This window comes from Marinagarivorans cellulosilyticus (genome assembly GCF_021655555.1).
Taxonomy (GTDB): domain Bacteria; phylum Pseudomonadota; class Gammaproteobacteria; order Pseudomonadales; family Cellvibrionaceae; genus Marinagarivorans; species Marinagarivorans cellulosilyticus.
The window spans coordinates 1,365,344-1,423,014 of record NZ_AP023086.1 but is presented as its reverse complement, the minus strand read 5'-3'; the positions used below and the strand labels follow the sequence as shown (position 1 = coordinate 1,423,014).

Below are 57,671 nucleotides of genomic sequence, written 5' to 3'. Positions count from 1 at the left end.
CCGCTATTCCAGACACCCTTATTGAAGCCGAGCTATTTGGCCACGAAAAAGGCGCTTTTACCGGTGCCGCCAGCACTCGCGAGGGCCTTGTTGCCGCTGCCGATGGTGGCACGCTCTTCCTTGACGAGATAGGCGAGCTACCCCTTGAAGCACAAGCGCGCTTATTGCGCGTACTGCAAGAAGGCGAGGTAAGGCCGCTAGGCTCGGTAGAATCACACAAAGTTGATGTACGCCTTGTTGCTGCAACCCACAGGGATTTAGGCAAGCTCGCCAAAGAAGGGTTATTCCGCGAAGACTTGTACTTCCGTATTAATGTTGTCCAACTTAAGTTGCCACCCCTGCGCGAGCGTGGCAAAGATATACTTTCTTTGGCCGAAACCTTTGTCAGACGCTACTGCCATCAAGTGGGCAAAGCCTTACTAACGCTTAGCCCAGAAGCCGTACAGGTAGTCACAACTTACCGCTGGCCGGGCAATATTCGCGAGCTTGAAAACGCCATACAACGGGCGGTTATTTTATGCGACGGCGACCAAATAGATCACACCCTGCTTGATATTGAACTAGATAAAGAGAGCGAGCAAAAAGCCGAAAATAGCAACCCACACCTACTTAACGAGCAGTCCATTGGCGATAACATCGGTAGCCACCCCGACCCACAAGAAGATCTTTCGTTAATCGACTATTTCCAGCGCTTTGTACTTGAACACCAAGACACCATGAGCGAAACAGAATTGGCAAGAAAACTTGGCGTAAGCCGAAAATGCCTCTGGGAAAGACGCCAGCGCCTGGGCATCCCTCGCACCCGCGGTGCCAAAAGCAGCGAAAAATAGCCCCCCCCCCCATCTACCCCAAAAAAAACCTTGGATTCAATGTTCAAAACATGCGCACTCGACTGGTGTGCATGGGTGCCGTAAAAGTGTGTAATCACCTTTTTGGCAATGAATCATTTTTAGCATGCGTCAGGGGATGCGAAGACTTTGATGGTTAAACTGCGGTTTCTAGATTCAAGGGAACCTTCTGCCCGCCTCTCGCTCATAGAGGTAACACTTTATAACCCGAAGACACTCAGCTAAATAACATATTGACGCGTCATTCATAAATTTGACATAAAACAAGTGAATAATGGGACCATCCCCTTATAGTACTTACGAACTAACCTCTCCCGCACTGCAAAGTGTTACCGGCCTCACGGTTTCGTAACACCATCGAAACATTGGGTAACGCAAGTTGCTCGACGCACCTTTACACCACCCCCAAAAAATATCGTAACTCACTGATATTTAATATATTTATTGTTCTGGCACACCTAATGCTTTGTTTAGACTCATAATAAAAACAATAAAGAATAATAAAAAGCATTTCGATAACTAATAACAACAATAAATAATAAAAACAGATAATCTTTATAACTATAAAAACAACAAATAATAATAACGACGAAATAATAAGAATAAGAGCATTAGCTACGACCAATAGGGCGAGCACCAGCTTGGCAATTTACGGACATGGAAGCGTCCGGTTGATACACACCATTTTCGAGCGGGAAGGTACCAATAGGGCCTTCCCGTTTTCATTTATCACTCCGCAAATTCAGATTTCAGTGAAAAAACAGCCTTCTTATAAACCATGATACACTCGCGCATCTTTGACTCACTCACTGCGTATCATGCTTAAACGTCTTTTCAAGCTTCTTTCTTCCTCATCAACATCTGGCACCTCTGTCGAACGGCAAGAGCACCAGATTGTGCTCAATCAACTAAGCCCTGCCGCTATAAAGGTTTGCTCTGGGCTCCAGCAAGCAGGCTATCAGGCTTATATTGTTGGCGGAGGCATTAGAGACAGCCTACTAGAGGCCAAACCTAAAGACTTTGACGTGGCAACCGACGCAACGCCTGAGCAAGTGCGGCAAGTTTTTCGCAGCTCCCGCATTATTGGCCGGCGCTTTAAAATCGTGCACGTTCGATTTGGCCGCGAAATTATTGAGGTCACTACTTTCCGCGGGCATCACGAGCAAGGCAAGGCTCGCGACGCGGTTCAGTCTGAGCAAGGCTTGCTGTTGCGCGATAATGTTTACGGCGATTTAGAATCGGACGCCGTGCGCCGCGACTTCACCATTAACGCCTTGTATTACGACCCTATTTCGCAAACACTTATTGACTTCACTCAGGGCTTACGCGATATCGAATCACGCACGCTGCGCATTATTGGCGACGCCAGCGAACGCTACCGCGAAGATCCCGTTCGCATGCTTCGCGCAGCCCGTTTTGCCGCTAAACTTGGGTTTAACATAGAGCCTGCCACAGCAGACCCGATATATACCCAAGGCGAGCTGCTCGACCACATCCCTTCGGCCCGACTGTTTGAAGAAGTACTAAAATTAATGCTCGGCGGCTGTGCAACAGCCACTGTAGCCAGCCTAGAAAAGTACGATTTATTTCGCCACCTCTTCCCAGGCGTAAGCCCTATAGCCGATGCAAGCCCTTTCAACCGACAGGTGATCGACCTTGTTTGTGTCAATACCGACAAGCGCATACGTCAAGGCAAGCGCGTCACACCTGCTTTTATCTTTGCCGCATTTTTATGGCTGCCATTACAGGCAGAAATTGAGCGCCTAATTAAAGCAGGCATGAAGCCCGGCGAAGCTAAAAATGCTGCTATATCTGGGGTGATCTCACAGCAACTCACACGCACGGCCATACCAAAGCGCTTTTTAATGCCTATGCGCGACATTTGGTTTTTGCAATACGGCTTAGAAAAACGGCAAGGCAAGCGATGCTTTTCCACTTTAGAGCACCAGCGATTCCGAGCCGCCTACGATTTTTTGCTGCTGCGCGAAGATGCCGGTGAAAATCACAATGGCGCAGGCCGCTGGTGGACAGAATTCCAAGACGCTGATGAGGCTCGTCAACAAGAGCTGTTAGACACCGTGAAAACACAAGGCAGCAAAGAGCCGCGAAAGCGCCCACGCCGCAGACGCCCCAAAAAGGCTCCGCCGGCAGAATGATTCACACAGCTTATGTAGGCTTAGGCAGCAACCTAAACTCGCCGTACACGCAAGTAAATGCTGCCATTAATGCATTGCAAGCACTGCCTAACACCCAACTAGTCTCACACTCACCTTGGTACCAAAGTAAAGCCATAGGACCAGAGCAGCCCGACTACATTAATGGCGTTGCTAAGCTTGCAACAAGCCTTGCCCCAATCGAATTACTCGATGCTCTGCAAGCAATAGAACAGGCTCACCACCGTGTTCGCAAAGAGCACTGGGGGCCACGCACACTCGACCTCGATATTTTATTATGGGGCGATATCACAATAAAAACCGATAGGCTGCTGGTACCGCACCCCTACCTTGAGGAACGCAATTTTGTACTGCTGCCTTTAAACGATATCGCACCAGAACTTATACTGCCCAATCAAAAAACCATTGCCGAACTCGTTCACTGTTGTGACAAAACTGGCATCAGCTTATATTTACCCAACGAATAGAACCAAGCTGCAACGCACCAATAATTTATTATCACAATTAGCGCGCGGCGCACGAACCTAAAGGATGCCTTATGGCCTATTGCAGCGAACCGCTCACAAAACCCATTACCATTCTTACCCTGCAAAAACTTAAAGCCGAGCAAGAAAAATTCACTTGCGTCGCTTTATACGACGCCCCTATGGCTGCCATGGCCGAACAATCTGGGGTGGAAACCGTGTTAGTTGGCGATAGTCTTGGCATGACCGTTCTGGGCTATGACTCAACCCTACCTGTAACAATGGAACACATGCTCTACCATGTAGAAGCCGTGGCCAGAGGCAACAAAAAGTCGCTTATTTTGGGCGACATGCCCTTTATGTCGTACGCCACAACAGACCAAGCCATGCACAATGCTATGCGCATAATGCAAGCTGGCGCCCATGTGGTAAAAATTGAAGGCGGCGAATGGCTGGCACCCACGGTTACCATGCTAGCCGAAAGGGGCATCCCAGTATGCGCCCACTTAGGGTTAACACCGCAATCTGTGAACAAACTAGGCGGGTTCCGTGTGCAAGGGCGGACTCAACAGCAAGCCGATAAATTATTAGCTGACGCCATCGCCCTAGAACGCGCCGGCGCAGATTTACTGGTGCTAGAATGCGTACCGAGCGAGCTCGCTAAAACAATCACACAACGCTTATCAATACCAACCATTGGTATTGGCGCAGGCAAGGATACCGACGCCCAAGTATTGGTGATAAACGACATTCTAGGCCTTACACCAAAGCCCCCAAAATTCAGCAAGAATTTCTTAGTCGAAACACAAGACATCCCCAGCGCATTAACAAAATACGTTAGCGATGTAAAAACTGGGGTGTTCCCAGAGCTAGCACATACTTTTGACTAACAGCACAACCCTCAAGGCCGGCAAGTAGCGTTTTAACCCGCTCTGCCACAATTGATCACAATTGACCCGCTATTCATCCTATTGCATCCCAAACATTGCCCGATAAGTTTGCTGAAATAACCTTAATCCATCACGATTGAGGTTACTTCCATGCGTACAAAAAAACATTATCCGCACCCCATATTTATAGCGCCTGCTTATAAAGCCACATCGCAACATTACTTGCAGCGTAAGCGCACTATTGGGCAGCTAGCTTTAGCCATTATCATATTATTAACGGCCTCCATTGCGCTGCAAAACAATGCTGTAGCTTCGTCTAGCGACACCCCTCAATACGAAGCGCAAATCACGCAAACACAAAAATCGCCAAACCACTTTACAAGCTTTGCGAATAGCGAAAAAAAGTTATTGGAAACACACGCAAAAAATAACGGAGAAATAAACAGTAACACTTCACTCTCCTCTAATAAAACCTGGTCTAATTTTTCTTGGTGGCTAGGCATATTGTGTTTTATGGGCTATTTATTAATGCACGCTATTCGCAACGAGCCATAAGCATGAAAACCAGTACGGAACCTCCGCCCACAGCCTACAATTATCATTACCGCAGGCCTATTTCCCGAAAACTAGCCACCTTTGCAACCGCTGCTTTTTTGTTAACATCAACGTTTGCTTTTGGTAGTAGCATTTGGCTAAAAAGCAAAACGGTGCTTGCTCAACACCCAGTCAAAAGCACACAAAAAGAAGCGTCGATAACCCCAAGTAACACACAGACAAAATAACGATAATGGTTCGGCCTTGAGACTCAAGCACCTTTATGACAATCAAAAATGCACGCGATTATGATGAGATAAAAATAAAAGGTATTTAGAAGAAAGAAAAATTATTGAAACATACGAAGGCAGGTTAGCCTAAAACTACCAAGCCTGAACAATATCACCAAGCTTAATAACGTCTGGCGCTAAGTCTTCATCGAGTACGGCTATCGATTTCAAAGGGAAAACGCCCATTATGGTCACGCCGCCGTAGTATTTCCAGCGATGCTTAGGCACGCCCATAGGGTCACGCCCAGCAGGCTCCCGGTGAAAAATTCGCAAACGATCACCTGGCATTAATAATGAATCGATACCCGCATTGATTTCAATAACATCTTCGTCAACACGAGAAATTTGCGCCCGCATCGGTAAACACTCCAATGCACGAGAAATCATCTCACTTTGCTGATCAAGTACATCAGCCATTAACTCACCGTAATCAGATTGCCAAAAAATATTGCTCTCTAAACCATAACCGCGCTGCGCCGTCACTGGGTGGTTAGCTTCACCACGATACCGCTTACGCTTAATTAATGCCCCACTGGGGCCATCATAAACACTAACATCAATATTTAGCTGCCGGCGGTAACTTCCTGTTGCCCCTTCATAGGTTTGCCTTGCTAAGGTTTTCCAAGGTTTTAAGCCTGTGACTAAATCAATCGCATGCGTTTTAGACTTTCCGAAAGATAAGTCGACCAAGCGCCCCGTCACTAAAAATTGTGCATTTAACCGGCTAGCCGTATCGCGAATTTGATCCGATGTGAATGGTGAATGTAGGCGTGACGGTTGCGAGTGCACATGTATTCGATGGTACGCAGTTGCGTCACGGGCCAGCAAGCCTGCGTCATTTAAGCGCCCTGTTAACACCTGAGGGTATTCGCGCTCAACGTAAGGAATATCTACCGCATGCTGCCGACTCTGCAATTCCATTGGTAATACCGCTATTCTTTTACGGTAAGAAAAGCTGGGGTTATTTTCCGCCAGACATCGCGCTTCTTTTTCCTCCAATACTATTTCTGAGACCTCATCAACAGCTGGTGCCTGCTCCGAAAATAAAGCGTCTTCATCCAATAAAACATCATCAGCTACATTTTCATCAGCATCTGTGTTCGAATTATTGTCACCAAGCGAGCCGAAGCCATATAGATCCTCGTTATCACTACTTCGGGATGGTTTAGTTTCTACTTTCATCTTTGGCTTATTATGGGTTTCCATATAAGGATCACCATCCACAAAAGCATCAAAAGATGATTTACCCGTTAAAGCGCTGCAGCTTAGCAAACAACTAAATACAAAAATGGCTACCAACAAAATTAGCAATCGGCGCCAAAACTGTCTCTGCTCAAAACCCACACCGATCAACAATAAAGAAAACACGCCAGCCTCCGTTTTAATACATCATGTAAAAACAATGTGGCAAACGCTTGCGCTTTTGAGCAGCCGTTTCGGCGCCACGTCCATAACAAGACTCCAACTCCATGCGACCACCGCTTTGCTGATTTGCAACTGATTGAGTCATTGCATTTAAAGCTGCCCCTCCGTTACTTGTTGCAACATTCATCATTGGCATGACCTGAGGCTGCTTTGTTGCTGTTGGGGATGTTTCTGGAAGTTCGAAATCAACTGTATTAATATCGCCTTCCTCATCAACAGAGCTATCCTCTGCGCCATAAAAAGGTTCGTCTCCACTGGGCGCCATAGCCAATTCCTTAACACTCTCTACGCCACTCAACAACGATGGGTCGACCTCTTCTCCGGCAAAATGGGCTAAGCGAATTTCACCCTCGGTTAAAAAATCATCTTCATCAACAATAATTTCGTGTTCAATCGCTGCAAACTGTTCTTCGGCTTTATCATACTTCTGCGATTTCCCCACCATACTGCCGGCAATGCCTCCAACCAATAAACCGGCCGGGTGGGCTGTTACGGCAGCAGTCAATACAGAGCCAATCACTGCATTTTTCCAAGAGCCACGGTTAACAATCTTTTTAAAACGCGACTCTGCTTTTTCAATGCGTCCCTGTTTATCTCGGATTGAAACCCCCCTCGATTCCAACTCACTTTCAATATCACTCAACATTCCATGTAACTCTTTTGTTGAAATAGCATCGACATCACCTTCGGCATAACAGATGCCATTCGAGAACATCATTACAACCGCAACCTTTAATAACAATTTCATACTGAACTCCCTCCACCGATAAAAGTTACATTTTCTTAACAATAGATTTAGTGCCAAAGGCTTGATCTAAGCTGTCTTTCGCGTCTTTCGCGCTAGCTTCATCAATAAAACCACTTGCAAAAACACGATGGAACCTGCCTTGCGGAAGATCCACCTGCTTTATTTGTGCACTAAAGCCTTCCGCTCTAATCTTTTCAACCAATTTAAGCGCTGATTGCTCTTGGCTAAAACTGCCGGCTTGAACCCCCCAAAATACGTAGTTATCACTTGGCAGCTCTGGCTTGGGCGCCACCGCAACAACAGGTTCGTCAACAACTGGCTCGTCAACAACTTCGACCTCAGCAGGTTTATTGACTGTAGGCACATCAAATATAGGCATAACTGGAAGACTAGCCTCAACAGTTTGCTCTACAACAGGAGTATCGATGCCAGTAAATGCGGGCGGAGTAATTATTGAGGCTGTTTCCGTACTATCAGATAAACCGCTGTTACTTAAAGGTATATCATCTAATGGCAACACCGTTTCGTCTTTAAATTCTTTTTGTTCAACCAATATCCGGACCCCGTCTTCATAATTACCGGTTCCATCGATAACAATTGTTTTAGGGATTACGTCGATAAGTACGTAATCTTTAACTTGCAGCTTATAAGAGCCAGGAGGAACTTGAGCAAAGTTGAAATAACTACCTGAATCGCTGCGAACCATATCAGCAACAACCCCATTAGAATCCACCAGTTCAATATATATACCTAAACCAGGAAAAACGTTTTCACCGTCAATAATTTCGACATTGCCATCGATCTCACCCACGCGTAAAAAGGGTATATCCAACTCTGTAATACGCCCCGGCCGGGGAACGACAGAAAATGGCTCTCGCCCCATTGCCATATAGCCTTCATTAATACTGTTGGTATTCACAACGATATCCGTGCGATCCCACGACGGCATCAATTCTAACCATGCAACACCTGCTCGATTAGACCGTCCCTTTCGGCGCGACTGCACTGCGGATAACTCTCCACCACTCAACAAAGGCTCACCGGTTTGATAAACACCATCAGCATTCTTATCTTCATACAGGCGAGCGCGAACAGCGCCACGAGTAATCGCCGGGTTGGACGCTGCTTTATAATAATTACCCAAACGCCCAGAACGCTTACCCAGACTAGTAGATAACTGCACGAAACCCTGCCACCGACCTCTATCGTTATAGGTAAAAGAAGGTGTGACCCTAAAGCTATCGGTAATCCAATTCATACCGACACGATAAAACGTTTCATCATTAAATAAAGCATGAGAAGCACTTAAATCTAAATTCAACCTATCTGTCAATCGAAATGCCGTGGATATATTCGCATTAGTAAACTCCGCCTCGGGCTCCACCGAATAGACCCCGCCCAACCGAAAGTCTGCCAAGCGGTAAGATGCAGAGAAAAAAGTCGCACCGGTCACAAGTTTATTATTTACTACGTCGTTATTTTGTGATGCTATATTTTTTTCATTGATGTAATTTAGAGTGTTATTCCAGTTAAGCCAGCCGAAGCGAGTCGATAGACCGAGATCTAAATTATCGCGAGTAGAAAACTCATACTCTTCATGCGCACCATTCATCACTATACTTAACGCATTAAAGCGTTTATTCAAAGCCAAACTATAGGCTTTAAAAATCCTATCCTCACCTTCATTAGCCTCATAATTATCGGCATAACTATAATTTTGAAGCTGACCGTATATGGCCGTCCCATAAAATGTACCACTCACAGAAAGGCCGCCAGTGGTCCTAACATGCTCCTCAATTGAGCCATTAACACCTAAATTAATACCACCAAAATACATCTGCATGCCAGCACTGTAATAACGTTTTACATCAATATCATCATAGGTGTTTTCAGGTATTTCGACTTCTTTTTCAGTAGGCTTTATCCTTGCCTCTTCCAAAGAAAAATTGAAGTCCATTCTATCTGTTACTTTAAAACGACCAAAGAATGATGCGCGATAATCGTCATTGCTACCAACATCCCTATCATCAATATTTAAAATTGACTTACCCGGTTGTGATAGCGAAACGGAATATCTAAAGGGATGTTCGTTTTCGGGGTCATCACCAACAACAATCTTTCTTTGTTGCTCTTCTCTCTCACCGTGTGGGCCATAAAACTTCAAGGTAAATTCATTCACGCCTTCAAATAACACCAAGTCGCTAAACTTATAATGCCCAGTATCATCAATAATCAAGTAGCCTACCAAAGTATTATTCAAATACAGCTCTACTTCCCAGCCGGGGTAAAAATCACCTTCAATGTCTCTAACATCTCGACTCTTACCGCCGCTTACCATATCGTTGCCAATTAAGATCCCCCGACCATACGCAGATCCACTTAAGCCCGTATTAGGGCTATTAACATCACCAATACTAATTTGGGATAGCCCTAACACCCCTAACATCTCCCGGCTATTATCAAATCGATCCATCCGTATACTGCCCCCCACAAGCCCATCATCCCTATTGCCTGTAAAAAAGGTTTCAGTACTCATACCTAACAAATCACCGATTGTTCGCCCTGAATATATAAGGTTTCTAAAATCTTTAATGCGAACATCGTCATTGCGTGTCACCGAGTAACTAGCACGTACATCCAGTGAAGGCACCTCCATAAAAGCATAAGGTTGATTCCAGAGCGGCTGCTGGGGCCTTTCCATGTAATTTTGTTCAGACACTTTTTGATTTCTTCTTTCCAACCGATCTTGAACTGGAAGCCGCTTAATGAAGTCGATACTTAACAGTGATTCACTAAAATCAAGCTGCATAGCAACGCCAAACCAAGTCGTAATATAGTTCTTATCCACATAAATTAAGTCATCGTATTTAAGTACTACCCCATCACCCTCAGAGAAAATAACGGCTTCATTATCCCCCTCAACGACACGCCACCCTTGCTCGATAAACTCTAATATAAATTTATCTCCATTTGCCTGCACACCTTCGGCCTTTGAATCGTCAGCAACAATGTCTAGCTCCATTGCCATAATAAAATCGATCAGAGGTATGTAATAGCTGTCATCAGTGAGATAAACATCCAAACCATTGCCAATTAATTGGCGTTTATAGGAGATATCAAGAATAGCCAGATCATCTTCGGTAAAAAGGTTGGCATAGGCTACCGAACAACAAACAAGCGACAACCAAAAGATTACAACCACAGAGCTAAGCGCTTTTAGCATAATGCCCGCACCTCGACGCCAAATTAGCGCGTCAAAAAAACAACGAATTTGAATGAATAAATATTAATAAGAGGGATAGAGCAAAATAAATGCCACTGAATGGGTGAATGGCCTCAGCAAGTGCATCAATGGCACAATAAATCATCTAGCCGCCAATATTTTTATGCTACAACTTAAATATGAGTTGATTGTTCAGGTTTTCTTAACTGACTTTTTATTCAAAAAAAAATATTTAAATTTGATTAAAGTAATGATAGAAGCGGCCGACATACTGATCATAGCTAAGTCGGCTATGTAGATTGGACTAAGCACGCTAGTAGCAACGCTTGGCACCGAGGCCCGAGGCCTACCAGTAGAAATCATTGGAGATAAATGATGAACACTTTAAGTAAATACTTAGTAGCAACCACCGCAGGAGCACTGCTAGCGACCGGTGCCAGCGCAGAAACATTTAATGTAACCGCTGAAGTAGCCAACACAATTGCGCTAACAGAAACCACCCCTTTAAACTTTGGCAACTTGTATGTTCGCCGCGGAACAGGTGCGGACGGTGGTGGCGGCCCAGCAACCTTAACCCTTGCCACAACAGGCAGCTTCACTGGTACTGGTGAAGGCGACGAAGCAACAACGTTAAGCCGAATTGTAAGCCTTGGCGGTGCAACAGCTGGTGTGCTTTCAGTAACAGGCGCTAGCCCCTTTGCCAGCGTCACGGTAACGTCTAACGCAACACCCACCGACTTAATCCATTCAAGCGGCAACCCTGCGCTACCTGTCGTTACATTTGACGCCATCACCACCGACCCTGCTCACAACGCCGCATTGGTGCTAGATGCCAATGGCGATGGCGACATATTAGTTGGCGGGCAAATGACTGCCGCTACCGCAGTAGCTGCAGGCACTGCATACGCAGAAGGCACATACACTGGCACCTATGTTGTGACCGTAAGTTATTAATTTGGGGAAAGATGAGTAGGAGTATGATGATGAAAAACTTAACAAAATTAACACTTGGCGCACTCACGCTATCATTCGCCGCTGCACAAGCGAATGCAGAAACTTTTAATGCTACTGCTGAAATCAGCAATGCTATATCGCTAACGGAAACCACACCGTTTTCAATAGGTACTGTATTTATTACTAAAGCCGACGGCACCATTGGTGATAATGCGAATGCCGGCGCCACTGATGCAGCACAAATTAATATTGATGCGTTAACAGGGGCAGTCACCACAGGTAATGGCACAACTGATACCGGCGATGGAGCAGTAACGCCACTAGGTGGTGAACAAGTTGGCGTGCTTACAGTAACGGGAGCAGCACCATTTGCCGACCTCGTAATTACGGCAACAACTCCAACAGCAGCCAACGACTTGGTTCACAGTAGTGCCAACCCCGCCATTCCAACCATTAACTTCTTAGCGTTAACCGCCATTGCAGACGATGCCGATAATGGCGGCACGCTTACTTTAGATGCTAGCGGTAACGGCAATATTTTAATTGGCGGTGAATTTGGTGCCTCTGACCGTGCGACATTCACAGGCACCTATGCTGATGGTACCTATACCGGCACTTACTCGGTATCCGTAAGTTACTAATACTGATAACCCTTATTGAGTCAAGGCAATAACTAAAAAACTATTGCCTTGGTGGCGGCAAGCAAATTGCTGAGCTACCTTGACTATAAGATATTGATAAAGCGGCTACGGCCGCTTTTTTAATGGAGGGTTATTTCTTGAAAATTTTTATTGCACTAGTACTCGTAATTCCATCACTGTGTATTGCGGCAGTAACTGAAGAGCAAGCAATTTCATTTGGCAGCTTTGCTATAGCCGCCAACGATGCACAATCAAGCATTGTCATTTCTAAAAACGGTGGCACTCCCGTTTATAGCTACAAAATTTATCCGCTAATGCATGGGCAACCAGGGCAATATCGCCTATCCGCATACCCAGCCTTCACCCCGTTAGTAATCAACATCAACGACTTTGTTCTTCAGCGAACGGGGGCTCCCAATTTACTGATTGAAGACTTCACCCACGACCCGATTATTACCGACGGTAGTGGAGAGGCATTATTAGACCTTGGGGCATCGTTAAAAACAACGGGGCTTGGTGGCAGTTATGGTGATGGAAACTATACTGGAACTATGAATATAACCATCAGCTGGTAAGAACACTCAGTCATAACAATTTGCAATAACAGGAGACGCCATGAATAGGCATTTCAAATACTTCCCCCTTTTTGCCGCTATTTTCCTTCTGCTTAGCAGTCACTTGAGCTATGCGAACTTGCTGATAAAACCATTTCGAGCAGTTTTAGATGAAGATACTCGCACAGCGGAGATCACACTACTTAATAGCTCAACAGAAGTAAAAACCTACAACATCCAATGGGAAGAAAAATTACAAACCACCAACGGCGGATACACCGATGTTAGTGAAAATGCACTATCGGCTTCAAAATTTATTCGCCATAGTCCACGCCAGGTCACAATAAAACCGGGGGAATATCAAAAGATTAAACTTCGCCTGCGCATGCCAAAAGATTTAGCCCCCGGAGAATATCGCTCCCACCTAATGATGAAAGCCATCGCCAGCTTACCCAAAATTGACGACAAAAATACAAAGGGAATGAAAGTACAAATCATTCCGCAATTATCATTTAGCATTCCAATTATAGTCAGAAAAGGCCCGGTTAAATCAAAAATAGAAATTGCCTCTCTGGATATTAAAAAAAGTAAAAAGGACCAGAAAAACATTTCTGTTTTGCTAAGCCACGACGGCGATTACAGCACATACGGCAGCCTTTATGCCTATATGAAAGTGGGCAACCAAAAGACCCAACAGATTGGAGAAGCACACAACATTGCTGTTTTTCGTGAATCAAAACAACGCCAAGCCAATATAATATTACAAGTTCCAGATATTCCTAAGGGTGCAGTCGTTCAAGTTTTATACAAAGGCGCCGATGAGTTCGATGGCCAAATATTGGGTAAAGCGGCCATACGACATTAAAATAAAAAACAACTCAAAAGGAGCCGCTGGCTCCTTTTTTTATATTCTTAAAACGTAAAATAAACTAAATAGAAAGCATTATCATTACGCAAATAGATTTATATTTTTGGCTTAAAATTTTGTAGCTAGCGCAAAGTAGGAGTAAACTTAGGCGATACTTTACCCGCATACTTTCTGCGCCACCCACCGAACAGGAGCCTCCCATGCAAGCTGCACCTAATGTTCTCGATACACTTAACAGCGTACTGACGAGCGAGCTCACCTCCATTAACCGCTATTTTCTGCATGCGCGCATGTACCGCAATTGGGGCTTTGAAAACCTCAATAATGTGAGCTACAAAAAATCAATCAAGGACATGAAGCAAGCCGACGAGATCATCGAGCGCATTTTAATGCTAGGCGGCCTGCCAAATTTGCAAAAGTTAGAAGCATTGCAAATAGGTGAACACGCCGAAGAAATGCTAGCGTGCGACTTAAAATTTCAAAACCAGCAAATCACGCAACTTAAAGCCGCTATTGCCACCTGTGAATCAGTTCAGGACTACGTTAGCCGCTTAATGCTCAGCGATATTCTTGAGTACGAAGAAGAATACCTAGACTGGCTAGAAACCCAGCAACAACTTATTAGCACTACAGGCATTCAAAACTACTTACAATCACAAATGGCGGAGGGCGAATAGTCATGAAATCAAATACCGCTATCATCAAAGCACTCAATGGCCTTTTAGCTTATGAGCTAGCCGCAATGGACCAGTACTTTATCCACTCTGAGATGTATGCCGACTGGGGGCTTTCTAAGCTGCACGAGCGTATTGCTCACGAATTTGACGACGAAAAAGGTCACGCTAAAGAACTGATCGCGCGCATCCTCTTTTTAGAGGGCAAACCCGACATGATCACGCGCGACGGCCTGAATATTGGCAGCGACGTCCCCAGCATGCTGCAAAGCGATTTGGACGTCGAGTACGCCGTGGCCAAAGCACTCAAAAGTGCCATTGCGTTATGTGAGACCGAAAAAGACTTTGTCACACGTGAAATTCTTGAAAAACTATTGGATGACACAGAAAAAGATCACGCTTTTTGGCTGGAGCAGCAACTCGGCTTAATCAAGCGTATTGGGCTTGAGAATTACCTACAATCGCAGATGTAGGCCTTAAAATAGCCGAACCAGCACAGGGGCCTCGCTCGCAGGCCTCTAAACAAAACCCCATCTACTCAAAGCAAGACTACGCCCACTATTCTGATCAACTAAAGCCGCCTCCTGTAGCCATTGTACGCGGGCGAACCCTCCGAAAGCACGCATCAGGCGCCAGTGCTTAGCATCATTAAAGGCCGCCTTTCGACCTGCAGCCTTACCATCCAAAAGCTAAGCCTTCCGCCGCTCCTAAAAACCACTTAGCAACAAAACTACTGCTGAGCATCGCGAACTAACCGCACTGGCAGCAATTCAGATTTATCTGAAGATATCACAGACCCTGTTTTAAAATTCACAGTCCAAGCGCCACCGGCGTAACCCTCTATTTGGGACGATGTCCAATGCGCGCCCATCATAACGTCATCAATGGTCGGGAAAATATGGGTTTGTACTGCAGGCTCAAAACAGTTGCGATCAACCAGTGATTCCAGCTCTTTCACATTGGGCAATCGCCAGCCCGCAGCATTACTCGCCGCTGTAAAAGCGCCTCGCCAATCAAAGCGTACAGCGCCATTAACGCTCAATGCGCAACTGTCACCTTCGGTGTTCAAACGGTATCCGACCAAACAACGCTGCCAATGCAAACCCGTATTAGCATCTTCCACTACCGCACTATTATCCAAAAGATTGAACCGAGAATCGTCACGCAGTAAGCACTCAGCCCAAGCCTTTGAAGCAATAAATAAACTGCCAACAACAACCGCCGTGCACACCAAAACACACAGGCGACTTTTTTCACAGGTGAATAACATTACAAGCCTCCGCGCACCAAGCGTAAATAAGACGGATCACCTTTACCAGTAAAGCTAACACTACCGTCACTAAAATACATATACCACGCAAGAAAAGGCGTTTTTTGATAAGTCTGTGCAGACCAATGGCGCAACCCTAAAGTATTCGGAAAATATGCAACATCAATAGACGGGTCACCTCGCCCCAAGTGCCCGATAGTTAAAAATTCGGTAGTTGTCGGCAGCCGCCAGTCATCATAACCACACAAAGCCGCTGCATTAATTAATGCAATATAACCCGCGCTATCGCAGCGGCCCTCGGAGCATTCACCACCATCTTGGCTACCCGATTCACCGCCATTGGTGTGCATATCATCGCTATACCAGCTGTAGGTATTTCCACCATAGCGTGGATGCTCTGCGGAGGAATGTTTAACCTCCCAAATCAAGCCTGTATGCTTATCCTCCACACACGCCCACCGAGCCCCCAATGCTGCACTGTTAGATGCGTCCCACGTTAAATGCTGATCGACCAGTGCAACGCCAGATTCATCAAGCTTGACGAAATCAAAACCCGCCGCGCCGCCACCTTGTTTTTCAAGCAGGCCAGAGGCCGCTTGGAAATCGCGCCCTACTTCAGCATCTTGCGCGGAATAATGACTTAAATCGCAACCGACCAATGGGCCAACAGAAAACACGTCAACATCACTCCCACAATGCGAAACACCCGTGTCGTTTAACGGCAATGCAACTTGGCTACTTTCTTGTGGCGGCCGGTCATTACTGCCGCCACAAGCAGCCAATAATGTCACGCAAGCCGCAGCAATAGTACCCGCAAGCCCCTTTACAACAGTTAACAAAAACACCTCCTCTATAGTAAAAAAGCCCAGCCTCTCACTAAGCGGCTGGGCTTTTACGGTAAGCTATAAGCCCACCCAAAGAACACGAACTATTGCAGTCTATCGAGCTGAGCTAATAACAAAAATCTAAAGCAGATTAATGGTATTACTAGGCGCATCAAACATGCCGCCACTTAAGCCCATCCCCATTGGAATGGTCCGGTTAAAATCGCGAATATTGCCCACAGACGAGTTGTTAGCCTGCGAAGAGAATCCACGACTAAAACCAGGTAAGCCAGAGGCAACCATTACTGGCGCGCAAGGCGTCGAGTGGTTTCGACCGTTACCCATACAGGTTGTTTGTACAAACGCTGTGGTATTAATCAAACCTTCATCCATTAAACGTTTAATGAAATAGGCTGGCACCTGATGGATATAACGCATCATTTCATCGTTAGTTTCAGGGCCAGAGCTGTGACACGAGTTATGCGCATCACCCTGGTAGGCCGTATCGTGCCCACGCCACGCACCTTGGTGATTACCCAACTGCAGAGTTGCCACTTTGGTTAAACCACATTTCATGGCTGCCACAATAATATCGGCCTGCGCCTTACCTTTATCGACAATGTTGTTGCCGTCGGTATAGGTTGCGCTACAACTTGCTTGATCAGGCTGATCCGCTTCAGAAGCTTTACGGATATTTTCTTCGATTTTCATGAGCGCCTGCTCGTGCTCTTCAAGGCGTATTAACTCTTCGCTGCTAAGCTTACTTTTGATCGAGGTAATGGCTTCGTATTGCGCGGCGAATGCGCTTTCGTAAGTTGTGTCAGTACCCACTTCAATTTTTGAATTGAACACTTTTTCATAAAGCGCGGCAGGGCTATCGATAAAGGGCCCAGTTGTACTCACCATGGTATTCGGCCCAGCATCCACGCCCAAACCGGCATCAGAACCAGCATAGATGTAAGGGATTGGTGTAGTGCCGCCCAAGACTTCAGCAATGCGCTGATCGTAAGTAGGAATACCGTAGGCGCCACCACTATTATTAATGCCGCCCAGTGCATGTGCCGCCGCACCATGCCCTTCAATTAATGCATCTACTTGACGAAAGCGACAAACCGAAGCCACGCCCGCGTAAGGTTGGGATACATTATTCATATTGCTAGCACTGGCCGGCAACCATTGGTCATTACGCGCGCCACTGTTGATATAACAATACACAACTCTTAATTCTGGGCCTGCAGCCATGGCGTGGCGAGTCGCCATCAAACCAGCCAATAATGAAGATGCGCGTAAGACCGGCATAGAAATACCAGCTTTCGCTATCATCGATAAAAAGTTACGTCGGTCACGGGCGACAAATTGCCGCTTTTCTTCATGCGCGCGCTCTTGCTCACGCTGATAACCCAACCAGTTAGCCTTGGCCTGCGACATGCGCTCACGCACTCGAATAATCCGGTCCGCTTTGTGGCCTGGAAGCGTTTTTTTAATGTCTCGAATGTCTTTCATAATTCAACCTGTCAAAATCTAGAAATAAATTTATGTATTGTCTTAAGCTTAGAAGAGGCTGAGTAAACCCAGCCTATTTGTTACTTCCTAAAGCGAATGACATCCGACATACCCAGCGCTTTCAACATCGCGCGCGGGCTACCATCATTGGCATCCATTTCTGATCTAAGATTTTCAGCAACACACACAAAGTGATCTTGCTGCTCGACGGTAAGAGGGTTTTCACCGCTAACCTGTGAATCCACGTTAATTGAAGTAGCCGTTGAAAAGCGGAATGATTTTTCAATTAAACAGCTGTTAACACCATCCAAGCCTGCAAGCACTTTAGAAAGGCCTTTGGCTCCGCCGCTCAATGGCAAGCGCTGACCGGCTAGCTCATCATTACTCACACCGGTAACCCCGTAGAGCGTACCAGTTGTTTTAATGGCCACACCCTCAACACCCGTGGGGCCCAAGCCTTTTTGCGTAGTACGGAAGCGGCCCATATTGTCGTAATCTTCCATCATGGCTAACGGGTTAATAATCTCAGCATGACAGCTCTCACAAGCGTCTGTGGTTGGATCATCGGTACCAGGCAGGTAGTTGGTTTGAATATTGTAGAACTCCCAAGTACTCAAATCGCCTTCGGCTTCACGCTCTTGCGCGCGGGCAACCGCCGCATCACGCTCTTGCTGCAAAGCACCGGCTGTTGGCAACGGAATGTTGTGACATAACATATCTTGGCGCACATGAACCGCACGATGGATAGGCGAAGTACGATCATCGTGGGCATTGACCACCATAAATGCGCCCGTGGTTAATACACCGCCACGCTCATCGGATGTACTGGTATCTACCGGTGCAAACTGCATATGCTGAGCACCACCGCCTGGTACACCATAGTAGTCAGACAACGTCTGATCCAACATGGCCACATCACCCTTATAGAAACCAGAGAATGGATCATTGCCATAGAAAAAGTGGCTATAAAGTTCTCTCACTTCTTGCGCCATAGAGGCTTTTACTTGGTCGGTTAATACCGCTGCATCACGCTGCTTAGATGTCACGCGATCGGTACGCAACCACACACCGGCAAAACGACCCACCTGCTCACGACCCAGTGCGGAATCTAGCATGCGATCAATTTGAACACTTAACTTAGAGCTATCGTTCAAGTCACCGTTGCCTGCGGCATCCAATAGTTCACGGTCAGGGCCTGCACCGGTATAGATGTAAGCCAAAGCCGAGGCATACTCGAAAGGATCTAAAACATAAGCGTTTTCGTCAGCTAGCAATAATGGATCGCCCTGCTCAACCACAATAGGATCGCTATCATCAGCCATCACTGCAGCACCAACGGTGACATCACCTATGTGCAAATCAATATCATTACCTGGTGTACCGTAAGGTTCACGACCGCCATCATTGTTAAACGCAATTGACAGGTTCTGATTACCATTTACACCAGTTACTAAGTACTTGTAAGTCACTTGATCATAGCTTTCGACCATTTCGGCAGCCACCATAGTTTGACCAACACTCACCTCCATTAAAGGCCACATCATATCCATATCGTTTGCTTTAACCGTAATCGATACCAGCGCTGGATCAGGGAAATTAAATTGTTGGCTAGAAGTACCGTTGGTGTACATGTTGTAACCAAAGCCATCCAGCGCCACACCGTCGCCTTTAGTGGCAAAATCTGCACCGTTAACAGTCACGGCACCAGCACCAAAGCTATAACCCTCTGCACTGCCTGCGCCTGAGTTTGCGCCGTTATCGCCACCAGTTAAAAAGTTAGGATCGTTTTTAGCAATGCCTACTTGAACACCCAACTCAGAGCGATACAAAAACTGCGGGCTCATTAATACTGAGTGGAAAGCCCAGCGCAAACCAGAGTCGCTACTGGTAATCATCTGGCTATAACGCTCACGCTCTTGCGCGGTTAATGGACGACGAAAAGCCAAATAGGCAAAATCATTCACAAATGAATTTGCGCACTGCGCAGATTGCGTATCTGCACACGAGAAAGGCCAAGCATTTTGATTCGCCGCTGCCCAATCGGCAATTTTAGAGGCGTTTTGGTGGTAAGTTTCCATACGCGCGTAAGCAACTGTCACCTTGCTGTGATTAGGCATATTGGCAACGTTCGAATCACCATCAACTGCTAATAAAGCGTCATCAATAGGCGCTTTAAACAGCGCGCGAACAGAGTTTTCGTATTCAAACGAGGTCAGCACCTTCAAGCTTCGCTGACCGTAATAAACAGGGTCATCGGTTTCGCATGTTAAGGAAGCTTCTTCAATATCTAAACCGCTAAACTGCCATAGGTAAGCCGCAATGTCGGCAGCGCATTGGTCTTCACAATCACCCTCTGAGTTATAAGGCATTACCTCGTGAATATATCGAGCCAAGCCAGCTTCGCTATCTTCGTAATTACCTGCCAAGTAACCTGGGCTATCGAACTGGCCAACAATGAATTTATAAAGTATGCCGGACTTACTCACACCAAAACTGCCATCATCATTTTTGGCGTGGCAGCCCGCACAAGTTTCATCAACATAAGCCTTAGCGCCATCAATAGCATTGCCAACAAATACAGTTGCTTGAGATGAGGCTGATGAACTAGAAACCGCGACGCTCGACGAACTCTCAATTGGAGCACTGGATATTGGAGCACTGGATATAGTAACTTGCGAACTACTAGTTACCACCGCTGAGCTATCCACAGCCTGCGAACTAGACTCAGTTTCTGGCCCGCCAGTACAGGCAACCAGTAGGCTTGCTGCCAAACATAACGATAAACTTCTAAGCATCGTAACTCTCCAATATAAACGCCAATATAAACTCCAAAATAAACTCCAAACTTCTCATCTTAAAAATGGGCTGGACGGGCTTGAAATGACCGAACAGAAGCGAAGGCTGTAACACCTTTGGAAACTATGCATTCATAATGAAAGAATTCGATATTTAGTCAATCTAGGCAAAGCCTGTTTTTCCTCACCCTGTGAGGGCATTAACACTAAGATCAAAATAAGTCTTCAATCCACCAACAACAAAATACCAACCCCGTCACACTTAGCCATCACAACAAAAGAAAACACCACTTTTCACATGCCGAGCAGCCTTGCGACCTCAAGTACTCTGGCTGTAGTCAATATCTCACACAGGATCAACCTGCAAACGCATTCTCAATAGTGGCGCATTCGGCTAGAATGGCGCACAGCTCACTTTAGGGACGTGGTACTCTCGTTTTTTGCGGGCGTACAATGACAGTGTTACACCCACAGCTCGTAGCAACAATCTTTAACTTTCGGCAGGTAATGAGGCTTTGATGGAATTGGTATTAACCGTGGTGCAGGCTCCGCCAGGCACGAATTCACAAGACCAACAATATGTACTCACAACAGCGGGCGGCACCATTGGGCGCGCCGAAACCAGCGCTTGCCACCTCCCGTGCCCCGATCGCGTGGTGTCATCACAGCACGCATCCATTCAGTACCAAGGCGGGCAATTTTGCCTTGTCGATGTTAGTAAAAACGGTACGGAAGTTAATGGCAGTGCCGCGCCCAAAGGCGATGGAGCACCGCTGGCACTCAGCAATGGCGACCTTATTCAGTGCGGTCGCTTCCAGTTATCTGTCGCACTAAGCAACGGCGAAATGGCGGCACTGCCTAAAGGCTTGGGCAGTGCAGACTTTCTTAGCAACGCTCCGGCTCTAAGCCCTACTCCGGCATTTCCTGCAGCAGCCACTAGCGATGGCTTTGCCACACCGAAAGATGCTTTTGCCGACAGCGTTGCAGCACCGGCCAGCGACTCACTGGACGACTGGCTAAGCAGCCCCTCAACTAGTGCAAACACACCCGCCACAACGGCTAGCACACCACCAGCTGCTGGCATGGCCGGCTGGGGAACCGTGGCAGAAAAAAGTAAAGGCGAGGTATGCCCTGTTGAAGCCCTAGGTGGCGACAACTTTGATGAACCCGAGCGCGATATTTTCGGTAATCCCGTCGACGGCAGTAAAGAACCCAAAGAAGACTTATCAGCCCCAAGCCCCAGCGCCTGGGAAGACGACGAGTGGTGGAAAGGTGAAAGCGCCATCAGCCCATCACCGGCCTCATCTGCTCACATACATGTTAACCCTGTGAGCGAAGCGCCGCCGGCACCAGCGATACCTACACAAGTTCCAACACCATCTCCAACACCCAGACCTAGCGCCGCACCAACATTTGCGCCAGCCGCACCAGCGGCGACCAAAGATGCCTTTGCCGGCTCCCATCAAAACATTGATGCCAGCAATATTGATGATGTTCTAGGTTTCGATAGCACGCCTGCGGCGCCAGCTGACAGCATGCAAATCGAACCGGCCTTTCCCACCGAAACACCAAGCTCAGCTGCGGCTATCCGCCAAACAGCAACAGACACCTCCGATAGCTTCGGGCGCCACTTAGGGGTTAACCCCAAAACACAGCTGCCCGAACAAGAGCTTAAAACCTTGGGCGCCAAAATTATCAGAAATACCGTCAGCCGCTTAATGGAGCTGATCAAAGCCCGAACCAATATAAAAAATGAATTGCGAGTACAACACACCACCTTGCAAGCACAAGACAACAACCCGCTGAAATTTTCTGTCACCTCTGATGACGCAGTGGGCGTATTATTTAGCGAAAGCCGCAGCACCTCTTTTATGGCGCCCGACGAAGCCATCGACGATAGTTTTGACGATTTATCAGACCACCAAATCGCCGTTATGGCAGGCATGCAAGCGGCCTACGATCATATGTTCAAACAGTTTAGCCCCACTAAGCTAGAAGCCCTGTTTAATACCAAAGGCGGCTTATTAGGTAATAAGCGCGCAGCAAATTGGGAAGCCTTCAAGAACCACTACCAGCGCTTAACTGGCGATCGAGAAGCCACCTACAACCAGCTTTTTGGCCAAACATTTGCCAAGCATTATGAACAACGACTGGCCGAATTAAAAAGTCAGCGAATGGTGCGCGCCCCTCAGTCTAGCGGGCAGTAAAAACACCCAGGTTAAAACCTCTACTGACAGATATCATTTTAGCGAAACAAAAGGCTTGATTATGAGACACCCTAAAAACCCACACTGGATTAACGTTAAACTTATTGCTCTCATATTGATGGGAGTCTTTTTAGCCTCGTGTCAAACTTCGCGTAAAGCCTTAGATCTCGAAACCATTGCAACACTAGATATCTATACCGAAAGAGACGTTAACCCAGATGCCGACAATCGCGCCTCGCCTGTTGTTGTAAAAGTTTTTAAACTTACCGACGACCGCCGCTTTAAGCGCGCCGATTTTTTAAGCTTATACGAAGGCGCCGATAATCGTTTAGGTGACAATTTGCTTGGGGTAGTAACACTCAAAGAATTAGCGCCAGGAGAAGTTCGCCAAGAAGTGATTAAACTTCCCGACGGCACACGTTTTATCGGTATTATGGCCGAGTTTTCTAACTACACGAACGCAAAACCGCTATTGGCCCTGGAGATTATTCCGCACAGCAATAACAAATACGAGGTTAGCTTAAGCAAAGCCTCGGTATCACGCGTTGAGCGCTAATTTGCGCTCTGCAGCGACACATAAGCCACGCAGGCAACCCCAACAGACAAACCGTAAGGACAGACTCGATGTCGTTTGATAATAAAGTGATTTGGTCAGAGGGCATGTTCCTCCGCCCGCAGCATTTCCAGCAGCAAGATCGCTACATAGACCAACTGCTTAAAAATGCCCTAACCCTCAGCCAAGAACATCTGTGGGGCATTCAAGATATCGCCATCGACAGCGAACTTCTGCCGCTGGGTAAAGTGTCTGTGACGAGCATTCGCGGCGTATTTTCTGATCAAACCGTGATTAACGCGCCCGACTCGCAAACACTACCAGACATTTACAGCATCCCAGAAAATACCCGCGACACCATTGTGTATTTATGCTTACCACTGCGCCGCCCGGGCACGCAGGATTCCATTGCCGACAGCGACGAAGCGCCAAGCGCGCGCCATCAAATGTTTAACTTTGATGTTCGCGATAGCACATCCACCGCCACCGAGCCCGTGCGTATTCAAGTGGGGAAACTGCGCACTTGCTTAAAGCTTGGCAACGATGACTTAAGCGGCTACAGCACCATTGGCATTGCCAAAATATTAGAATACACCGCAGGCAACCCCGTTAAGTTAGACCCTAATTTTATTCCGCCAACCATGTTCTGCAGTTCGTCTACGCAATTATCAGCCTACCTCGAAGAGGTTATCGGCCTACTAAAACAACGCGGCGATGCATTAGGCAGCCGCTTAAGCGATTCGGGCCGCAGTAACTCATCTGAAATTGCCGACTATTTATTACTGCAAATAATTAACCGCTCAGAGCCTTTTTTAGAGCACTTGCGCACACGCCACCAAGTCCACCCACTGCAGCTTTTTGGCGAACTGCTCCAGCTAGCCGGTGAACTTGCTACCTTTTCGAGCAAAACCAAGCGCCCCGATCCAACACCGCGCTATCAACACAATAATTTACAACAAAGCTTTGCCGAATTATTCCAGTCGTTGCGCCAATCGCTCAGTACCGTGCTTGAGCAGTCAGCTATTGCGCTTAACCTGACCGAGCGCAAATACGGCATTCATGTCGCCCCAGTCACAGATCCTTCGCTGATTCGCACGGCGAGCTTCGTGCTGGCAGCTAAAGCCAGTATGCCAACAGAAATCTTGCGTAGTCGCTTCCCCTCACAGGCCAAAGTGGCGCCGGTTGAAGCCATTCGCGAATTAATCTCCTCGCAAACGCCAGGCTTACAAATGCGCACACTGCCAGTAGCGCCACGCCAAATTCCGTATCACACAGATTACGTTTATTTCGAAATAGAGCGCTTTGGTGATCTTTGGCAAAGCATGCAACGCTCTGGTGGTTTTGCTGTGCATGTCGGTGCAGAATTCCCCGGCCTCGAAATGGAACTATGGGCAATAAGGTACTAATTTATGAGCGACAGCCCTTTTCACAATAATAGCGGTCAAAACCACACGGTATTGGTTCCTCGCCCCGGCGCTGCCACAGTAGTGCCAGGCGGCGCACAATCGAGTGGTCCCGCCCATAATCCAGCACCCAATATTGTTACGCCGTCGCATCAGCACAGCGATGCACCGAAAGCCGAAGCAAACTCACTGCCTTCGGCTGCGTTAACGTTGCTATCGCTGATTGCTAATCTGCAAGCGACGCCCCATCACGATAACGTGCCCAATTTGCACAAACACATTACCGAAGAGATTAAAAACTTCGAACGCACCGCAAGCAATGTTGGGGTTTCGCAAAATACTTTACTCGCAGCACGCTATTTATTGTGTTCCGCACTGGACGAAGTCGTGCTCAACACCCCTTGGGGCAGCCAAAGCGGCTGGAGCCAGCACTCGTTATTAAGCTTGTTTCACAAAGAAACCTCCGGCGGCGAAAAATCGTTTGTAATACTGCAAAAAATGATGGAAGCACCCGGGCAAAACATCGAAATACTAGAGCTTTTCTTTCACTGCTTTAGCTTGGGCTTTATGGGAAAATATCGCTTCAACCGCAGCGGCAAGGCCGAATTAGAACAAATTCAAGATAACCTTTATGCCACCTTGCGCGCGCACCGCCCAGACTTCGAAAGCGATTTATCCCCCAATTGGCAGACAACAACTAATACTAAACCCGGCTTAGCGAAATACATCCCGCTGTGGGTCATCGTTTGTATTGGGCTTGCTATTTTGGTTATGAGCTTTAGCGGTTTTCGTTATTGGCTGTACCAATCCAGCGTACCGGTTAATCAAACCATAGAAACCGAGATGCTCGACAGCCAGCAATCGAACAAGACACGAAAGCTTATCGACTAACGCACAACCATCGCCTCGTCGCTAAAACGTAAAACCAGGAAGCCACTGCTCGCTTTTCACGGATACTTGTATGAAATCGTTTTTTAAATTTATTACCAATAAATGGGTTATCGGCATTATTGGTTTAATCGCTTTTTCTTTCTTTATTTGGCTAGTCGGTGACTTTGTTAAATTTGGGGAGGATAACGCCAGTCTCAGCAGTACTCACCGCATTATCATTATTGTACTCGCGTGGATTATTTGGCTAACGTGGATGATTAGCCGCGCATTGTTCGAGCGTAGCCAAAACAAGCAACTTTTTAACAGTATCGAGCAGCAAGCTGACGACGACGGCCTATCGGCCAGCGACGAAAAGTCTATGATGGAAGCGGACGAACTTAACGGCCGATTTCAAGATGCACTACAAAAGCTACAGGTTTCTCGCTCTTCCTTTTTTGGCAATACCCGTAGCCTGTACCAACTCCCTTGGTACATTATTATTGGCCCGCCAGGTTCAGGAAAAACAACCGCACTGGTCAATTCGGGTTTGGAATTCCCACTTGCCGATGCTACAGGCGAGCACAAATTAAAAGGCGTAGGCGGTACCCGTAACTGTGACTGGTGGTTTACCAACGAAGCCATTCTTATCGATACCGCAGGGCGCTACACCACCCAGGACAGCCACAAAGTGGTGGACCAATCCTCTTGGACGACCTTCCTCGATTTACTGAAAAAATTCCGAAATAGACGCCCAATAAATGGCATTCTATTAACGGTAAGCTTACAAGATCTACTACTAAGTACGCCCGAGCAACGCCAACTGCAGGCCAAAACACTGCGCACCCGTATCGATGAAATTCAAAACCACCTAGGCATTCGCGCCCCGGTTTACATGATGTTAACCAAAGCCGATTTAATCGCGGGCTTCAGTGAATTTTTTGCCGGCTTATCGAAATCAGAACGCAACCAAGTTTGGGGCATGACGCTATCCCTTACCGCTGAACAACCAGCCAGCATGTTCCGCCACGAATTCAGTTTATTAATTAAGCGTCTTAATCAACGCGTCTTAAGCTTGGTAAACAACGAGCGCATCGTGGCGCGAAAGTCACGCATTCAAAACTTCCCACAACGCATGGCCGAGCTAAGCGAGCCGTTACACGAATTCATTTATCAAACGTTTTCAGCTAACCGCTTTGGTACCACACCGCTTCTGCGCGGGGTATATTTATCCAGCGGAACCCAAGAAGGCATGCCCATCGACCGAATGATGGCGCATATGAATTCTGCCTTTAATGTTAAAACTTCAGCCAGCGCTCAAGAAAATACAGGCAAAAGCTTTTTTGTTTATACACTATTCAAAGACGTCATCTTTCCGGAATCAGAATTGGTGGGCAGTAACGTCCGCGTTGAGCGTTTTATTAAATGGGGGCGAAGAGGCGCTATTGCCGCGATATTCGCTGCCATTGTCGGCTCTATAACCGTGTGGACAACCGCCGTTGGGCAAAATAAATCCCTGCTGAATACCGTAGATGCCGCAGTCAAAGAACACGACCAAGCCGAAAAAAATGCAGGCCAAGGCATCGAGCAGCTCCTAGCTGCACTTAACCCCCTACGCAAAGCCAGCAATGTGTACAACCAAAGCGAACAATCGTATTTAACCGGCCTAGGGCTATATAGTGACGGCGTCGACGAAGCCGCCGATGCTCTTTACCAAACCAAGCTTAATACACTTCTACTCCCTTACTTTGCCAAATTATTAACCCGCGAATTGCGCACAATACCGGCTGATGACGCGAGGTTGCTTAGCACATTAAAAACCTACTTAATGCTGTTTAATCCAGAACACCAAGACAACGAACACATTATTGCCTTTGCACAGGATTACGCCATTAGCCACTTGCCGGCAACAGATGAACAGCTGCTGCAATGGTTAGAACATCTTAAACAATTGCTAACCGAGCCACTGTCAACAGAACTAACAATGGATGAGCTTACCGTTGCTAAAGCTCGTCAAAAAGCCCTGCAAATCCCACCGGCTTTGCGTTTGTATGACGCAATCAAAACAACACCACAATTTTCTCAGCCGGTAGATTTATACCGCCAAATTGGCGGCGATACTTATTTACTATTTGGTATCTCAAATCAATCACCACTGTTTAAAATGCCTGCTGCGTTTATGAAGTCGGGTTTTGACAAAATTGATTTATCGACCGAATCACCACTGGCTGACGGTTACTTTAACCAACACTGGATCTGGGGCGCAGAACAACAAAGCTTGTCAGAAAAACAAAAACTGGAAGTTGCCGAGCAGTTAGAACGCTTATATCTCACCGACTATGCTAGTCAGTGGCAAACGTTAATGAATGGCTTAAGCTTTAATGAGGCGACCAACCTCAATCAGCTATCCGACCAGCTGTATGAGCTATCAAACCCTGCTTCATCACCGCTAAAAGCCATTATTGAAATTACCAGTGAAAATACCAAATTCACTAACATCATCGATGGCGTACAAGATGAAAATGTTAGGGTTGGCATGGTCGGCGCCAAACCGAAAGTTTCTATTGCGCAGGTTGCACGCTCGGCAAAATCAAAAGTTGCAGGCGCTTGGAACGATAAACAACAGCGCAACCTAGTTGAAAAGCAATTCACCGAAATTCACGCACTTACCGTAAAAAGTGAACGTGCACCGGCACCACTAGACGACTACCTTGCGGTTATTGGTGAGCTCAACGAATACCTGCTTGGCATTAGCGCTAGCCCCGATCCAGACGAAGCTGCATTTAATGCCGTACAAAAACGTTTTATGGGGCAAAGTGATGACCCTATTCGCAAATTACAACTCAAAGCTAAGCACGCACCAAGGCCTTTAAGTGGCTGGCTGAACAACCTGTCACGCAACTCTTGGCAATTACTGGTGGGCTACAGTAAACGCCATCTCGATCGCGCTTGGCGTTACCAAGTCGTGCCGGAATGTCAAAAGACCATTGATAACCGCTTTCCCTTCACGCCATCAAGTAGCCTAGATACCCACGCAATGGCCTTTAATGACTTCTTTGGCAATAGTGGCTCGCTACAAATGTTTTTCGACCAGTATTTAACCGACCTGATCGATCAACGCCGCTGGACACTCAAAACCGTCGATGGCATGACATTCCCCATTAGTTCGTCAACCTTGCGCCAACTAGAACGCGTACAAAGTATTCGCAAGGCCTTCTTTAGCGGTGGTGATGTTGCATCGGCACAACTACAAGTGACCCCGTCCAAACTGTCTTCAAATGTTCGCTTGTTTACACTAGAAATTGGCGGCACACCGATGTCTTACTCGCATGGCCCTCGCACGCCCAAGAATATTCGCTGGACTCTGGGCGAAACCACGCGCGCGCGCATTTTGTTTGAAGACTTAGACGAAGCCATCCATCAAATGCAATACGATGGCGACTGGGCTTGGTACCGTTTAATTGCCGATATGAAAAACAGCCCCTCAGGCAGAATTGGCGCACGCAAGATTACCTTCAAGCAAAACGGGCACGAAGCCACTTATCAATTTGTTAGCAATAGCGGCGAAGACCCTTTAGATATGACACTATTTACGCGTTTTAAATGCCCAGAATCTCTTTAAGGAATGACCTGTGAATAAATCGTTAGGTTTTTTTGGCAAGGTCCCTGCACACGGAGACTTTATTGAACGCGGCTTGCCGCAGCCATTTGTGAATGCGATGGACGAATGGCTACAAGGCGCAATTTCTTGCAGCCAAGGCGCTCTAGGTAATGACTGGCTATCGAGCTATCTCACTTGCCCGCTGTGGCGCTTTGGTTTTGGTGAAGGTGCGCTTGATGACAAACAATGGCTAGGGGTTTTATGCCCCAGCGTTGACAGTGTTGGCCGTTACTTTCCTTTAGTGATAGCAACGCAATTAAAGCACGGCAATATTTTTGCAGCCTTCCAAAAAAATAGCGCTTGGTTTGATGCCGTTGAAAACCTGGCGTTATCGGTGCTAGAAAACGGCCTGCCTGCGGATGAAATTGAAAACCAGTTGCATATGACTCCCGCCATAGAACAAGAAGATAACCAACCCAGCAAAATTGAGCAGTATGGCTGGTTAGTGCACGGGAACAGTGCCGAAGCCTACGGCCATTTACTGAGCGCTAGCCATACTCAATCGGCTGTAAGCTTGTGGGAAACGCGCGGCGGCGAAGCTCAAAGTGCAACAACATTTGTAGCCAAGAGCATGCCCCCGGCCCACTATTACACACTATTTTTAACAGGCCGCTGGCAACTGCATCAGCATACCTTCTGATGTAAGCCATCGCCCTCATCCTGTATGGACTTTGTCTGCTTGTCGTCTGAATAGTTATTGCTTTAATATGCGACGCAACGCCCATCATGATGAATATTTAGGTATTTGTTTACCCAACTGTATTTAATCTCCGGTGTTCACACCGCACATAAACCTCACAAGGAACAGCGTCGTGCCGCTTGATTACATTATCGACCTTGATCAGTTACTTGCTCCTATTTCTGATGAGCAACCCCACGGTATAGATATCCGTGAAGACCGCTCTCCGACGTCTAGCTTTTACCGCATTAAAGATGCGCGTAACGAGGGCCGTAGCGCAGAAAAGTCCGCCCTCTTAGACCCAGATGTCGATACCGTCGCCCCGTGGCAAACAGTTATTAGCGAAGCTGAAAGCATTCTTACCACCAAAAGCAAAGACATCGAAGTGACTTGCTGGTTAATTGAGGGCATGATTCGCCTGTACGGCTTTCCGGGTTTGCGCGATGGTATGGTTTTACTGGATAAACTGGTTGATCAGTACTGGGATAACCTCTACCCAGAACCCGACGAAGATGGCATAGAAACTAAGGTTATTCCTATTACCGGCCTCAACGGTGAAAGCGGTGAAGGCACCTTGTTAACGCCCATGCGTAACGCGCTTTTATGCGATCCCTACACCGATACGCCTTTTACTTTTTGGGAATACCAGCAAGCTCACGCAGCCGACAACATCCCTGACGCGAAAGAAAAAGCCAGCCGCAACGATGAACTTGGCTACAGCTTAAACTCGATCCAAAACAGCATAATGATGGGTGACGGTAAATTCTTCACCCAATTCATCGAAACCTTAGAAGAAGCGCAAAGCGCTTATCAGCATCTTGGCGAATCCTTGCGCACGCATTGTGGCCACGATACGCCACCGAGCAGCAACATCAGTAACCTGCTCGACGAAATTGTCCGCACCTGCAAATTTATCTTTAAAGATAAATTAGTTGTGCCCAAAGCGGCACAGGCACCCGTCGATGCGCCCGCAAGCAATACTGATAACACACCACAAACAAGCGCAGGCACAGAGCAAGTGGTAACAACCATTGTGCGCGAAGGCGCTATTGTAGACAGAGAAGACGCGCTGCGCCGCTTGACCGATGTTGCCGAATACTTTCGTCGCTACGAGCCACACACACCGATAGGGCCAGGCCTTGAGCGCATGATCAAATGGGGCCGCATGACCGTCGCCGAGCTAATGGCCGAGCTGCTTCCCGACGATCAAGCCAAAGGCATTTATTCGCAGCTAACCGGCGTAATGCTAGACGGCTCGGATACACAAGGCTATGTCGCACCACCGGTCACAGCTAAGCCAGCAGCACCAAGCGCCGCGGCACCAGCGCCAGCCAAACCCGAAGCGCCAGCAGAACCCGCTGCCGCAGAGAAAAGCGGCGGTTGGTAAGGCGCTAAATAAGGCAAAACACAAATGGCAACGCACGTGGTAACATGTGCCGCCAAGTAAAATTTCAAACCTAGCTTTTTATAAACGTAACGTGCGCTTTCGCGCAGAAAAGGAGACTCAAATGTCTGAAAGCATCCACAATAAACTGAAGCGCGTACGCAAGCCGCGCGTACATATCACCTACGATGTAGAAGCTAGCGGTGGAACCGCAGAAAGGGAACTCCCTTTCGTAGCTGGCGTAATGGGCGATTACTCTGGTGATAACGCCGGTATCCGCAAGCCGTTGAAAGAGCGTAAGTTCGCGCAAATCGATGGTGAAAACTTCAACGACGTAATGGGTAAAGTTAACCCAAAGCTCGAACTACAAGTCGAAAACACCCTCGCTGGCGACGGTTCAAAAATGTCTGTTGATCTCGACTTCAAACAAATGGATGATTTTTCTCCTGAAGCTATTGTTGATCAAGTAGAGCCACTTAAAAACTTGTTGGCTGCACGCAATAAACTACGCGACCTAATGAGCAAAGCAGACCGCTCTGAAGACTTAGAGCGTGTACTAGAAGAGATTCTTCAAAATACCGATAACGTTGCCAATCTGTCAAAAGAACTTGGCTTAGAGAAAAAAGAAGGGGAAGCTGAATAATGAGTAACGACGCCCTTGAAACAAGCACTGAAGCCGGTGCAGAAGCTGCCGAAGGTGCTTCGGTAAGCTTACTTGAGCAAGCTATTAGCGCAACCAAACAAACAGCCCCAGATGAAACCCAAGACTTGATTGCTAACTTAACAGCACAAGCGCTTAAGGGCACCGTCACATGGGATCGCAGCTTAACCAATACAATCAATAAAGCGATTGTTGCCATTGATCAGGCAATGTCTAAGCAGCTGAGTGCTATTTTACACCAAGAAAAATTTCAAAAATTGGAAGGCTCTTGGCGCGGTTTGCACCACTTAGTGACCAATTCTCAAACCGGTAAATCATTAAAGATTCGCATGCTTAACGTCAGCAAAAAAGAGCTGTCTCGCGATCTTGAAAAAGCTGTTGAGTTTGACCAAAGCCAAACATTCAAACGCATTTACGAAGACGAATTTGGTACCGCCGGTGGCGAGCCGTTTTCTACCCTTATTGGCGACTTCGAATTCGGCAACAACCCTGTCGATATCGACTTGCTAACCAACATGTCTCACGTAGCTGCAGCGGGCTTCTGCCCATTCGTAACAGCTGCTGGTTCAGAAATGTTTGGCTTTGACGAGTACACCGAACTTACCAAGCCGCGCGACCTTGCCAGCGCATTTGAATCACAAGAATACATTAAATGGCGCAGCTTCCGTGCCAGCGACGATTCGCGTTTTGTTTCTTTGGTTATGCCTCGCGTTTTATCACGCACGCCTTATGGTGCCAATACAAATGCAATCGAAGCTTTCAACTTCGAAGAGTTTGAAGTTGATAGCTCAGGCATGGCTAAACCAGCTGAGCACAACGAATACTGCTGGTCTAATGCCGCTTACGTAATGGGCACTACATTAACGCACGCCTTTGCCGAAACGGCTTGGTGTACAGCCATTCGCGGTGCGGAAGGTGGCGGTAAAGTTGAAGGCTTACCCACTCACCTCTTTAAAAGTGATGATGGTGACGTTGATCAGAAATGTCCGACCGAAATTGGCATTACCGATCGCCGTGAAGCAGAGTTATCGTCTTTGGGCTTCTTGCCTTTGTGTCACTACAAAAATACCGATTACTCTGTATTTTTTGGCTCACAAACAGCGCACGAACCCAAAGTGTACGGCGACCCTAATGCCACAGCGAATGCCAGCATTTCAGCTCGCTTGCCTTACATCATGGCGACCTCACGTATTGCCCACTACTTAAAAGTTATGGCGCGAGACAAAGTGGGTTCGTTCATGCAGGCCAGTGAGTGTGAGCGTTGGTTGAATAAGTGGATTTCGCAATACACTAACCCCAACCCAGATGCTAGCGCGGACATGAAAATCAAGTACCCGCTACAAGAAGCACGCGTTGAAGTAAAAGAAATTCCTGGCCAGCCAGGTGCTTACAACGCAGTGGCCTACTTGAAGCCTTGGTTGCAAATGGAAGAGCTTACAGCGTCTATGCGCTTAGTGGCCAACATTCCAGCCAAGAGCTAAGTCCAATAAGGGCAAGGCTTTGGCCTTGCCCTTATTTTTTACCTAGCCACCATTTTTTACACAATTCGTTATCAATACCCTGCAGCCAACCATATAGTTAGCGCTTACCGAGTTATTGAAATTGCCAAACGTGTAAAAAACACAAAGCCATAACTCGCTATGATACCTTCCAGCCAAGACACCAACGCCGTTGATAAGCCAGTTATCAACAACGAAAGTATCATAAATTACGATCACCTCTTCGCAGCCAACAATACACCCACCAGCGTCAGCATTGAGCATTTCATTGATGAGCCCTCAGACCGAGGCGCGCTAGAAATTTGGGCCAAGCTCTGCGACCTAACAAGCACAACATACTCGCTAGCGGATTTACTCACAGAGCAAATCGCCGAACTTGACGAGCTAATCAACGAACAAATCAACGCAATACTGCACCACAAGCGCTTTCAAGAAATGGAAAGCCGATGGTTGGGGCTGTGGCATTTAGTAGACGAATCAAGTCACGCTAAAAATATTAAAATTAAACTATTGGATGTCAGCTGGCGAGACTTATGCCGCGATATTGAGCGCGCTTCCGATTTTGAACACACGCGCTTGTTTCACCTTATTTACAACCAAGAATTCGGCATGGCCGGTGGCGAGCCTTACACTGTATTAATCGGCGATTATGCCGTCGCACATAAGCCGACAAAAAATACACCGCACGACGACGTATACACCTTGCAAATTATGTCGCACATTGCGGCGGCCGCCTTTGCGCCCTTTATTTGCAGTGCTGCGCCAGAGTTATTCGGTATCGATAGCTTTGAGGACCTCAACCCTCAAATCGAATTTCGGCAAGTATTTTCACACCCAGAATATATCCGCTGGAACAGCCTGAGAGCGCAAGAAGACTCACGCTTTATTGCCTTAACCATGCCTTCAGTACTTATGCGCCAGCCATTAAATACGCACTTTTCTGCGTGGGGCAACTTTCGCTTCCAAGAGCACTGCCAAGGCAATAACAACCAAAAGTATTTATGGGGTAATAGCAGCTTCGCTTTTGCCACCATACTCATTCGTGAGTTTGCTGATGTCGGTTGGTTTTCACATATTCGTGGCGTACCGCGTGACCACGCCGGCGGCGGGTTACTCACCAGTTTTGCCGCACCCCACTACACAACAGACTCAAGCCCAACACGCACCAAAAGCGTAACGCCTGCAATTCTTACAGATTCGATGGAGCGGCAACTGAGCGAATTAGGGTTTATTACTTTATCCCAAGGCTACAACTCCCCTTTCGCTGCATTTACCAACTGCCCTTCTATTCAGCAACCGCATAACTACGGCAATAAATCAGCCAATGCTAATGCGCGCATAAGTAGTATGTTGCAACATATTTTATGCGGCTCACGTTTTGCCCAATACGTAAAAGTTATTATTCGAGAAAAGGTCGGCTCTTTTAACAGCGCTGAAGATTGCCAACGCACGCTGCAAAAATGGTTTGATCAATACACCTCTGGCCGCGATGACATGGGCTGGGAAATGCTCGCCCGAAAACCCTTACGGCGTGCACGCGTTCAGGTTATGGAGACCCCAGGCCAAATGGAGGTATACCAGTGTGTTATTTATTTGAAAAACCACTACACAGTCGACCATCTTGTTGCCGAGCTTAAGCTTTCTACTTCTATTAGCAAAAGCGCTGTTGGGCAAAACTAATGAATAGCAACGATAAAAAACAACTGCTCGCTCCACTAATGGACAGGCTACTTAACGACAGTAAAACGTCTAGTTATGCTCGCCCGCAAGCCGTTATCGCACAAATACGCGAAAGCGTAAGACGCGATTTAGAATCTTTGTTTAACACTCGTTCTTGCACACATTCACCAGCGAGGCAGTACACCCACCTGCAAAAATCGCTACTTAATTTTGGCCTACCCGATCTATCAACAATTAATTTTTCATCAAAAGATGACCGTAAAAATTTTTGCAACCAAGTGGAAGCCGTGATTAAACACTACGAACCGCGCGTAAAGTCAGCCAAAGTTAGCATCGGTGACAAAGTCGATGTAGAAGACCCCACCATTCGATTTCGCGTAGAAGCTGTGTTGCATGTTAGCCCCTCGGAAGAAACAATCGTCTTCGACTCGGCTTTCAACCCGATAAGCCACGCGGTTGATATTTCAGAAATATCCTAATGAGTAAAACTTAATGACGGACAAGTTACTCCAATATTACGAAAAGGAACTGGCGTTCTTACAGTTATCGGCCAGTGAATTTGCACGCAAGCACCCAGGGGCTGCCAGCAGCCTGCAAATTACCGAAGATGCCATTAATGACCCCCTAGTCAACCAGTTGGTTTCCGGCGTCGCTTATATGAACGCTCGCATCCATCAAAAATTAGATGACGACCTGCCCGAACTAAGCGACGGCATTCTTGATACTTTATACCCGCATTATTTGCGACCTATTCCCTCGCTTTGTATTGTTCAATGCCCACCGCAAGAAGACTTAGACAAAATACATAAGCTACCTGCACAAACCGAATTACAAACCGATAACGACGCCCACGACACCTGTAAATTCACCACCAGTTACCCCGTCGATATCAGTCCCTTTAGCGTCGATAGCGTAAAGTTAGTGCAGAAACCGTTTATTGCTCCTGGCTCTAACAGTGCGCCTAGCGCCGATGCAGTACTTAAAATTAGCTTAAAAACATTCAGCGAAGCGATCACCTTTGCCGATCTCGAATTAGATTCGCTACGTTTTTTCTTGAAAGGCCCTAAGCAGCACACGCTGCCGCTTTACGATTTAATGTTGGCAGAATGCGAATCGATTGTGATTGCTACATCAGATTCCGACAATGAGTATCGCAAACTCCCAACAAGCTGTTTACAGCCCGTGGGCTTTGATAATGATGAAGCTCTACTGCCATTTCCAGATAACTCTTTTAGCGGCTACCGTTTACTTAGTGAATACTTTGCTCTACCCGAAAAATTCCTGTTTGTGGACATTAAAAACCTTGGGGAGATTTCGCAACATATTGATGGCGACAAACTTTGCTTATACTTTTATTTAAAGCGCCACGACGACGAGCTAGAGCACCAAATATCGCCCAGCATGTTTGCACTTAATTGCACTCCAGCCATTAATTTATTTAAACATACCGCCGACCCTATCCGCGTAACCAATACAGAGTACACCTACCCAATCGAACCGGATGCTAGGCACCACAATTCGCTAGAAGTCTACTCTGTTGATGCCGTCACAAGTATTAACGATCGCGGCCATAAAACAGACTACAGCCGCTTTTATGGCACAAACCATAAACAAACTAAAACGTCCGCTTTTTGGTTTAGTAAACGCAAAGAGGTCACCGAAGGTGAGCACGGCAACGAATATGCCAGCGAAGTTGAGTTAGGTATTGTCGATTTGGGGTTTAACCCTTGCGACATCACGAATCAAGCACTTGAAATAAAATTGCACTGTAGCAATAGAAACCTGCCCAAAAAACTACCTACCAGTAACGGGCAGCCATACCTTACAATTGTTGAAGGCAGCGCGCCCATCGAGAACATTCGCTGCGTTGTGCCGCCAACAGAAAGCATTCGCCCGCCACAGGGGAAGCGCGCCTACTGGCGACTGATTTCACACCTCAACTTAAACCATTTATCAATTACACAAGGCAATAGTTCGCTAGAGGCACTCAAAGAAATTTTGCGGCTCTACGACTTTAAAGATTCAGCCAGCACACGCAATCGCATCGAATCAATTCAAGCAATTAAAACCAAAGCTATTACTGCCCCTATTCAAGTGGATGGCACTATAGCCCTATGCCGCGGCACAGAGATTGTTTTAACCCTTGATCCACTCATGCTTAATGGTGCAAGTATCTTGGCTTTTGCCAATTTATTAAATCACTTTTTTGGTTTGTACTGCTCGATCAATTCATTCACCAAGCTCAGTATTAAGCTGTCAGGTAAAGACGGAGTACTCTATAAATGGCCACCACGCGCCGGCGAAAAAGCCTTAGTGTAATTGAGCAGCTAAAACAAGAGCCCTACCGCTTTAACTTTTACCAAGCGGTAAGGACTATTGAATACGCAGCCATTAAAGCGCAGCAAGCGGATAACACCGTTAGCGCACCACTGTCCTTGCAGGCACCGCCTTCGCAAGAATTTTTGCGTTTCAAAACTCGCCAGCAGCTTTCTTTTTCGCCAGCGGATGTGGTTAAAGTATTTCAGGGCCGCAATAGCGAGCCCGATTCTCAAGTTCCCGAAAACCAATGGCAAATGACTATTGCATTTATGGGGCTAACCGGCGCACAAGGCGTTTTGCCTTACCATATGAGCGAAACAATCCTGCGTGAGCTCAAGCAAAAAAATACCGGTCTGCATGATTTTTTAGAAATATTTAATCACCGCGCAATTACCATGATGTACAAAGCATGGGCCAAGTACCAAATTCCCATTAGTTTTGAAACTCATAAAATACGCGCGCGCCGTGGCAACGATAGCGCAACTCACGCGCTGCTATCTTTGATGGGGCTTGGCTTGCCATCGCTGCAATATCGCCAACCTTACAGCGACGAAAGCTTAATTCCACTGTCGGGCTTTTTATCGCGCAGCACTTGTACTGCCAGCGGGCTAGCCAGCATGATTAAAGCGCGCTTTGGCTTATCGGCCGAAATAAAACAATTTACTGGCACCTATAGCGAACTCACCCCCGACATTATGACGCGCCTTGGCTCACAAAATAATGCTTTAGGCCAAAACACCTTTTTAGGCTCAAAATGCTATAGCTGCACAGGCAAATTTACTGTTGCCATTAAACCAAATAACCACGATGAATTTGACTCGCTTGCCCCTGGCACTCCCATGGTGCGAGCCTTAATTTCATTTATTCGCCAAGCTGCCGGGCCGGAACTCATTTTTGATTTGGATGTTTCGCTCGCAGGCGAAAGCATTACCAATACTCAGTTACACCAAACGCCAAAGTATGCTCCCACCCTCGGCTGGAACACTGTACTTGGCACTGCGAATCAAGCATTATCTTCATTATCCGTGCGCATGTCGTCGGAGATTACACCGCCTGATGACACGCTACCCATGGCCAGTTAAACCTGTATGACACAAGGAAACCTTTATGATTAGCATTGACTTAAAATCACTCGTAAACAAAATGTCCCCCTACTTGCGGGATTCGCTAGAAGGCGCTGCAGGCATTTGTATCTCACAAGGCCAATTTAGCGTAGAGCTAGAACACTGGGTCTTAAAAATACTCGACCAAACCGATAACGACCTTTACCAACTGTTATCTGCCCACGATGTCAATCCTTCGCACCTCGCCAAGCAACTGGCCGACAGCATTGCAGGCTTTAAATCCGGCAGCTCTCGCCCAGCCGCATTAGCGCCCTCTATTGTGGAAGCGGCCAAAAATGCTTGGATGCTAGCCTCTGTGGATTTTGGTCACGATGCAATTACATCAGGGCATTTAATTACCGCACTATTATTAGACGACACCCTTAAACGTCAAATTACCGATTCCTGCCCAGAGCTGGCCAACATTCCCGCTGAATCACTGCGCAATGGTGCGCGTGATACCTACGGCCAAACCAGTGAAAGTAAACGCGCCGGTACTATTCAGTCGGCACCCGGTGAAGCCAGCGCTGGCGGCGGTATTTCTAACAGCAAAACGCCCACGCTCGATAAATACACCATCGATTTAACCGCCAAAGCCAAAACAGGCAAAATGGACCCCGTACTTGGCCGCGATGAAGAAATCCGCCAGTGCATGGATATTCTTACCCGCCGCCGCCAAAACAATCCCATTCTTACCGGTGAAGCAGGCGTAGGTAAAACCGCTGTAGTTGAGGGCCTTGCACAACGCATCGCACAAGGCGACGTGCCAAGCGCGTTACAAAACATTGCGCTTCGCACTTTGGATTTGGGTTTACTGCAAGCTGGAGCCAGCGTTAAAGGCGAATTTGAAAACCGCTTAAAGTCCGTTATTGAAGAAGTACAATCTTCCCCCACACCCATTATTTTATTTATTGACGAAGCCCACACCTTAATTGGTGCCGGCGGTAAAGAAGGCCAAGGCGATGCCGCCAACTTATTAAAGCCTGCTTTAGCGCGTGGTGAATTGCGCACTATTGCTGCAACGACCTGGGCAGAATATAAAAAATATTTTGAGCGCGACCCAGCTTTAACCCGTCGCTTCCAAGTAGTAAAAGTGGAAGAGCCCAGCGAAGAGCGCGCTATTGATATGATGCGCGGCGTCGCCCAAGCACTAGAAACACACCACAAGGTCCGCATTTTAGAAGAAGCGATTATTGCCTCGGTTAAATTATCGCACCGTTATATTCCGGGCCGACAATTGCCGGATAAGTCAGTGAGTTTATTAGATACCGCTTGCGCTCGCGTATCACTTAGCATTACTGCCACCCCCTACCCCATTGAAGACGCAACACGGCGTATAGAACGTGCCGATACCGCAATTACTGCACTACAAAAAGAGCATGCTGTTAGCGGTGGCCACGGCGATAAAATTGCCGAATTGCACGAAAAGAAGGCTGAGGCCGAAGCTGACCTTCAACGCCTAACAGAACAACACCAAAAAGAAAAAGAACTGGTTGATAAAATCAGTGCGATTTACGACAGCATTTCGGATAACACCGAAGAAAACCCCAGCACTGAAACACAAGAAGAATTATTAGCACTCAGTACTTCTTTAAAAGAAATTCAAGGCAACCTACCGTTAATTCACCCGCACGTAGATGCTCAAGCAGTTGCCGAAATTATCGCAAACTGGACGGGCATCCCTGTCGGCAAGATGGTCAGCGATGAAATTCACGCGGTGCAATCATTAGCCGAGCGTTTAAATAAACGCGTTATTGGCCAGCAACATTCACTTGAGGCGGTATCTCAGGCAATTCAAATGTCGCGCGCAGGGCTTACCGACCCACGCAAACCTATGGGTGTCTTTTTATTCTGCGGCACCAGTGGTGTAGGTAAAACAGAAACCGCATTGGCATTGGCTGACGAACTCTTCGGTGGCGAGCAAAACATCACTACCATTAACATGTCGGAATTTAAAGAAGAGCACAAAGTTTCCATGCTGCTAGGTTCACCTCCAGGTTATGTTGGTTTTGGTGAAGGCGGTGTATTAACAGAAGCTGCGCGACGCAAGCCTTACTCCGTTATTTTGCTCGACGAAATGGAAAAAGCGCACCCAGGCGTTCAGGATATTTTTTACAACCTGTTTGATAAAGGCACCATTAAGGATGGCGAAGGCCGTGATATCGACTTTAAAAATACCTTAATCATCATGACCTCCAATGCCGGCGAAGATGCTATTCGCGCAATCTTCGACCAAGTCGAAGAAAAGCCCGACCCCGAGGTTTTGCTCGACAATATTCGCCCGCATTTGCTCAAACACTTCAAGCCCGCATTTTTAGGCCGCACTAACGTTATTACTTACTACCCACTCGATGATGAAAATCTCATCAAAATTTGCGCGATTAATATGCGTCGTATCGAAAAACGCGTTAAAGAACATTACGGCGCAGCCTTTAGCTACGATGAAGACGTATTGGTGAATATTATTGCGCGCTGCCAAGAAGCCGATACTGGTGCCCGGAATATTGAAGGCATTCTAAACAAAACATTGCTACCAGTACTTGCCAGCCAATGCCTAAGCCGCATGGCCGACGAGCAACCCATCACCGCCATTCACGTAGGCGCCACAGAAGAAGGTGACTTCACTTACACCCTCAGCTAATAACTAGGGTTTTATTCCTAGGGTTTATTCCTAGGGTCGCCAAATAGTGAAAACGAAAGAGCCTAAGCGATAGTTTCGCTTAGGCTCTTTCGTTTCATCGCCGCGCTATAGTCTCAAGCGCCGACTACATAGAAAACGATACTTGCCGCAAATCCGCACGCAGCCGCAACATCAGATAAAAACATTACCCAACAAACCCGCGCGTTAGACATGCTATGACCGGCATCCGTAGAAGTCGTGAACAACAAACCTGCGCAGTCGCACTTTCAGGCTCAAATTTCAGGCATAAAAAAAGCCGACAAAGTCGGCTTTTCGTTTTAGTCTCGTGGCAAACTTAGCTTGCGCGACGACCACCAAAACGCTTCTTGAAGCGATCAATACGACCACCAGTGTCAGCATTTTTCTGCTTACCGGTGTAAAAAGGGTGACACTCAGAACATACGTCTAAGGTTAAATCCTTAGTGTAAGTAGAGCGTGTTTCAATAACGTTGCCACAGCTACAAGTTGCTTTCATAGCTTCGTATTTTGGTTGGATATCAGCTTGCATGGTATTGCCTCTATTTAAAATGCGCCGCCACTCAGTCTGTCTTGGTCAATATCACCAAGATTTACCGCTGAGCACCGCACAAGGAGTGAATTGGGCGGAAAAATGAGCGCGCATACTACCAGATTAAAAACCACCCAGCAAAGAAATTTAATGCATAACGAAGCTGCGCGTACAACCCAACGCAGTTATACCTAAAGTAGCCTAAGCAGGCAGTGTTATCTGCAATAGCGAGCAAGCGGCATGGGTGTCATACTTGCCGCCCGCAGCACAACTTAATACTCGTCTTCACCACTAGCACTATCTATGAACTGTGATCACCCTACTGTTTTAACGCTCGCGTTACCTACGCCGCTTTTTCGTCATTTTGAGTACTTGGCACCTGCTGATTACACACCAGCGCAAAACGACGCCTTAATACCAGGCATTCGCGTTGAAGTCCCTTTTGGCCGACAAACATTGGTTGGCATTTTAATATCAAAAAGCCATACCGCCAGCTACCCCATTGAAAAGCTCAAACCGGCATATCAAGCACTCGACGCCAAGCCTGTGATTCACGGCGATATTCTTGCGCTTTGCCAGTTTGCTGCCGAGTACTACCAGCACCCACTCGGTGAAGTGATGATGGCGGCCCTGCCACAAAAGCTGCGCGCTAGCGATGGCGCCCTGCCGCAAACGGCCTACTGGCAACTAACCACTGAGGGCAAAGGGCTTAATAGTGAAAACTTTAAGCGCAGCCCAAAACAACAAACCGCATGGGAAGTGCTACTCCACTCGGCGCCACTTGCCGAAACAGCATTAACCGCTAAGCAAGTCGACAAAAGCGCCCTAAAACAACTGCAAAAAAAGAATCTAGCCGAAACCTTTTTAGCCGACGCACAAGCCTTGCCAGCCAGTCAGCAAGTACTCAATGAAACACCCAGGACGCTCAATAACGAACAACAGCATGCGCTTGATACCATTCGTTTTCACAAATTTGGCTGTTATCTGTTAGAAGGCATAACCGGCAGCGGCAAAACCGAGGTATACCTGCAAGCCATTGCGCGCGTTTTACAAGCAGGCCAACAGGCGCTGGTTTTGGTACCAGAAATTGGCTTAACACCGCAAACAGTAGCCCGCTTTGAAGAACGCTTTGCCGTACCCATTACCCAACTTCATTCCAACGTTGCCAAAGGAGCACGGCTCGAGAACTGGCACAGCGCCTTTAGCGGCCAAGCACGCATCGTCATTGGTACTCGCCTCGCCGTTTTTGCGCCACTGCCGGAGCTGGGCATTATTATCGTAGATGAAGAGCACGACCTGTCCTTCAAGCAACAAGAAGGCCTGCGCTATTCCGCACGCGACCTCGCAATTGTGCGCGCAAAAAAAAATAACATCCCCTTACTGCTTGGCTCTGCAACCCCGTCACTCGAATCGCTCCACAACGCATTACAACAACGCTACCACCACCTGCGTCTAACACAACGTGCCGCAAATGCTGCCACCCCTGCATTGCAGCTTTTAGATATGCGTAAACAACCGCAGCACGCAGGCATTGCGCAGGCCAGCATGGACGCTATTTCAGCAACGCTGGAGCGCGGCGAGCAAGCCTTAGTGTTTATTAACCGGCGGGGGTTTGCCCCGTCGTTAATCTGTCAAAGCTGTGGTTGGTCTGCGGCCTGTAAATATTGCGATGCCCGCATGACACTGCACAATAGCCCCCGCAAATTGCATTGCCACCACTGCGGCGCTATGGCCTACCCACCCAGCCAATGCCCCAGCTGCATGAATCCAGCACTTAGTGCATTAGGCCAAGGTACCGAACGAGCAGAAGAAACATTACAAGCTGCATTTAATCAGCACACCGTTATTCGCGTTGATCAAGATTCCATGCAGCGCAAAAATGCCATGGCCGAATTAACCCAACAATTGCTTGAAGGCCAACCGTGTTTGCTCGTTGGCACCCAGATGCTGGCAAAAGGGCACCACTTTCCGAATGTCACCTTAGTAGTTATTGTCGATACCGACCAAGGCTTGTTAAGCGGTGACTTTCGCGGCATAGAGCGCATGGGCCAGCAGGTTATTCAAGTGGCAGGGCGTGCAGGCAGAGCCGAAAAGCCCGGCACTGTAATTATTCAAAGCTACCGCCCAGACCACCCGCTACTGACCCAGCTGATTACAGAGGGTTACCATAACTTTGCAAAAAGCATACTCGGCGAACGCGCTAGCTGCCGCATGCCGCCGTACAATCACATGGCTTTACTAAGGGCCGAATCCAAGCGCGCCGACAATGCCAAAGCGCTACTCACTAAAGCCGCGCAAATTGCTCGACAGCTGCAGCCGCCAAGCCCAGAGTGCAGCTACCTAGGCCCAATACCCGCGTTTATGGAGCGCCGCAACGACCGCTTTCGCTACCAACTACAATTACAGTTTAGCCACCGTCAAACGCGAACACAGCTACTGCAACAACTTGTGGAAGCACTAAACAAAGAAGCCCTTAGCAAACGGGTGCGATGGTCCATCGATGTTGACCCACAAGACATGGGCTAGCCCACTCAAACACAAACCTACGCTTGACCTTGCGCAGGCACATCTCCACAATGCCGCGCTTTTTGCGGCACTTACGCGCAACACTTTTGCAACCGGCTTTACGCTCAAGAGGTGATTTTATGATTGCAGGTTTTGACTACGGCACCTCTAATTGTGCACTCGGCGTTATTAACAATAACAGCGTCACACGCGTTGCCTTAGAGCAAGACAGCCACTATCTGCCATCTGTTGTATTTGCAGAATGCCGCGAGGCCATTATCGAACATGTTGCTAAGCAGCTCCCCAGCGGACCAAAACAGCAAGAGTACCAAAGCCAGCGCGCCGCCCAATTGCGCTTAGCTGCCAACTTTCGACACGAACAAGGCATTGCCGCTAACGAAACACTGGTACATTTTGGCGCAGCCGCTATGGCTGAATACAAATTGGCGCCAGACGAAGGCTTTTTTGCCAAATCGCCAAAATCTTTTTTAGGTGCAACAGGCTTAAATATAGGCCACCTTACTTTTTTTGAAGATGTCGTAAGCGCAATGATGATGCAGGTTAACGCAACAACCGCGCAACAAACAGGCGAAGAAATTAGCAGTGTTGTTATAGGCCGCCCCGTTAATTTTTCAAGCCTCAATACCGAAGAGGGTAACCGGCAAGCTATACAAATATTAAGCCTAGCCGCTAAGCGCAGTGGTTATAAAAACATTGAATTTTTGTACGAACCCTTAGCCGCAGGTTTAGCATTTGAGCAATCTTTAACGCAAGATCAACTAGTGCTGGTGCTCGATATAGGCGGTGGTACCTCTGATTGCACCATGATGCATATGGGCCCCAGCTATAAAAACAAAACAGATCGCAGCGATGATTTTTTAGCCCACTGCGGCATTCGCACTGGCGGTAACGACTTAGATATTGCCTTAGCCGCAAAAGCCATAATGCCGTTAATGGGAATGCAATCGCACACCAAAGATGGTCTTCCGCTACCCGCTAAAATGTTTTGGAATGCCGTAAGAATTAACGATGTGAATGCGCAAACCCAGTTTTATAGCCCCGAAAATATTCGCGCAGCAGAAGATATTTTTACTCACGCTAAACAGCCCGAATTATTTCAGCGCTACCTTCATATGCTGAAATATAAAAAGAATTTTTCAATTATTAAATCGAGCGAGCAAACCAAAATTGCACTGTCAGCCAACACCCTTCACACAACAGATCTCAGTGATATAGAAACCGACTTAACAATAGATATATCGAGGGACTTACTCTCGCAAGCCATTGCCCAGCCATTATCGCAAATAGAGCAACTACTCAAAGAAAGTATTCAAAGCGCCAACGCCAAACCCGACATTATTTTTATTACCGGCGGTTCTGGCCAGTCGCCCATTATTCGCCAAGCAACCCAGCAATTATTAGGCGATATCAAAATAGTGGATGGCGACCATTTTGGCAGCGTCGTTACCGGCCTTACCCAGTGGGCCGGCACGATTTACCAATAACTTTGCATAAGCACAAAGTCGTAGATGGCTTGAGCTACGCGTAAAACGAGGACTCGATTAGCTTAGTAGGTAGGGCAAAAATAAAAAAGCCCTCGTTAACGGAGGGCTTATCGCTTGCTTTTACCACTGCTCTAACATTACCGACAACGTATCGACGCTAAGGCTATTAATTTTAATGTAGACATCTCCTCGCGGCTGCCCCACCGCTATCCAACCCTGAATATTATGAGTCACATTGGTTTCGCCACCCATAACATCAAAGTTAATAACATGGCCGCCCCAAGACCCAAACCGTAACGTATTATTATTGACTGTATACTTCAAGCAACTACCCTCAACCACCTTAGCGAAGGTTGCGGTTGTCATCGTAATTACATCACTTGCACCAGCACCGCACGTATTCCCCACATTGCTATCTGTAGGTGGTTCGGCTTCGGGGGCAGAACCACCCACATACTCAAGCTTAAACCAGTTCAAATCAAAGCCAGGGTTCTCCAAATACAAACGAATTGTTTGTTGGCCTGCCTCCAAATTAACAGTCGTCGTCAAATCATGGAACTGCCCCCACACACCCCGCCCTTCAACTGGTAATCTATTTAAGGTCGTACCCGCGGCATTTTTAAACTGAACTGCGCCCACCGAGCCAGTATGGCCACTGGCATAACGATAAGTTAACCTGTACTCACCGGACTGCGGAATATCAATTGCATAATCCAGCCACTCGCCATTCGAGCTCCAGCCCACATGGCAACCACCGCCGCTATCACCAGTCGCCGTTACATCAACACCAAACCCTTTATAAGCACAGGCGTTATTGGGCGTGCCTTTATTTTCAGAGTTCGCATCTGAAGCATTGATATAATCCTCAGCCTGATAAAGGCTCACAATTGGCCCCGCCCCCATGAACTCAAACTCAAACCAATTTAAATCAAAACCCGCATTTTCTAAATACAAACGAATTGTTTGTTGGCCTGCCTCTAAATTAACGGTCGTCGTCAAATCGTGGAATTGCCCCCACACACCCTTACCTTCAACTGGCAGCCTGTTTAAAGTCGTTCCTGCGGCATTTTTAAACTGAATTGCACCCACAGAGCCGGTATGGCCACTGGCATAGCGATAAGTCAACTTGTACTGACCAGCTTGCTGAACATCAATTACATAGTCGAGCCACTCTCCGTTTGACGTCCAACCGACATGGCAACCACCGCCACTATCACCTGTACCCGATACATCAACACCGAAGCCGCGATACACGCAGGCATTATTGGGGTTACTTTTGTTCTCTGGGGTAGTATCTGAGGCGTTCGTATAGTCCTCTGCCTGCACTTTAAAGCCGGACGCAGTGTTACTTTGCGCAATAGAACTACTAGAGCCAACACTGCTCGAACTAGAGCTAACAACAGAGCTACTGCTTTCGCTGCTAGCACTACTCACGATTTCATTATCACCGCTTTCATCACCCGCACTATCACCATCAAATTCGGCTTTCAAATCAAAATAATCTAAATTAAAGCCTTCGTTCAAGACATACATGCGAATAGTTTGAATGCCTTTAGCTAAGGTGACACGCTGACTATTTTCAGAATACGTTTGGTAATTACCCCAGCCGCCAGTATTCGATAATGCTGTTGAGGTCTCGACAGTTGATCCACTTTGAGTGCGAACCTCCACAGTTCCGGGTGAAGAATTCCCATTTGAGTAACGAAACGAAACTTCGTATTCGCCTGCTTGCGGCACATCAATAATGTAATCAAGCCACTCGCCGGTATTCACCCAGCCAACAGCACAAATATTGCCTTCAGAATGAATATCTACATCTGTACCTAAGCCTTCGTTACAGCTAGCCGTATTAGAGCCTCCGGTATTGCCCGACGATGTATCGTGGTAATTCGAATAGCTTTCTATTTCGACTCGCAGCTCTACGCTTAACGGCGCTGTTGGCTTTACTGGCTCCGCAGGAACATCGGATGGCTGGTAGTTAATCGTGACTTCTGGCGATAAAGTCGCTGTTAATCCATTGTTGTAAACCACTCGCGCATAGACTCGCTGCAAACCTGGGGTAACATTTTGTGCCGCCCATGTGGTGCTATAAGGTGCATTAGAAACCGATGCAAGCGGCATATCATTAACCACCCACTGCACCTCTTGAATACCCGTTAATGTGGTATTTAATGTGAGCGGTATATTGCCTGTTGTTACCGTTTGACCAAAGTTTAACGATGTCACCGTTACTGCATTAGCAATGGGTGCAGCTGCAGGTTCTTCACCATCAATTTGCAACAGGTACGCCACCAATTGATCGCGCTCACTGCTATTTAAACTAGCGCTGTCACCGTGCGCGGCATTATTTAATACATCAGCTAAAGTCGCAGCAGAGCCATCGTGTAAATACGGCGCCGTATCCCAAACACCTCGTAGCGTAGGCGTATCAAAACCATTTAAAACACCGTGCAAACGCAAACCGGAATCTAACGTTGTTGTACCTACATCGTGACGGTTGCCGTTAGCGCTATCAGTAAAGGCTTCACCGCCATGGCAATCGGCACAGCCTTTGTTTTGGAAAATAGTTTTCCCCGCCTGCGCAGCCGAAGTTAAGCTGCCATCAGCATTACGGTGCGGGCTAAATACAAAGCTATCTAAAGACGTCACATACGTCGCTAGCGCATCTAAATCTTCAGACAAGCCAGCTTTAGGGTTACCCAAGGTGGTATTAGCATTTGCAAAATCGTCATTATCGATTAAACCTGAGCCCAAAAAGGCAAAGCGAATATCGTGTTCGAAATCTTGAATTTCATCGAAATTGGCTGACCAATGCACGCGGCCATGGCCCGTGCCGGCACGTCCACGCAAGCTAATGGTATTGCGTAAGCCTTCGCCGCGATCGGTAAAATCATATACGCGGTGATCACTACCGCCATCGGTGTGGCAAGTCGCGCAAGCTAAGTACCCATCCATCGCAATGCGCGTATCAGAGGTATCGTAGAATAAACGCTTACCTTTCAAAACCACTTCAGGTAAAAGCTCGTTAGATACTGTAACGGTATTACTTAATTCATCAAACGCCGATAAACTACCACCGCTGCCGGTGTATAAAGTTAACCGACTAACACTGCGCGATAAAAAATTATGCGTAAATACATCGCCATTATCCGCAACGGTAATACCTTTAGGCGCAAGCCCCATATTAATAAGATCGATGCCCTGCATAGTAGAAACATCGTAAGCCGAAAGCCGATTATTCCCTTGATTAGCCACATAGGCAATTTCACCGCCGCGACTAAAAGCAATAGCACTGGCAATTTCGGCATTATCTATATCAAACTTAGAATTAGGCACTTCGGTATTCGTGGTTAAATCTATTTTAGCGATAACAGAGCGCACGGAATTCTGGAAGTTACCAAAGTTGCCATCGAGTGCCATACCACGGAAAACATTGTCTTTTTTACCGGTTATCCATGCGATATTAGTGCCTGGCTCTATAGCAATCCCCATTAAATAATTCACCACGCCTCGTGCACTAGTGCTGGTATCTAGGCTAGTGGTATCGGCTGAAATTTTAATGGTCGCCTCTTTGGTAAAATCAGATGTTCGCACGCGATAAACTTGCGCTTCGTTCTGGGGGGAAATAAAGCGGGTGGCCAACAATGTTTGGCTATCAGCAGTCATTGCCATGGCATAAGGGTATGCACCCACATTAAGCGCGCCCACCAAAGATTGATTAGCCACATTTAACTTATAAATAACACCACTGCCCTGAGCAGAAACATAACCAGCTAATTGATTGGGGGCGATTAAAATAGAAACAGGCTTAGAACCAGGGTGCAACGCGATTGTTTTTAACAAACTGCCGTTGCTGTTTAAAACAGAGACAGTGCCATCATCGTGATTAGTTACCCAAATATTACCCGCACCATCTAACGCAATACCACGTGGGTCTTTACCCACAGCACTTTCAAAAAGTTTTTCACCTGTGCTGGCATTAACGGCCGTAATCGTATTGTTATCGGGGTTTACATTTAAAACACGGTTGTTGTTGCTATCAAACACAATAGTAGATGACGACAAGTGGCGCGTTACATTGGCCGCCTCGACAACAATGCGCACAACTTTAGTCGATTTTCCGCCGTTAGCATCAAAGACCTCAACATTAACAAAATAAATACCCGATGCCGCATAAGTATGCGAAGCCTCTGGGTTACTTAAACCGCGATCAACATTATCATCGCCCCAATCAATATCGTAAGTCAGCGCATCACCATCGTCGCTGGCATCAATAGAAAGAGTCACAGAATCACCGGTAACAACGCTAGCACTACTCACATTAACGGCATTAATTACTGGCGCTTCGTTAGAGGAGATTTGATTACCCGTTGAAAAATAAAAGCTGTAGTCCTCAGCAAGGCCATTGCCTGCGACATCTTTAACACCATCGGCACGCATAAAAAATTGGTAAGTGGCATTAGGCTGTAATGGCTCACGCGGGGTCACGTTAATGGTTTGATTGCTCCACCAACTAACATCAGCAGGAACAACATCACCGGTTGATGTGCGAATTTGGAAGTTACCTTCATTGATAGTGTGAATGTCGAGAATTTCATGGATCATCACACCAACGCGCGATTTAACATGCAAATTGGTCGCGTTAGGGCGCGGGTTAGACCAGCCAACCTCGGGTGCGCGGGTATCCGGTTCGCGCTCGTTACAATAAACCCCAGCCGTATTCATTCTGTACTGACCAGCGGCAACCAACAAATTACCAATAGGCATTAAGTATTCACCATAGGCCCAAGGGAAGCTTTCAACCTCTTCAAACGTTCGCATATCGACTTTAGCTTCCCCAACATACATGTGGTCATCTTTAAAATTGGGGTAACGCAAACTTGGGCCACTGTAATCGGCCGATGAAACGTGTCGTAAATTGGTGGGGTCAGAGTAATCAATAATATCAACAGAGCGCTGAAAGCCGGTATCACCATTCATTGCGTTCACAATGTAATGCTTATACATCGGCATAGTGTCGTAGGCGCGGCCAATGGCCCACTGCCCACCAAAGGGGTAGCTACGATCGCGAATTTTATCTAAAAGCACAGGGTTGGCAGGGTCGCTAATATCGTAAACCCCCACACCAGAACCCGTAAGGTTATCGCCACGGATAATCAATAGGTTACCCACCATATTGACGCGGCCCTGAAAACCTAAATCGTCTTGCACATGAATTTCGCCAACCTTCGGGTTACCTGGCAAGCGTAAATCGTGAATCGTCATTACTGGTTTATGGTCAAATTCGTAAGCCGTCGGCACACTACCAAAACCGTAGGGGTAAAAAGAAATAAGCTCGGAATGATGGCCGCGTGATGCATCCCCCACCATAAAAGCCTTATCGGTACCATCGACTATCGAGTCGCGGTCAAAATAAGGGACATCATTTAAATCGGTTTGATTAACGCCAGCCCAGTTAAAACCAATGATGGTACCCACACCCATATAATGATGGTGGCCGGCATTACCCGGGGTTTGATCGCCGCCCACTTGGCGGGGCTGGCGAGGGTTTTCAAGATCGTAATTTTTCATCACGCCTGTACCCCAATCGTGGCTAATTAAATAGCCATTGTGGTACGCGTATGCCATGACTCGGTCATTAGAGTTCGGCAAAGTCGCTAGCTGCTCGCCGGGGTTATCACACGTAAAACTACTGAAGTCTAAAGCCGCCTGCGCCGTGAATGGCGCTGCACCAACAGCCAACACACAAATACCGGCACAACGCTGAATTACCCTAGCTAATCCCATAAGTAAGCTCCTAAGCCACACTTCTCTCAAACCAAAACACATACTTTATAACCAATACAAAAATGCATTAAAGCTATAAAATTAATTCCTAAAAACTATTAAAATAACGATAAAGACGCCATAAAGCCCCGATAACGCTCAAACAATAAACAAATGATGATTGCGGCGCAATGCCAATGGCGACGAATGACCCGAAGAATAGGAGAGTAACAAAAACTGAATTTAGTACTTTATAACCAAAAAAAGAAGGGTGATATAACTGATAATTATTTTTAATAACCGAACGACAGGTTAAGCCACAAAAAATGAATAGCGCGCCACCTTTTAAAGCAGTAACACCTAAAAAAGCGAAGACATATATATATAAGAAATAAAAACCAATGCGTGTTCTATACTCAAAACACTTGGCGCACAAAATAAATATAAAAAATTGATATAAGGCCTTGCCGATTAGCGGAAAGGAAGTGCTTAACGCACAAATGACTATACTCTATGAAGACTCAGCCGCGACCTACAAGCGGCCTGTCCTAGACTACGCACACTTACTGATGAGACTGTTTTTCCGGTGATGCATATTATTTCAACTGCGCCTAAAGGCCGCATAACGCAGCCCCCCCCTTTAAGCCTAAGCCAATGCTGCAAACCTTGGCTTATTGCTCTGGCACTTGGCTTACCTTGCTTTGCCACTGCGCAAACACCATCAACAGCATTAACGGCCTATGCCAGTACACAAGCGAACCAAACTAGCAGTAGTTATCACGCACGCTTGCGCTTTAAAGCTTTGGATCACTCACAAATCGACCTGATTGGCGGCCAATGGGCCACAGTGCAAGATCAGCAAGGTTTTATTTGGTTTGGTGGTGCCGGTGGTGTCGCCCGTTACGATGGCTACAACCTCGAACTCTATCGCCACAGTGCAGAAGATAAAAACAGCCTAAGCAACAATTACGTCACCGATTTACTCGTCGACAGCGACGGCCAACTATGGGTCGCCACTCTTTGGGGACTTAACCGCTACGACGCCGAAAACAACAACTTTGTAAGATTCGAACACAACGCCAGCGATGCCAGCAGCCTTAACCACAACTGGGTGTGGAATATCGCACAAGATTCCAAACAAAATTTTTGGTTAGCAACAGACGGCGGTGGGCTTGCATTTTTACCGCATAACGGCACCACTTTTACACGCTTTAAGCACGATGCAAACAACACAAACACTGTACCAAGCGATGCATTGCTCACCGTGTATGTCGATAGCCACGATAACGTTTGGCTTGGTGCCAAAGAAAAAGGCTTAAGCCGGTACAATCCAATCACTCAGCAATTCACCCACTACCCTGCAATAGCAAACGATGCTGCAAGTTTAAGCAACGGCAAAGTGAATAGCGTATTCGAAGATAACCAGGGCCGTATTTGGGTTGGTACCGACGACGGCCTTAACCTTCTTAACGCGCAAACCGGCACCTTTACACAATACCGCTACGATCCCAACAACCCACGATCGCTCAGCGGCAACCTCATTCGCAGCATCAACCAAGACAGCAACGAAAACCTTTGGATTGCCACCGATGGCGGCGGTTTGAGTATTTACCGCGGCGAGCAAGAAGGCTTTGACCGCTACACCCGCGAAGCCGGCAAAAGCGGCGGCCCAATTAACAACAAAATACGCTCTATTTTTGAAGATGCCCAAGGCGGCTTATGGTTTGGCCATTACCCCGCAGGCATTTCCCAGCTCGATCGCTACGCCAGCGCCTTTAGCAATTTCCAAAACAACCCCTTTGATGACAACAGCCTAAGCAACAGTGACATTCTAAGTGTGACCGAAGACCGCCATGGCGACCTTTGGGTTGGCACCGAAGGCGGGCTAAACCACATCGCATTAAGAACCGGCAAAGTAACCCGCTACCTCCATCAGGCCAACAACCCAACCACCGTGCCAGCCGACCCAGTAACTGCCGTAGTGGAGGACCCAAACGGAGCCATTTGGCTAGGCACCTGGGGCGGCGGCTTCGCCCGCTACCAAGCCGAAAGCAATAATTTCAAACAGTACAAGCACAACCCCAGCAAGCCCAACAGCTTGCGTGATAACGTGGTGCGCACATTACTTGTCGATAACAACGGTGACATCTGGTTGGGCGGCGGCCACGGCATTAGCCGCTACCGACCGAGTAGCGATGACTTTGAGCACTACACCCACGACGCGAAAAATCCAAACAGTATTTTAAGCTTGGGCGTGAATGCCATTTTCGAAGATAGCCGCGGCGACTTTTGGGTAGGTGGCGATTTAGGACTACACCGCATGAATCGCCGAACGGGCCGGTTTGAACGTTTCGAGCATGAACCCGACAACTTAGATAGCTTAAGCCAAGGCTATATTAGCGCCATTGGTGAAGACAGCACCGGCCATTTATGGATTGCCACCGGCGCCAACGGCCTTAACCGCTTTAATCGCGAAAGCAAAACCTTCGAGCATTTCACCACTAAAAATGGCCTACCCGACGACCGCGTTGGGGGCATCATCAGCGATGATAGCGGCTTTATTTGGTTTGGTACCGGCCGCGGTTTAAGCCGCTTTAACCCTAAAGACAATAGCTTTAAAACCTATACGCAAGAACACGGCCTACCCGGTAGTTTATACAAACGCCCCACTTGCATTAAAACGCGTAGCGGCGATTTAGTATTTGGTAGCTCTAAGGGCTTAACACTATTTAACCCCCAAAATATTGCCCAAAACACCGTTGCACCACCAGTGGAAATAACCGGCTTTGACATCTTTAACCAGCCGGTAGCTATTGCTCAAGAAGGCTCACCACTAAAGCGTGCTATCACTCAAACGCAAGCCATTACACTCAACCATCAACAATCTGTATTTTCCTTTGATTTTGCTGCACTTAATTACACCATGCCGCAAAAAAATAGATACGCCTACCAACTAGAAGGCTTTGATAAAGATTGGGTCCAAGCCGGCGATCGTCGCACTACCACTTACACCAACCTAGACGCAGGCGATTACACCTTTCGCGTGCGCGGCTCCAATAACGAAGGCGTTTGGAACAAAACCGGCGATGCAATAAGCATTACAATTTTACCGCCACCGTGGAAAACTTGGTGGGCCTATGCACTCTACGCATTGGCCGTGATAGGTGCACTTGCATTATTCGTGCGCGCGCAACAACGTAAACTGCAACGCGCCGAAGAAAAAATCGCCATGGAACAAGCAGTGGTTCAGCGTCTAGAGCACCTAGATAGCTTAAAAGACGACTTCCTCGCGAATACATCACACGAATTGCGCACCCCCATTAATGGCATTATCGGTTTAGCCGAAACACTGATGGGAGGCGCTGCAGGCCCTATTAATGATGAATTAAAATCTAATTTAAATATGATATCCATTAGCGGGCGGCGCTTAGCGCACTTGGTTAATGATATTTTAGATTTTTCCAAGCTCAAAAATAATAATATTACCATCCACCCCAAACCGATTAATGTGCGCGCAGTTGCCGATATTGTCTTAACGCTTTGCAAGCCTTCAACCAAGGCCAAGCCTGTTACCTTAAAAAACAACATAGACAAAAAAATGCCGGCAGCTTTAGCTGATGATAATCGCCTACAGCAAGTGTTTTACAACTTAATTGGCAACGCCATTAAATTTACTCAAGCAGGAACAATCGAGGTCTCTTCTAGCTTAGAAGAAGACAAAGTTTGGATTCACGTAAAAGATACAGGCATTGGCATTCCAGAAAATATGCTTGAAAAAATATTTGTCGCCTTTGAACAAGTTGAACAACACGAAAACCGCAGCCACGGAGGAACAGGTTTAGGGCTTACCGTAACGCGCCAAATTGTTGAGCTTTTAGGTGGCGAAATTCGTGTAACCTCGAAAGAAAACGAAGGCTCTACGTTTAGCTTTAGCCTACCTATTACCGATAAATATGCCGACGATAGCCTGCCCCAACAAAGTGGCGGCGTACACGAAATTGCCAAGTGCTTATCTTTTGAGCAAGACGCAGATGCAACACCACTGGTAGAACCCGCGGCGATTAACCAAAATAATAATAACACCGCATCCCAAGGCACGCTTATTAACGAAGAAAATACCAGTGATAACGCCCGCTTCAAGATATTGATTGTCGATGACGATGCCATTAACCGCAAAGTGTTGGTAAACCAGCTTTCACTGAAAAACTACAGCCTAGAAACCGCCTCTAACGGAGCAGACGCCTTAGAATATATCGAAAAGAGGGGCCCCTTCGACTTGGTGCTACTCGATATTATGATGCCCGAAATGAGCGGCTATGAAGTCTGCTCGCGCATTCGCGTTTACTACTCTATTCAAGAGCTACCGATTATATTCTTAACCGCCAAGAATTTAATCACCGACTTAGCCGATGGCTTCCAGCTTGGCGCCAACGACTTTTTAACCAAACCCATTTCTATTGGCGAGCTAACCTCGCGCGTGCGTACACATTTAGAATTACTCGACATTAACCGCAACCTCGAAGGCAAAGTAAAGCAGCGCACGCAAGAAGTAACTCTGGCTAACCGCGAATTACAAACGCTAGATACAATCGTCTCGACCATTCACCAAGAGCTTCGCTTTGACCGCTTGCTTAACGTTATATTAAAAGAGGCCATGACGTTATTCCCCACCGCAGATAGGGCCTCCTATTGGAATTACGAAAGCGAGCAAGACCTCTTCAAACTGCTATCGCCAAAAAGTTTAAGCGAGTCCAGTGAAGAATCACCATCCAATTCACAACGTAGCGAACTGTTATCGCCAGCGGCAATACAAGAGCGCTACACCCAAAATGGGAAGAACATTGCACCGCACATTTATTATTTTACCCGCAACGACATAGAGCTAATTGCGCCAACAACGCTCGATATTCTAGAGGCAAAAAGCGCCCTCGTTATGACCATGATTTTGGATGACAAAATTGTGGGTATTTTAGTACTTGCCAGTAACGCCTCTGAGGATACATTTACCACCTCAAAGGCAACTACGCTTGAGCGCTTTCGTGCACACGTGGTATCGGCGCTGTCTAAATCAAACCTTGTGGATCTGCTAGAGAAAAACTGCAACAAACTAGAACATATTAGCTCAACCGACCAACTGACCGGCCTGCGTAATCGCCACTATCTGTATAACCATATTGAAATTGATGTTAAAAACTTACTGGAACATTACCAAATAGGGGCCCGCACAAAAACCTCTATACCCGATAACGAAGATTACACCTTTTTTATTGTCGACATTGACCACTTCAAAGCCATTAACGACACTTACGGCCACGTTGCCGGCGATAAAATATTGCAGCGCATGGGCAATATTTTGATGGCACTATTTCGCGAAACCGATTATTGCATCCGCTGGGGCGGCGAAGAGTTTTTGATTATTACGCGCTTTTCCTCACGCAGCAAAGCCGCCGCTACAGCCGAAAAAATTCGCAGCGCTATCGAGCAACATACCTTTGATATCGACGATGAACTCAGTATTAAAAACACCTGCTCTATAGGCTTTGCAAGCTACCCCTTCCTACCTAGCAACCCCAGCGCACATACGTGGGAGCAAGTATTAGATATTGCCGATACTTGCCTGTATGCCGCTAAAAACAGCCAGCGTAACGCCTGGGTTGGCCTGTACGCCAGCGAAGGGGAAAACAACACCGATATAGTACCGAACTTTTTAACTAACCCCGAGCAAGCGCTTGGCAGCAATAAAGTTTTTATTAAGTCCAGTATTTCGGTCGATAAAGTCAGCGGTTGGAAAAAATAGCGCGCATAAAAAAGGCCTCTGTATGAGGCCTTTTTTACAGTATTTGATTACAACCGGTAATGCTAAAGTATTTTTCTGCGGCGCTCACGAATGCACGCGATTAGCCCCATTAGCAGCCCCAATGCCAAGCCCGATTGGCTTGCATCAATTTCTGGCACCGAATGCGCAGCCGATACACTTATACCACTTAGCTTAATATAGTCAGTACCGTAACT

General features: G+C 47.1%; 38 protein-coding genes (2 of these 38 running past the window's edge). 28 read left to right on the top strand and 10 right to left on the bottom strand.

All coding sequences use genetic code 11. The features are described from left to right. The 5 genes from MARGE09_RS05675 to MARGE09_RS05655 form a co-directional block, all read left to right on the top strand. On the top strand, positions 1 to 830 hold the 3' portion of the coding sequence (locus MARGE09_RS05675; protein ID WP_236986379.1) for a sigma-54-dependent transcriptional regulator. Its footprint begins 583 nt before the window's first position; only the last 830 of its 1,413 coding nucleotides appear in the window; its start codon lies beyond the left edge, outside the window; the stop codon is at positions 828 to 830. A gap of 836 nt (positions 831 to 1,666) precedes the next feature. Continuing rightward, on the top strand, positions 1,667 to 3,004 hold the full coding sequence (gene pcnB, locus MARGE09_RS05670; protein ID WP_236986378.1) for a polynucleotide adenylyltransferase PcnB: 1,338 nt from the start codon (positions 1,667 to 1,669) through the stop codon (positions 3,002 to 3,004). Continuing rightward, positions 3,001 to 3,489, top strand: a complete 489-nt coding sequence (folK, locus tag MARGE09_RS05665) for a 2-amino-4-hydroxy-6-hydroxymethyldihydropteridine diphosphokinase (protein ID WP_236986377.1) — start codon at positions 3,001 to 3,003, stop codon at positions 3,487 to 3,489. Before pcnB ends, folK begins: the two co-directional genes overlap by 4 nt. A 71-nt stretch (positions 3,490 to 3,560) precedes the next feature. Beyond that, positions 3,561 to 4,376 (top strand): 3-methyl-2-oxobutanoate hydroxymethyltransferase, encoded by an 816-nt coding sequence (panB, locus tag MARGE09_RS05660; protein WP_236986376.1) that lies wholly within the window; start codon positions 3,561 to 3,563, stop codon positions 4,374 to 4,376. A 150-nt stretch (positions 4,377 to 4,526) separates the two neighbouring features. After that, positions 4,527 to 4,931, top strand: coding sequence for a hypothetical protein (locus MARGE09_RS05655; protein ID WP_236986375.1), 405 nt, complete (start codon positions 4,527 to 4,529; stop codon positions 4,929 to 4,931). Between the two features lie 362 nt (positions 4,932 to 5,293). Here MARGE09_RS05655 and MARGE09_RS05650 read toward each other — a convergent pair whose 3' ends face one another. Genes MARGE09_RS05650 through MARGE09_RS05640 form a run of 3 tightly spaced genes read right to left on the bottom strand, consistent with a single transcriptional unit; the run spans position 5,294 to position 10,596 of the window. Then, complete coding sequence (locus tag MARGE09_RS05650; protein WP_236986374.1) at positions 5,294 to 6,568, bottom strand: flagella assembly protein FlgT middle domain-containing protein; 1,275 nt, start codon at positions 6,566 to 6,568, stop codon at positions 5,294 to 5,296. Positions 6,569 to 6,581: 13 nt separating this feature from the next. Beyond that, complete coding sequence (locus MARGE09_RS05645; RefSeq protein ID WP_236986373.1) at positions 6,582 to 7,373, bottom strand: hypothetical protein; 792 nt, start codon at positions 7,371 to 7,373, stop codon at positions 6,582 to 6,584. 25 nt (positions 7,374 to 7,398) lie between these two features. Continuing rightward, positions 7,399 to 10,596, bottom strand: coding sequence for an SPOR domain-containing protein (locus MARGE09_RS05640; RefSeq protein ID WP_236986372.1), 3,198 nt, complete (start codon positions 10,594 to 10,596; stop codon positions 7,399 to 7,401). Positions 10,597 to 10,968: 372 nt separating this feature from the next. Here MARGE09_RS05640 and MARGE09_RS05635 point away from each other — a divergent pair, with 372 nt between their 5' ends. From MARGE09_RS05635 to bfr (MARGE09_RS05610), 6 genes are all read left to right on the top strand, one after another. Then, complete coding sequence (locus MARGE09_RS05635; protein ID WP_236986371.1) at positions 10,969 to 11,550, top strand: hypothetical protein; 582 nt, start codon at positions 10,969 to 10,971, stop codon at positions 11,548 to 11,550. A 23-nt stretch (positions 11,551 to 11,573) separates the two neighbouring features. Beyond that, positions 11,574 to 12,191 (top strand): hypothetical protein, encoded by a 618-nt coding sequence (locus MARGE09_RS05630; protein ID WP_236986370.1) that lies wholly within the window; start codon positions 11,574 to 11,576, stop codon positions 12,189 to 12,191. A gap of 137 nt (positions 12,192 to 12,328) precedes the next feature. Then, positions 12,329 to 12,766 carry a DUF4402 domain-containing protein gene (locus tag MARGE09_RS05625; RefSeq protein WP_236986369.1) on the top strand — a complete coding sequence of 146 codons (438 nt, stop codon included), beginning with the start codon at positions 12,329 to 12,331 and terminating at the stop codon, positions 12,764 to 12,766. A 40-nt stretch (positions 12,767 to 12,806) separates the two neighbouring features. Next, positions 12,807 to 13,610: a fimbrial biogenesis chaperone gene (locus MARGE09_RS05620; protein ID WP_236986368.1), complete on the top strand. Its 804-nt coding sequence runs from the start codon at positions 12,807 to 12,809 to the stop codon at positions 13,608 to 13,610. 203 nt (positions 13,611 to 13,813) lie between these two features. Next, positions 13,814 to 14,290: a bacterioferritin gene (gene bfr, locus MARGE09_RS05615; RefSeq protein WP_236986367.1), complete on the top strand. Its 477-nt coding sequence runs from the start codon at positions 13,814 to 13,816 to the stop codon at positions 14,288 to 14,290. Between the two features lie 2 nt (positions 14,291 to 14,292). Then, positions 14,293 to 14,760: a bacterioferritin gene (gene bfr / locus MARGE09_RS05610; RefSeq protein WP_236986366.1), complete on the top strand. Its 468-nt coding sequence runs from the start codon at positions 14,293 to 14,295 to the stop codon at positions 14,758 to 14,760. A gap of 257 nt (positions 14,761 to 15,017) precedes the next feature. Here bfr (MARGE09_RS05610) and MARGE09_RS05605 read toward each other — a convergent pair whose 3' ends face one another. The 4 genes from MARGE09_RS05605 to MARGE09_RS05590 all read right to left on the bottom strand — a co-directional run bounded on the left by MARGE09_RS05605 (position 15,018) and on the right by MARGE09_RS05590 (position 20,679). Next, on the bottom strand, positions 15,018 to 15,557 hold the full coding sequence (locus MARGE09_RS05605; protein WP_236986365.1) for an Lcl C-terminal domain-containing protein: 540 nt from the start codon (positions 15,555 to 15,557) through the stop codon (positions 15,018 to 15,020). Next, complete coding sequence (locus MARGE09_RS05600; RefSeq protein ID WP_236986364.1) at positions 15,557 to 16,396, bottom strand: Lcl C-terminal domain-containing protein; 840 nt, start codon at positions 16,394 to 16,396, stop codon at positions 15,557 to 15,559. Before MARGE09_RS05600 ends, MARGE09_RS05605 begins: the two co-directional genes overlap by 1 nt. Positions 16,397 to 16,522: 126 nt before the next feature. Then, positions 16,523 to 17,884, bottom strand: coding sequence for a DUF1552 domain-containing protein (locus MARGE09_RS05595; RefSeq protein WP_236986363.1), 1,362 nt, complete (start codon positions 17,882 to 17,884; stop codon positions 16,523 to 16,525). Positions 17,885 to 17,964: 80 nt separating this feature from the next. Next, entirely contained in the window at positions 17,965 to 20,679 is a 2,715-nt protein-coding gene (locus MARGE09_RS05590; RefSeq protein ID WP_236986362.1) for a DUF1592 domain-containing protein, read from the bottom strand. 518 nt (positions 20,680 to 21,197) lie between these two features. Between MARGE09_RS05590 and tagH the strand changes: the two genes are divergently transcribed. The 14 genes from tagH (at position 21,198) to tssH (ending at position 41,336) form a co-directional block, all read left to right on the top strand. Then, on the top strand, positions 21,198 to 22,886 hold the full coding sequence (tagH, locus tag MARGE09_RS05585) for a type VI secretion system-associated FHA domain protein TagH (protein WP_236986361.1): 1,689 nt from the start codon (positions 21,198 to 21,200) through the stop codon (positions 22,884 to 22,886). A 61-nt stretch (positions 22,887 to 22,947) separates the two neighbouring features. Further along, entirely contained in the window at positions 22,948 to 23,442 is a 495-nt protein-coding gene (gene tssJ, locus MARGE09_RS05580; RefSeq protein WP_236986360.1) for a type VI secretion system lipoprotein TssJ, read from the top strand. Between the two features lie 68 nt (positions 23,443 to 23,510). Beyond that, a complete protein-coding gene (gene tssK / locus MARGE09_RS05575) occupies positions 23,511 to 24,845 on the top strand; it encodes a type VI secretion system baseplate subunit TssK (protein WP_236986359.1) in 1,335 nt (444 codons plus the stop codon). A 3-nt stretch (positions 24,846 to 24,848) separates the two neighbouring features. After that, on the top strand, positions 24,849 to 25,733 hold the full coding sequence (gene icmH, locus MARGE09_RS05570) for a type IVB secretion system protein IcmH/DotU (RefSeq protein ID WP_236986358.1): 885 nt from the start codon (positions 24,849 to 24,851) through the stop codon (positions 25,731 to 25,733). 70 nt (positions 25,734 to 25,803) lie between these two features. Further along, positions 25,804 to 29,331 (top strand): type VI secretion system membrane subunit TssM, encoded by a 3,528-nt coding sequence (gene tssM, locus MARGE09_RS05565; protein WP_236986357.1) that lies wholly within the window; start codon positions 25,804 to 25,806, stop codon positions 29,329 to 29,331. A 10-nt stretch (positions 29,332 to 29,341) separates the two neighbouring features. Further along, complete coding sequence (gene tagF, locus MARGE09_RS05560) at positions 29,342 to 30,010, top strand: type VI secretion system-associated protein TagF (protein WP_236986356.1); 669 nt, start codon at positions 29,342 to 29,344, stop codon at positions 30,008 to 30,010. A gap of 172 nt (positions 30,011 to 30,182) precedes the next feature. Beyond that, a complete protein-coding gene (gene tssA / locus MARGE09_RS05555) occupies positions 30,183 to 31,436 on the top strand; it encodes a type VI secretion system protein TssA (protein WP_236986355.1) in 1,254 nt (417 codons plus the stop codon). A gap of 121 nt (positions 31,437 to 31,557) precedes the next feature. After that, on the top strand, positions 31,558 to 32,076 hold the full coding sequence (gene tssB / locus MARGE09_RS05550) for a type VI secretion system contractile sheath small subunit (protein WP_236986354.1): 519 nt from the start codon (positions 31,558 to 31,560) through the stop codon (positions 32,074 to 32,076). Next, positions 32,076 to 33,575: a type VI secretion system contractile sheath large subunit gene (tssC, locus tag MARGE09_RS05545; RefSeq protein WP_236986353.1), complete on the top strand. Its 1,500-nt coding sequence runs from the start codon at positions 32,076 to 32,078 to the stop codon at positions 33,573 to 33,575. The genes tssB and tssC (MARGE09_RS05545) overlap by 1 nt, the downstream gene beginning before the upstream one ends. 159 nt (positions 33,576 to 33,734) lie before the next feature. Further along, a complete protein-coding gene (gene tssC / locus MARGE09_RS05540) occupies positions 33,735 to 35,273 on the top strand; it encodes a type VI secretion system contractile sheath large subunit (protein WP_236986352.1) in 1,539 nt (512 codons plus the stop codon). Continuing rightward, entirely contained in the window at positions 35,273 to 35,752 is a 480-nt protein-coding gene (gene tssE, locus MARGE09_RS05535) for a type VI secretion system baseplate subunit TssE (protein ID WP_236986351.1), read from the top strand. Before tssC (MARGE09_RS05540) ends, tssE begins: the two co-directional genes overlap by 1 nt. A gap of 13 nt (positions 35,753 to 35,765) precedes the next feature. Then, positions 35,766 to 37,592, top strand: coding sequence for a type VI secretion system baseplate subunit TssF (gene tssF / locus MARGE09_RS05530; protein ID WP_236986350.1), 1,827 nt, complete (start codon positions 35,766 to 35,768; stop codon positions 37,590 to 37,592). Next, positions 37,556 to 38,674: a type VI secretion system baseplate subunit TssG gene (gene tssG, locus MARGE09_RS05525; RefSeq protein WP_236986349.1), complete on the top strand. Its 1,119-nt coding sequence runs from the start codon at positions 37,556 to 37,558 to the stop codon at positions 38,672 to 38,674. The genes tssF and tssG overlap by 37 nt, the downstream gene beginning before the upstream one ends. A gap of 25 nt (positions 38,675 to 38,699) precedes the next feature. Further along, complete coding sequence (tssH, locus tag MARGE09_RS05520) at positions 38,700 to 41,336, top strand: type VI secretion system ATPase TssH (protein ID WP_236986348.1); 2,637 nt, start codon at positions 38,700 to 38,702, stop codon at positions 41,334 to 41,336. Positions 41,337 to 41,670: 334 nt separating this feature from the next. On the opposite strand, the gene rpmE is transcribed toward tssH, so the two are convergent. Continuing rightward, a complete protein-coding gene (gene rpmE, locus MARGE09_RS05515; protein WP_236986347.1) occupies positions 41,671 to 41,883 on the bottom strand; it encodes a 50S ribosomal protein L31 in 213 nt (70 codons plus the stop codon). Between the two features lie 303 nt (positions 41,884 to 42,186). Here rpmE and MARGE09_RS05510 point away from each other — a divergent pair, with 303 nt between their 5' ends. Together MARGE09_RS05510 and yegD are read left to right on the top strand one after the other, a co-directional pair. Next, positions 42,187 to 44,409, top strand: a complete 2,223-nt coding sequence (locus MARGE09_RS05510; protein WP_236986346.1) for a primosomal protein N' — start codon at positions 42,187 to 42,189, stop codon at positions 44,407 to 44,409. A gap of 119 nt (positions 44,410 to 44,528) precedes the next feature. After that, positions 44,529 to 45,893, top strand: coding sequence for a molecular chaperone (gene yegD / locus MARGE09_RS05505; RefSeq protein ID WP_236986345.1), 1,365 nt, complete (start codon positions 44,529 to 44,531; stop codon positions 45,891 to 45,893). Positions 45,894 to 46,013: 120 nt separating this feature from the next. Here yegD and MARGE09_RS05500 read toward each other — a convergent pair whose 3' ends face one another. Next, a complete protein-coding gene (locus MARGE09_RS05500; protein WP_236986344.1) occupies positions 46,014 to 51,680 on the bottom strand; it encodes a carbohydrate-binding protein in 5,667 nt (1,888 codons plus the stop codon). 568 nt (positions 51,681 to 52,248) lie between these two features. On the opposite strand from MARGE09_RS05500, the gene MARGE09_RS05495 reads away from it, so the two are divergent. Then, positions 52,249 to 57,456 carry a two-component regulator propeller domain-containing protein gene (locus MARGE09_RS05495; RefSeq protein WP_236986343.1) on the top strand — a complete coding sequence of 1,736 codons (5,208 nt, stop codon included), beginning with the start codon at positions 52,249 to 52,251 and terminating at the stop codon, positions 57,454 to 57,456. Positions 57,457 to 57,518: 62 nt separating this feature from the next. Here MARGE09_RS05495 and xdp1 read toward each other — a convergent pair whose 3' ends face one another. Continuing rightward, positions 57,519 to 57,671, bottom strand: the final stretch of a protein-coding gene (gene xdp1 / locus MARGE09_RS05490) for an exosortase-dependent surface protein XDP1 (protein WP_236986342.1). Its footprint extends 606 nt past the window's final position; the window shows 153 of its 759 coding nt (coding positions 607-759); its start codon lies off the right edge, out of view; it ends in the stop codon at positions 57,519 to 57,521.

What these genes read in the sequence shown, in the direction of transcription:
- MARGE09_RS05595 (WP_236986363.1), bottom strand. Translation starts at nt 17,884, where the DNA reads ATGAAAGACATTCGAGACATTAAAAAAACGCTTCCAGGCCACAAAGCG.
- tssK (WP_236986359.1), top strand. Translation starts at nt 23,511, where the DNA reads ATGTCGTTTGATAATAAAGTGATTTGGTCAGAGGGCATGTTCCTCCGC.
- MARGE09_RS05590 (WP_236986362.1), bottom strand. Translation starts at nt 20,679, where the DNA reads ATGCTTAGAAGTTTATCGTTATGTTTGGCAGCAAGCCTACTGGTTGCC.
- MARGE09_RS05605 (WP_236986365.1), bottom strand. Translation starts at nt 15,557, where the DNA reads ATGTTATTCACCTGTGAAAAAAGTCGCCTGTGTGTTTTGGTGTGCACG.
- tssC (WP_236986353.1), top strand. Translation starts at nt 32,076, where the DNA reads ATGAGTAACGACGCCCTTGAAACAAGCACTGAAGCCGGTGCAGAAGCT.
- tssE (WP_236986351.1), top strand. Translation starts at nt 35,273, where the DNA reads ATGAATAGCAACGATAAAAAACAACTGCTCGCTCCACTAATGGACAGG.
- tssB (WP_236986354.1), top strand. Translation starts at nt 31,558, where the DNA reads ATGTCTGAAAGCATCCACAATAAACTGAAGCGCGTACGCAAGCCGCGC.
- MARGE09_RS05640 (WP_236986372.1), bottom strand. Translation starts at nt 10,596, where the DNA reads ATGCTAAAAGCGCTTAGCTCTGTGGTTGTAATCTTTTGGTTGTCGCTT.
- MARGE09_RS05500 (WP_236986344.1), bottom strand. Translation starts at nt 51,680, where the DNA reads ATGGGATTAGCTAGGGTAATTCAGCGTTGTGCCGGTATTTGTGTGTTG.
- tssJ (WP_236986360.1), top strand. Translation starts at nt 22,948, where the DNA reads ATGAGACACCCTAAAAACCCACACTGGATTAACGTTAAACTTATTGCT.
- panB (WP_236986376.1), top strand. Translation starts at nt 3,561, where the DNA reads ATGGCCTATTGCAGCGAACCGCTCACAAAACCCATTACCATTCTTACC.
- rpmE (WP_236986347.1), bottom strand. Translation starts at nt 41,883, where the DNA reads ATGCAAGCTGATATCCAACCAAAATACGAAGCTATGAAAGCAACTTGT.
- bfr (WP_236986366.1), top strand. Translation starts at nt 14,293, where the DNA reads ATGAAATCAAATACCGCTATCATCAAAGCACTCAATGGCCTTTTAGCT.
- tssM (WP_236986357.1), top strand. Translation starts at nt 25,804, where the DNA reads ATGAAATCGTTTTTTAAATTTATTACCAATAAATGGGTTATCGGCATT.
- tssF (WP_236986350.1), top strand. Translation starts at nt 35,766, where the DNA reads ATGACGGACAAGTTACTCCAATATTACGAAAAGGAACTGGCGTTCTTA.
- MARGE09_RS05630 (WP_236986370.1), top strand. Translation starts at nt 11,574, where the DNA reads ATGATGATGAAAAACTTAACAAAATTAACACTTGGCGCACTCACGCTA.
- yegD (WP_236986345.1), top strand. Translation starts at nt 44,529, where the DNA reads ATGATTGCAGGTTTTGACTACGGCACCTCTAATTGTGCACTCGGCGTT.
- tssH (WP_236986348.1), top strand. Translation starts at nt 38,700, where the DNA reads ATGATTAGCATTGACTTAAAATCACTCGTAAACAAAATGTCCCCCTAC.
- tagH (WP_236986361.1), top strand. Translation starts at nt 21,198, where the DNA reads ATGGAATTGGTATTAACCGTGGTGCAGGCTCCGCCAGGCACGAATTCA.
- MARGE09_RS05645 (WP_236986373.1), bottom strand. Translation starts at nt 7,373, where the DNA reads ATGAAATTGTTATTAAAGGTTGCGGTTGTAATGATGTTCTCGAATGGC.
- pcnB (WP_236986378.1), top strand. Translation starts at nt 1,667, where the DNA reads ATGCTTAAACGTCTTTTCAAGCTTCTTTCTTCCTCATCAACATCTGGC.
- MARGE09_RS05620 (WP_236986368.1), top strand. Translation starts at nt 12,807, where the DNA reads ATGAATAGGCATTTCAAATACTTCCCCCTTTTTGCCGCTATTTTCCTT.
- tssC (WP_236986352.1), top strand. Translation starts at nt 33,735, where the DNA reads ATGATACCTTCCAGCCAAGACACCAACGCCGTTGATAAGCCAGTTATC.
- tssG (WP_236986349.1), top strand. Translation starts at nt 37,556, where the DNA reads ATGGCCACCACGCGCCGGCGAAAAAGCCTTAGTGTAATTGAGCAGCTA.
- MARGE09_RS05655 (WP_236986375.1), top strand. Translation starts at nt 4,527, where the DNA reads ATGCGTACAAAAAAACATTATCCGCACCCCATATTTATAGCGCCTGCT.
- MARGE09_RS05495 (WP_236986343.1), top strand. Translation starts at nt 52,249, where the DNA reads ATGCATATTATTTCAACTGCGCCTAAAGGCCGCATAACGCAGCCCCCC.
- MARGE09_RS05635 (WP_236986371.1), top strand. Translation starts at nt 10,969, where the DNA reads ATGATGAACACTTTAAGTAAATACTTAGTAGCAACCACCGCAGGAGCA.
- MARGE09_RS05510 (WP_236986346.1), top strand. Translation starts at nt 42,187, where the DNA reads ATGAACTGTGATCACCCTACTGTTTTAACGCTCGCGTTACCTACGCCG.
- icmH (WP_236986358.1), top strand. Translation starts at nt 24,849, where the DNA reads ATGAGCGACAGCCCTTTTCACAATAATAGCGGTCAAAACCACACGGTA.
- folK (WP_236986377.1), top strand. Translation starts at nt 3,001, where the DNA reads ATGATTCACACAGCTTATGTAGGCTTAGGCAGCAACCTAAACTCGCCG.
- bfr (WP_236986367.1), top strand. Translation starts at nt 13,814, where the DNA reads ATGCAAGCTGCACCTAATGTTCTCGATACACTTAACAGCGTACTGACG.